This is a genomic window from Mesorhizobium sp. 10J20-29 (genome assembly GCF_054130485.1).
In genome coordinates, this window is record NZ_CP199156.1 from 2,405,913 (window position 1) to 2,462,027 (window position 56,115).

A 56,115-nucleotide genomic window follows, 5' to 3' on the forward strand; every position below is an offset into this window, starting at 1 on the left:
TGTTGCGCATGTCGTGATTGATCTTCGACACCGCAAGGCCGAGGTCGGCCAGGTGCTTCTGTTCGCCAAGCGTCTTCTGCAATTGCTGCTGCATGTCGGCCAGTTCGCGCTCGGCGACGCCGATCTCGTCGGAGCGGTCTTCGGGCAAGATGACGCGTCCCGGATCGTCCGGCGCCCGGGAGAAGGCCAGCATCGAGCTGGTCATCGCCCGGATAGGACGGATCATGATGCGGTCGATGGCCGTATAGACCAGCGCGGCGGTGATCAGCGAGATCAGCAGCGACAGCATTGCGACATTGCGGGAGTAGACCAGCATCGCCTCGCGCAGGCGGAAGTCCGGCAGGATGAGCTCGAATTCGGTCCGGCTTTCGCCCACGCGCCCGAACACGCGCAGCATGCGGTTGCCGCCGAAAAACACCGTCTCCAGCGCGCCCCGCATCGCCGCGACCGGCCCGGTCCTGGCGATGTCGACATGCTCGTCGACCTCGGGCGGCATCTCGGCGATCACCAGCAGGCGCGAGACGCCGCCGTCGCGCACCGCGATCGCCTTGGCGCCGATTGCCATCAGCACGTCGTTCTGCACCGTCCGCGACAGGCTCTCGGGGCTTTCCTGCAGCAACACGGTCGAAACCGCGGCCGCGGCGCCGAGGCGTTCCTCCAGCCAGCGCAGGCGGAAATTGGCGATCGACGGCAGGAAGATCAGCACTTCCGCGATCATCACGAAAAGCACGGTCAGAAGCAGCAGCTTGGTCGACAGACCGCGCGCCAGCGGCACGCTGCGTGACGCGCCCCGTGGCGGTCGCTGGTCGCCCGGACTGATCTCTACATCGCTCATGCCAGGATTGCGTTCCCGTTGTCGACGGTTGGCGTGTTCAGCCGAACAGGCGCAGGAAGCGCACGATTCCTCTCACCAGCGGCCTGCGGGTCTGAGGAACAAAATAGGTGATTGCGGCGCGTTTGCCAATTTCGCTCATCGTCGGGTAGGCCATCACGGTCGACGTGATGTCCTGAAGCTTGAGGCCCTGCGTCATTGCCAGCGTCCAGCTGGCGATCATTTCGGAGGCGCCGGCGCCGACGATGCTGACGCCCAGTATCTCGCCCTTGCGGCTGGTCACGAGCTTGATGTGGCCGTCTGTCTTGTGCTCCGCCTGCGCCCGATCGTTCTCGGCGAGGGGCCAGCGCAGGATGCGCACCTTGCGGTAGCGCTTCAGGGCCTGCGCCTCGGTCAGGCCGACATGTGCGAGCTCCGGGTCCGTGTAGGTGGCCCAGGGGATCAGCCCGCGGTCCTTGGCCGGCAGCCTGAACAGCAGCGCCCGCACCACCAGGCCGGCATGGTAATTCGCGGCATGGGTGAACTGCTGCCGGCCGATCACGTCGCCGACGGCATAGATGCGCCGGTTGGTCGTCCGCAGCATGGCGCTGGCGTCGATCGACTTGCCTGCAAGCCTGACGCCTGCCTTCTTGAGGTCGAGCCCCTCGGTGTTGGGCACCCGACCGGTAGCGATCAGTATGTGGCTGCCATCAATCTCTTCCTCTCCGTCGGGCCCCTCGGCGAATACCTTGACGCCGGACTTGCCGCGCTGCTCGACGCGGGTGACGCGGGTGCGTTCGCAGATCCTGGCGCCTTCCGAACGCAGCCTGTCCCTAACGATGCCGACCAGTTCGGGGTCGTCCTTGGAAAGCACCTGGCCGGTGTCGAGAACCGTCACCTGCGAACCCAGCCGGCAGAAAGCCTGCGCCAGTTCCATGCCGATCGGCCCGCCGCCGACGATGACGAGGTGTCCCGGCCGCCGCGTCAGGTCGAACACGGTCTCGTTGGTGAGATAGGCGATGTCCTCGAGGCCCGGGATCGGCGGCACGAAGGCCGACGACCCGGTCGCGATCACGAAGCGGCGCGCACGGATCTCGGTATCGCCGGCGACCAGACGGTTGCGTGCGATGAACTTCGCTTCCGCCTTGATGACGGTGACGCCAAGCGCGGTGAAGCGTTCGACGGAATCGGTCGGCGCGATGCTGGCGATCACTCCGCGCACATGCGCCATGACCGCCTTGAAGTCGATCTCGGGCTCGACATTGGCGATGCCGAACTTCGCGGCGCTGCGCATCGCCTGTGCCTGCTTGCCGGCCGCAATCAGCGCCTTGGAGGGCACGCAGCCATAGTTCAGGCAGTCGCCGCCCATCTTGCCCTTTTCGACCAGCACGACCGGTACCCCGAATGCCGCAGCGGCTGCCGCAACGGAAAGGCCACCAGAGCCGGCGCCGATGACACAAATGTCGGGTGTAAGTAGCTTCGTCATGGATTGCCCTTGCCCAGACCGTGCAAATCCCGTCAGGATTCGCGCGGCGCCCAGACCTTCCTTACAATCGTCGCCAGCGCGGCCACAAGCGCCAGCGCGACGAAGGCGATCGTAATCTCGGGCGTCACGAGATCGGAAACCGCGGCATTGCGGCCGGCACTCTCCGCGGCGACGAGCACGCTGTCGACGCCCTGGCCGAGCCAGGCATAGGCGAAAGTCCCCGGCATGATGCCGATCAACGTGGCGGTGACGTAGGTCCTGAGGCGGACGTCGAAGAGCGCCGGCGCAATGTTGACGATGAAGAACGGGATGAAGGGCGCGATGCGCAGCACGAGCAGGTAGCTGAAGGCGTCCTTCTCGAAGCCGCTGGCTAGCTTTGCCGCGGCCGGCCCGGCGCGCTGCTTGAGAAAGCCGCCAAAGGCCGAGCGTGCGGCGAGAAACAGCGCCGTCGCCCCGGCGGTCGCTGCCACGACCGTGCAGGCGCCGCCGATCAGCCAGCCGAAAAGGAAGCCCGCGAAGATGGTCAGCACGGAGGCGGCCGGGAAGGAAAAGGCGACCGCCAGCGCGTAGAGAACGATGAAGCCCGCCGGCGCCAGGACCGGGTGTTGGCCCACGAAATCCTTCAGCATCGTGCGGCTTTCGCCGAGATAGTGCAGCGTCAGGAACTCGTGCCAGCCCATTGCATAGCCGAGCCCCAGCCCGGCCACGACTATGGCGATCGGCAACAGGTGCCAGTGCTTCTTGCCCTGGCGATCCGCGTCTTCGTCTCGTGTCGTGCAGGTGGCCGGACCTTTGGCCATGTTTGCTTCCCCGATGGTGTTTTGCGGCCGCCCCGACCGGATTGCCGATGCGGCGCCATCTCGCCACATGCCGGTGGCTCGGAAGCCAGACAAGCCAATTCCGCCAGTGTCACCCCGATTTGCTCGATTGTACAACCGTGCTCACCCCTTCGTGAAGTCGGTCGGACAAGTGACAGGGCGCGTCGGCTTCGGATTGACTTCCAAAAACCTTCTTTCTATAAGCCCGCACACGCTCGGGCCTCCAGTCCGGCGCGCTTTGTATTGCGTGCTGGAAAGGACCGGGTCAGCTCCCTGTTACCCAAGTGACAGAACGAAGAAGGGCCGCACTCCGCGGTATTAAAAGAAATGAAGCGTACCTATCAGCCGTCCAAACTCGTCCGCAAGCGTCGGCACGGCTTCCGTGCCCGCATGGCCACCAAGGGTGGTCGCGGTGTCGTTGCCGCCCGCCGCAACCGCGGCCGCAAGCGGCTTTCCGCCTGAGCGAAGGCGACCCGATTGCCGGCAACCGGCAAGCCCCTGCAGGCCGCGCCAGCGCGGCTTCGCAAGCGGGCGGAATTTCTGGCCGTCCGGCGTGGTGAAAAGCGCCGCGGGCGGCTGTTTCTCGTTGAAGTTCTCGACCGTGGCGACGATGCCGCGGCGCGCGTCGGCTTCACGGTCACCAAAAAGGTCGGCAACGCCGTCGTGCGCAACCGCGTTCGCCGGCGGCTGAAGGAGGCCGTGCGCGTTCTTGCTGCAGGTGACATGCAGCCCGGCAACGACTATGTGATCGTCGGGCGCGAGGAACTTCTGACCGTCCCCTTCTCCGATATCGGGGCAGAGTTGTCGCGCCGGCTGCGTGCAAAGCGTTAGGACCAAGGCTTCCCGATGGAAAACAACCGCAATTTCTTCATCACCATCGCGCTTTCGGTGCTGATCCTGACGGTCTGGCAGGTGTTCTACATGAACCCGAAGATCGAAAAGGAGCGCGAGGTCGCCCGGGTCAAGCAGGAGATGGTCGGAGAGCAGGGTGCAGCCGACCCTGCAGCGCCGGCGATGCCGGGCGTCGATGCGCCGGCCGCGCCACCCCAAGGTGCCGTTCCCGGCACTGCGGGCGGCGTACAGAGCGCTGAAACGCGCGAGGCCGCAGTCGCCGCCAGCCAGCGCGTCCGGATCGACACGCCGAGCCTCTCCGGCTCGATCAACCTGACGGGCGCCCGTCTCGATGACGTGCGCCTCAATCGCTACCACGTCACCGTCAAGGACTCGTCGCCGACCATCGAACTGCTCAGCCCGTCGGCCCTGCCGAACGGCTATTTCGCCGAGATCGGCTATGTCGGAAGCGCCGACACCGGAACCGTCCCCGGCGCCGACACGCAGTGGACGGTCGAAGGCAACCAGACGCTGACCCCGACCGATCCCGTCACGCTGGTCTTCACCAACGAGAAGGGCCTGACCTTCAGGCGCACCATCTCGGTCGATACCAACTACATGTTCTCGATCTCCGACACGGTCAGCAATGCCGGAACGGCACCCGTGTCGCTGTCCAACTACGGCCGGGTCACGCGCTTCGACAAGCCCGACCACGCCAGCATCTACGTGCTGCACGAGGGCCTCATCGGCGTCACCGGCGAGGAGGGTCTCGAGGAGATCAAGTATTCCACCATCGAGGACGACCGGCAGATCAAGCCCGGCAAGTCGACCGACGGCTGGCTCGGCATCACCGACAAGTACTGGGCCGTCGCGCTCGTGCCTTCCGGCAAGCAGGCATTCCAGCCGCGCTATGCCTATTTCGACGACGGTCGCCCGCGCTACCAGTCCGACTTCCTGACCGACGCGATCACGATCGCGCCCGGACAGTCGGATACGGTCGAAACGCTGATCTTTGCTGGCGCCAAGGAAGTCGGCAAGATCCAGGACTATGAGACCGACAACAAGATCCGCCAGTTCGACCTGCTTATCGACTGGGGCTGGTTCTATTTCATCACCAAGCCGATGTTCTGGCTGATCGACACGCTCTACAAGATGCTCGGCAATTTCGGCCTGGCGATCCTGGCCACGACCGTCGTCGTCAAGGCCGTCTTCTTCCCGCTCGCCAACAAGTCCTACAAGTCCATGGCGAAGATGAAGATGGTGCAGCCGAAAATGCTGGAAATCCGCGAGAAGCACGCGGGTGACAAGATGAAGCAGCAGCAGGCGATGATGGAGCTCTACAAGACGGAGAAGATCAATCCGCTGGCCGGCTGCTGGCCGGTGCTGATCCAGATCCCCGTCTTCTTCGCCCTCTACAAGGTGCTCTACGTCACCATCGAGATGCGCCACGCGCCGTTCTTCGGCTGGATCCAGGATCTGGCGGCACCCGACCCGACCTCGCTGTTCAACCTGTTCGGCCTGCTGCCCTATTCGGTGCCGGCGTTCCTGATGATCGGCGTCTGGCCGCTGATCATGGGTGTCACGATGTTCCTGCAGATGCGCATGAACCCGACGCCGCCCGACCCGACGCAGCAGATGATCTTCACCTGGATGCCGGTGATCTTCACCTTCATGCTGGCGACCTTCCCGGCCGGCCTGGTTATCTACTGGGCCTGGAACAACGCGCTGTCGATCATCCAGCAGGGTGTCATCATGAAGCGCCAGGGCGCCAAGATCGAGCTCTGGGACAATCTCGTGGCATTGTTCAAGAAGAAGCCCTCGCCGGCCGAATAGGCCGGCGCCCGGGGCGTCCGACGCCGGTGCGCCGGCCCCTTCGGGGGCAGGGGGGCCGGCCCGCGTCTCGTCTACTTTCTGGAACTATTTTCTGCGTCGCGTAGCAGTCGGTCATCCGCATGCCCGCAGGCTTTACGGGAGCGGATAGCGTCGGCCTCGTGGCGAGGTCTGCGTGGCAAGCCGCATGTGCCAGGACCTGTGTCCCGGTCTCAAGTCCGGCGTCAGCTGTTCTTGCCGGCCTTGTCCTCGACCTCTGCTTCGGGCCGGTCGTCTCCCGAGGCTACCTCGCCGTGCCAGCGGCCGGACTTGTCCTCGTAGCTGATGCCCTCGGTCTTGCCCGCCGCCTGCTGCTCTGCGGCAGCGATCTTGGCTGCGGCAAGCGCGTCGCCATGCGTGCGGAAGGTCTCCGAGTAGGTGCCGTCCATCCGGTACGCCCAGCCGCCGTCATGCTCGACGATCTCGTAGGTAACTTTTGTCATCACATAACTCCTGCTGGATTGATGGTCTCGCGCGGGCGCGACGTAAACACTCTCGTCCGAAGGCCGGCATTGTTATCGGGTGCTGCGCCCGGGTGTACAAGCGCGTGCTTGCCAAATGGCCGGACGGCGACATTGTTCCGGTCCTCTCAGGCGCCGCGCACGAAACCGGCGCTCGCCGTGAGCAGGTTGCGGGTGTAGTCGCGCGTGACATGCTGCGCAGCCAGGTCGTCGGCCGACAACCGCTCCACCTCCTCGCCGCCCTGCATCACCATCAGCCGCTCGCACATGTGGGTTACGATCGCGAGGTCGTGGCTGACCATCAGGAAGGTCAGGCCGCGGTCGCCGCGCACCTGCTCGAGCAGGTTCAGCACCTCGGCCTGAACGGATGCGTCGAGTGCGGAGGTCGGCTCGTCGAGCAGCAGGACGGACGGCTCCAGGATCAGCGCCCGCGCGATGGCGACGCGCTGCCGTTGCCCCCCCGACAACTGGTGCGAGTAGCGAAAACGGAAGCCGGCGCCGAGCCCGACCTCGTCCAGCGCCCGCACGATGCGCGCCTCAATGTCGGCAAAGCCGTGGATCGCCAAGGGTTCGAGGAGAAGCCGGTCGACAGTCTGGCGCGGATGCAGCGAACCGTAGGGATCCTGGAACACCATCTGCACCTTGCGGTAGAAGGCCTTGTCGCGCCGTGCGCCGAGCCTCTCGCCGCCGACGGTGATCTGTCCTTCGGCGACGGGCGCCAGCCCGGCAATCGCCCGCAGCAAGGTCGATTTGCCGGAGCCGGACTCGCCGACGAGGCCGTAGGACTCGCCCTGCCGGACTTCCAGGCTGACGCCCTTCAGCGCGTGGTGCCCGTCATAGATGACGCGCAGCCCCTCGACGGTCAGTGCCGCGCTCACAGCGCCCACTCCGGCTTGCGGTCGAGCACCGGCAGCGGGTGGCGGTGCTCGCCGATCTTGGGCATGCAGTTGAGCAGCCCTCGCGTGTAGGGGTGTTCGGCATTGGCGAGTTCGGATGCCGGCAGTTCCTCGACGATCTTGCCGGCATACATCACGATGACGCGGTTGCAGAACGACGAGACCAGCCTGAGATCGTGCGAAATGAAAATAAGCCCCATGCCGCGATCGGCCACCAGCCGGTCGAGGATAGCCAGAATGTCGAGCTGCACCGTGACGTCGAGCGCCGAGGTCGGCTCGTCGGCGATCAGCAGTTCCGGGCCGGCGATCAGCATCATGGCGATCATCGCCCGCTGGCCCATGCCGCCCGACACCTCGTGAGGATGCAGGTCGAAGACGCGGCCCGCCTCGCGGATCTGCACCGCCTCCAGCATGGCCAGCGCCCGGTCGCGCGCCTCGGCGGCACTCACCTTCTCGTGCGTCCGCAGCGTTTCGACGATCTGCAGGCCGATGCTCATCACCGGGTTCAGCGAGTATTTCGGGTCCTGCAGGATCATCGCGATCCGCTTGCCCCTCAGCGAGCGCCGCTCCCGTGCGGAGCTCCCGAGCAGGTCGATGCCGTCGAACGCCAGCCGGTCGGCCGAAATTCTGGCGCTCGGCGGCGTCAGCCCCATGATGGCGCGCCCCGTCTGTGACTTGCCGGAACCGGATTCGCCGACGATCCCGAGCCGCTCCTTGCCGAGCGTGAAGGAGACGCCGCGCACCGCTTCCACAACGCCCGTGCGGGTGGGGAAATGCACCTTCAGCTGTTCGACCGAAAGCAATTCCGTCATTGCTCGCCGCCCCGCGGGTCGAGCGCGTCGCGCAGTCCGTCGCCCAAAAGGTTGAAGCCGAGGCTGACGATCAGGATGGCCGCACCCGGCGCTGCCGCCACCCACCACTGGTCGAGAATGAAGCGCCGGCCCGACGCGATCATGGCGCCCCATTCGGGCAGCGGCGGCTGCGCGCCGAGGCCGAGAAAGCCGAGCCCTGCCGCGGTCAGGATGATGCCGGCCATGTCGAGCGTCACGCGCACGATAAGCGAGGAAATGCACAAGGGCATGATGTGGCGCACGACGATCCTGAGCGGCGACGCGCCCATCAGCCGTACCGCCGCGATGTAGTCGGAATTGCGCACCGTCATCGTTTCGGCGCGCGCGATGCGGGCATAGGGCGGCCAGGAGGTGATGGCGATCGCCAGCACCGCGTTCTCGATGCCGGGCCCGAGCGCCGCTACGAAGGCCAGTGCCAGGATCAGCTTGGGGAAGGCCAGGAAGATGTCGGTGATGCGCATCAGGATCGCGTCGGTCCAGCCGCCGGCGTATCCGGCCACCGTGCCGATCAGCAGGCCGATCGGCGCCGCGATGATGGCGACCAGGATCACCACGTAGAGCGTCAGGCGCGAGCCGTAGATGATGCGCGAGAGGATGTCGCGGCCAAGGTCGTCGGTACCCAGCCAGTGCTCGGCGCTCGCCGGCAACAGGCGCGCGTTGCGGAGATCGCCGATCACCGGAGAGTAGGGCGCCAGCTGGTCGGCAAAAATCGCCAGCAGAATCAGCAGTACAATGATCCCCAACCCGAGAACCGCCAGCCGGTTGGCTGAAAAGCGGCGCCAGCTCACATAGGCGCGGCCGAGCCTTGCCTGCATACGCGACGCCGGTCGCTCCGACAGCAGCCAGCCGCGCATGGTCTGTTCGGTGGCGCTCATTGCGTGCGGGTCCGCGGGTCGAGCGACCTGTAGAGCAGGTCGGAAAGCAGGTTGATGCCGATGAACACCGAGCCGATGATGATCGTGCCGCCGAGCACCGCGTTCATGTCGGCATTCTGCAGCGAGTTGGTGATGTAGAGCCCGAGCCCCGGCCAGGAAAACACGGTTTCCGTCAGCACCGATCCCTCCAGCAGCCCGGCATAGGAAAGCGCGATCACCGTGACCAGCGGCACCGCCGCGTTGCGCAGCGCATGGCGCCAGATGATGTTGGTCTCGCTCAGCCCCTTGGCGCGCGCCGCCACGATATATTCCTGCGACAGTTCGTTGAGCATGAAGGAGCGCGTCATGCGGCTGATATAGGCGAGCGAGAAGTAGCCGAGCAGCGAGGCCGGCAACACGATATGGGCGAAGATGTCACGAAACGCTGCCCAGTCCCGCTGCAGCACCGCGTCGAGCAGGTAGAAGCCGGTGATCGGCGTGAAAGTATATTCAAAGACGACGTCGATGCGACCGGGCCCCGCGGTCCAGCGCAGCTTGGCATAGAAGACGAGCAGTGCCAGCAGGCCGAGCCAGAAGATCGGCACCGAATAGCCGATCAATCCGATGATGCGCACGATCTGGTCGACAAGGCTGCCGCGCTTCACTGCCGCGAGTACCCCGAGCGGCACGCCCACGAGCGCCCCGATCAGCGTGCCCAGCGTCGCCAGTTCGATCGTCGCCGGGAAGACCCGGCGAATGTCGGTCATCACGGGGTTGGTGGTCAGCACGGACCGGCCGAAATTGCCCTGCAATGCGCCTTTCACATAGATGAGGAACTGCTGGTAGTACGGCAGGTTGAGGCCCAGCTCCTCACGCGTCTGCTCCACGACACTCGCCGGCGCGCGGTCGCCGACGATCGCCAGCACCGGGTCGATCGGGATGACCCGGCCGATGAAGAAGGTGACGGCGAGCAACCCGAGGAAGGTCACCGCCACCATGAACGCAAACCGAAGCAGTGCCAGCGCGGCGGCGCTGGCACTGCCGCGCTTGGCGGTTGGGGTGCTGCTGTTCAACGGGCCGTCCGACGGTCCGTCAGTTCTTCGAGACGTTGGCCACGAAGTTGGTGTCGAACGTCGGCCCGAGTTTGTAGTCCTGCACGGCGCTGCGCAGTCCTGCCACCTCGTTCTGCTGGAAGATGATCACGAAGGGGCTGGTTTCGAGCACCTCCTTCTGCAGCTTGGCATAGATCGCGGCGCGCTTGGCGTTGTCGCGCTCGAGCAGGGCAGCATTGGTCTCGGCAGTAAGCTCCGGCACGTCCCAGGCATTGCGCCAGGCAAGTGTCTTGGTGGTCGAGTCGTCGGCATTGTTCGGGTTGCTGGTGAAGGTCTCCGCATTCGAATGCGGATCCCAATAATCGACGCCCCACTGGCCGATATACATGTCGTGATTACGGGCGCGGTACTTGGTCAGTGTCTGCTTGCCGTCGCCGGGTATGATCTCCATCTTGACGCCGGCCTGGCCGAGCGACTGCTGGAAGGATTCGGCAATGCCCGTCACCGGCTGCGTGTTGCGCACGTCCATCGTCACGGTGAAGCCGTCCTTCAGCCCGGCTTTTTCGAGCAGTTCCTTCGCCTTGGCCACGTCGAAGGTGTACGGATTCTCGTCTACCGAGCCGAGGACGCCCTTCGGCAGAAACGTCTGGTGAATTTCGCCGATGCCCTTGATCAGCGTTTCGCCGATGGCGCCGTAGTCGACCAAGTACTTGAAGGCCTCGCGCACCTCGGGCTTCGCCAGGTTCGGGTTCTTCTGGTTGAGGCTGATGTAGTAGATCGTGCCCTTCGGCGCGTCGGTCGACGTCAGCTCGGCATTGGCCGAGATCGCCGCCAGGTCCTCGGGCGAAAGGTTGCGAGCGACGTCGATGTCGCCGGTCTCCAGCATCAGGCGCTGCGTTGCGCTTTCCTTGACGTGCCGGTAGATCACCCGCTGCAGCTTGGCCTTCTCGCCGTAGTAGTTGTCGTTGCGTTCCAGCACCACCAGCTCGTTGGCGCGCCAGTCGCGCATCGTGTAGGGGCCCGAACCGGCATAGTTGGTCTTCAGCCAGTCATTGCCGAAATCATTGTCGTACTTGTAGTCGGCGCTCGCCGTCACGACGGCCGCGTGCTCCTTGACCAGCTTGCTGTCGACCACGGAGGCGACGGTTGCCGTAAGGCAGTTCAGCACGAAGCTCGGCGCGTAGGACTTGTCGACCGTGAACACGAAGGTCGAGGGATCCACCGCCTTGGCCTTCTCGGTGACGTTATCGCCGTTGAGGCCGAACTGCTGGATGATGAAGGCCGGGCTCTTGTTGAGCTTGACGGCGCGTTCGAACGACCAGGCCACGTCTTCGGCGGTAATCGGGTTGCCGGAAGCGAAGGTCAGGCCGGGCTTCAGTTTGAACGTGTAGGTCAGGCCGTCCTCGGAGACTTCCCAGCTCTCGGCGACGCCGCCCACCACCTGGGTCGTGTCGTTGACGTCGAGGCGCACCAGCATGTCGTAGGTGTTGCCGGTGATCTCACCCGCGCTGATCTCGAAGGCTTCGCCGGGGTCCATCGTGATGATGTCGTCGATCGCCCAGGCCTGGACCAGCGTATCGGCCGGAGTCTCGGCAAGGGCCGGATTGGCTGCAACGACCATTGCCGAGAGCGCGGCGCCGGTCAGCATAAAGCGGAAATGTGCGTTCATTTTTCCCATCAACATTTTACGCGGTTCCCATTTTTCGTTGTGAACTTGTTGTTTTGTCTTGGATTTCTGCCGTTTCATGCCAGGCCGAGGCAAGCACTCTCAGCCAGTTCCCGCGACAGATCTTGGCCAGATCCTCGTCACCATATCCGGCGTTCTGGAGCCCGGCAACGAGCTTCTGGAGGCCCGCCGCGTCGCCTATCTCGGCCGGTATCGGGGCGCCATCGAAGTCCGATCCGATCGCCACGCAGTCGATGCCCATGCGCTCGACCATGTAGTCGATGTGGCGGATCATCGTGGTGACCGGCGTGTCCGTGCTTTCGCGCCCGTCGGGCCGCAAAAGGCCCACCGCGAAGTTCAGTCCCACCAGTCCGCGACTTTCGGCGATGGCGTCGAACTGGCGGTCGGTCAGGTTGCGCGCTGCCGGCGTGATGGCGTGCACGTTGGAGTGGCTGGCCACCAGCGGCTGGTCGGACAGTTCCGCGACGTCCCAGAAGCCTTTCTCGGTTATGTGTGCCAGGTCGACGAGGATGCCCAGCCGGTTGCATTCGCGCACCAGCCGCCGCCCCGCCCCGGTGAGGCCGGGACCGGTGTCGGGGCTCAGGGGAAAGGCGAAGGGCACGCCGTGGCCGAAGATGTTGTTGCGGCTCCACACCGGGCCGAGCGAACGCAGCCCGGCCGCGTAGAAGACTTCCAGCGCGTTCAGCTCCGCGTCGAGTGCCTCGCAGCCTTCCATGTGCAGCACCGCGGCGAATTTTCCTGCGGCCATCGCGGCGGCAATGTCTGCGCTGTCGCGGCAGAGGGCCCAGCCGCCCGCACGTTCGATGCGCAGCGCGATTGCGGCGATGCCGAGCGCCTTGTCGAGCGAAGCCTGGCGCTCAAGCGGCGCGGAGAGCGGGGTGTGGTAGCGTCCCGACGCGTCGGGTTCGTCAAACTGCAGGCGTCCGCCAGACGATATGTAGATGGCGCAGAGGCCGCCGGCGAGCCCGCCAGCCTTGGCGCGCGCCATGTCGATGTGCCCGGCTTCCTCTCCCTCGAAACCTGCTTTGGCTGCGCCGCCGACGAACTCGACCACCGGGTCGGCGCCGTTCTCGGCATGGTTCCACAATCTGAACAGAACGTCGTTGTGGCCATCGAAGACCGGCTGCATCGGGCACTCCTTTTGCCCAATGATGATTTAGCGCGCGGCAAGATCAAGCCCCAATCCTGCGCGGGCGGTTCTGGCCCTCAAGAATTGGAGTGCTGGCATCTGCCTCGCGCCCATTGGGCGCTCGGGCCCGTCAGGGCATCAGCTGGAAGTCGTAGAGCTTGCGGTAGGCGCCGTTCTCGCGCTTGAGCAGTTCCTTGTGCGTGCCCTGCTCGATTGCCTTGCCGGCTTCCATCACGATGATGTTGTTGGCCTGGTGGACTGTGGACAGGCGATGCGCGATGGCGATCGTCGTGCGGCCTTCCTTGAGGTGTTCCAGCGCGTCGCGGAACAGCGCCTCGGACTCGGCGTCGAGCGCGCTCGTCGCTTCGTCGAGCAGCAGCACCTGCGAGCGCCGCAGCATGGCGCGCGCGATCGACAGCCGCTGGCGCTGGCCGCCGGACAGGAACACGCCGTTCTCGCCGATCTGTGTCTGGTAGCCTTCCGGCGTCGCCATGATGAACTCGTGCGCGTTGGCGGCCTTCGCGGCTTCGATCACTTCTTCGTCGGTGGCGTCCTGGCGGCCCATGCGGATATTGTAGAGGATCGTGTCGGAGAACAGGAACGTGTCCTGGCTGACATAGGAGATCCTGTCGCGCAGCGAATGCAGCGTCGTGTGCTTGATGTCCTCGCCGTCGAACAGCACCCGCCCGCTGTCCGGGTCGTAGAGGCGCATGATGAGGTTCATCACCGTCGACTTGCCGCCGCCCGAGGCGCCGACCAGCGCGGTCATCTTCCCGGCCGGAAACACGAGATTCAGCTGGCTCAACACCGCCTCGTCGTCACGGTAGGAAAAGCTGACGTCCTCGAACCGGATCTCGCCCGGTCCCTTCTTGAGCGGCTTTGCGTCCGGCGCTTCCTCGAGGCTCAGCGGCCGGTCGGAAATCTCGTACATCATGCGCACGCCGACCATCCCGGTTTCGAGCGCGACGCGGGTGCGTGCCAGGCGCTTCGCCGGTTCGTAGGCGAGAAGCAGCGCCGTGATGAACGACATGATCGAGCCGGGCGAGTAGCCGCCCTGGACGATCATGTAGCCGGACACAAGGATAACGCCGGCAATGGCGATGCCGGCCAGCGTTTCCATGATCGGGCTGGTGACCGCCTCGATGGCCGCGATGCTGTTGGCGCGGTGCTGCAGGTCCGTCACCGCGGTGTTCATCTGCGAGCGCATGGTCGATTCGAGGTTGAACGACTTGACGATGCGCACGCCGAATACGGTCTCCTGCATCACCTGGACGATCTTCGACACCGACAGGAACTGCATTTCCATGTAGCGGCGCGCCCGCTTGAGCAGGCGCTGCACCAGGAAGATCGCGATCGGCCCGACGACGAAGGCAAAAAGCGACATGGCCGGCTGCTGGATCACCATCACCGCGACCAGGCCAAGCAGCGAGAACAGGTCGCGCACGAAGGAGGTCACCAGGACGTCGACCACCGTCCGCGCCGCCTGGGCGCTCTGCGTCAGGCGGATGATCAGGTCGGACGACGAGTAGGAGTGATAGAACTCGATGCCGTGCTTGAGGATGCGGTCGTAGATCTTGCGCTGGCGCTCCGCGATGATGCTGTTGCCGGCCCGGCTGAGAAACAGCGCCTGTATATAGGTGGCAAAACCCTTCGTGATGAAGATTCCCGCCACCGCGCCCGCGATGATGTAGATCTTCTCGATGTCCTTGGTGAGCACGAACTCATTCGTGACGTCGCGCATGATCCAGGCGCTGGCGCCGGTCATGGCCGCCACCACAAGCATGGCGAGGATCGCGATGCCGTAGGCCGGCGCGTGCTGCCTGAACGACTCCGACAGCAGGCGGCCAATCAGGCGCTGGTTGGCTGACGAACGGAAAAACTTGAGCAATGGAAGGACCCTGGGACGACTTATCCGGAAAGTGGGGCGTATATAGGAAGCAGCCGGCCAAGTCACGGTTGAAACCGCAAGCCTTTGGACACCGCTGCCGGGTACCTGAGGTGGGCTGGATGCAGTCCAACGCACCCGCCATCTCCCTCCGCCCTGCTTACCCTGCGAAAGCCGCGCCGGAAAAGCGTGTGAAACCTGCCGGCTCGGCAATTGCCCGGTCTTCCGAATTCGCCTATCGTTGACCAAATGATAAAAATTCAGGGCGGGATGAACCCGAACCTGTGCCAACCAGAGGTGGTCGAACAATGCCTAAAATCCAGGTCTTTGCAGCAGGTGCACGATTCTCGCGCAGGCAGGTTCTGAAAGCGGGAGCGGCGATGACGGCGCTTGCCGCGGTCGGAATGCCGATGCGCGTCTTCGCCCAGGAAGTGTTGAAGGTCGCAGCCATCTATACCGTTCCTGTGGAGCAGCAGTGGGTCAGCCGCATCCACAAGGCAGCGAATGCCGCCAAGGACCGCGGTGACATCGAGTACGTCTATTCCGAGAATACGTCGAATACCGACTACGAGCGCGTCATGCGCGAATATTGCGAGGCTGGCCACAAGCTGATCATCGGCGAGGTCTTCGGTGTGGAAGATGCCGCCCGCGTGGTCGCCAAGGACTATCCCGATGTCGCTTTCCTGATGGGCTCCAGCTTCAAGCCCGACGATGCCGTGCCGAACTTCTCGGTCTTCGACAACTACATCCAGGACGCCTCCTACCTGACCGGCATCATCGCCGGCGCGATGAGTAAGTCGCACAATATCGGCATGGTCGGCGGCTACCCGATCCCCGAGGTCAACAGGCTGATGAACGCCTTCATGGCGGGTGTGAAGGAAACCGCGCCCGACGCCAAGTTCCAGGTCGCCTTCATCGGCTCCTGGTTCGATCCGCCCAAGGCCAAGGAAACCGCCTTCGCCCAGATCGACGGCGGTGCGGACCTGCTTTACGCCGAGCGCTTCGGCGTGTCCGACGCGGCCAAGGAAAAGGGCGTGCTGGCGATCGGCAACGTCATCGACACGCAGGCCGACTATCCCGACACGGTCGTGGCGTCCGCGCTCTGGCATTTCGAGCCGACGCTCGACAAGGCGATCGCCGAGGTCAAGGCCGGAAGCTTCAAGGCTGCCGATTACGGCGTCTATTCCTTCATGAAGGAAGGCGGCTGCTCGCTGGCGCCGCTCGGCACCTTCGAGGGCAAGGTACCGGCAGACGTCATGGCCAAGGTCGCCGAGAAGGAGAAGGCCATCAAGGACGGCTCCTTTACGGTCGAGATCGACGACGGCGAGCCGAAGTCGAGCTAGCTTCCCAACCACTCTCCCGGCCCAGCGCCGGGAGAGTCTCTTGCCACGCCAGGGTGGCGTCCTCTTTGCGTCACGGGAAAGAGGGGTTCGTCGCCAACGAGGGGCAGTGCCGGCCTTGCAGGAAGAGAAGCCAACCGCCAATGCGCAGGACGAAGGCGCGCCGGTCGTGCTGCGCCTCGACGGCGTGACCAAGCGGTTCGGCCCGCTGGTCGCCAACGACGCCATCTCCTTCGACCTGAAGCGCGGCGAGGTGATCGCGCTGCTTGGCGAGAACGGCGCCGGCAAGACCACCTTGATGAACATCCTGTTCGGCCACTATGTCGCCGACGAAGGCTCGGTCGAGGCGTTTGGCCGGGCTCTGCCGCCGGGCGACCCCCGCGCCGCGCTCGATGCCGGTATCGGCATGGTGCACCAGCATTTCACGCTGGCCGACAACATGAGCGTGCTCGAGAACATCGCGCTCGGCACCCAGAGCTTCTGGAAGGCTCGCTTCGACCGCGCCTCGGCGCGCCGACGCATCGCCGAACTGTCCGGCGCCTTCGGTCTTGCCGTCGATCCCGAGGCCATGGTCGCCTCTCTGTCCGTCGGCGAGCGCCAGCGGGTAGAGATATTGAAGGCGCTTTACCGCGACGCTCACGTGCTGATCCTGGACGAGCCTACGGCTGTGCTGACGCCCGCCGAGACCGGCGCGCTCTTCCACACGCTGAAGCTGCTGGTCGGGCAGGGCCTCGCGATCATCTTCATTTCGCACAAGCTCAACGAGGTCATGGCGGTCAGCGACCGGGTCCTCGTGCTGCGCTCGGGCAGGCTTGCCGGAGAGCGCATCACCGCGCAGACGACGCGGCACGAACTGGCCTCGCTGATGGTTGGGCAGGAGGTCACGCCGCCGCCCGTACCTCCGGTCATCACCGGGCCCTCGCTGCTTGTCATGGAGAAGGTCTCGACGGTTCGCCAGACCAATGCCACGCCACTCGACAACATCACGCTGTCGCTGCACAGCGGCGAGATCACCGGGCTCGCCGGTGTCTCCGGCAATGGCCAGGCAGCATTGGCCGGCCTGCTGTCCGGAACCGAGGTGCCGCTTTCTGGAAGTTTTGCCGTCCAGGGAGAGCCGGTCGGCCGGGATTGGTCGCCCGCCGAAGCACTCGCCGGGGGCATCGCGCGCATCCCCGAGGATCGTCACGCCGTCGGCACGATCGGCGACATGAGCGTCACCGAGAACGTCATCGCCGAGCGCTACCGCACGGAACGCTTCAGTCGGGCGGGATTTCTCGACTGGGCGGCGGCGCGCAAATTCGCCGAGGAGATTATCGCCGACTACGACGTCAAGTGTCCGTCTCCCGAGGCCCGTATCCGGCTGCTCTCGGGCGGCAACATGCAGAAACTGATCCTCGGACGGGCCCTCGATCCCGAGCCGGTCATCATTCTCGCCAACCAGCCGACGCGCGGCCTCGACGTAGGGGCTGTAGGCTATGTCCATGGCAAGCTGCTCGAGGCCCGCTCGCGCGGCGCCGCGGTACTGCTCATCTCGGAAGACCTTGAGGAAATTCTTGCTCTGTCCGACCGCATTCTCGTGATCTCGAAGGGCCGCCTGTCGACCCCCTCGGCGCGAGGCGAGCGCAGCGTGCGCGAGCTCGGTGAACTCATGGCCGGGCATGGCGACGAGGGCAGGGCGGCATGATTTCCAGCCCCGACATTGGCCGCTCCCAGGCTACCCCCCTCTGGCCTGCCGGCCATCTCCCCCTCAAGGGGGGAGATCGGTCTGCATCGACCGCTCGATCCATCTTCGAAGCTGCGGGACTGGCGCAAACGGCCGAGCTGCCAATCTCCCCCCTTGAGGGGGAGATGTCCGGCAGGACAGAGGGGGGTACTGTCCCGCCAACGTCTCCGGGCCTCACCGGCAGGAAAACCTGCCATGCGGCTTGAGCCGAAACCCGCGCCGACGCTCGCCGTCACCCTGCTTTACCCGCTGGGCGCGGTGGCCGCGACGCTGGTCATCACCTCGCTGCTGGTGCTGGTCGCAGGCGCCTCGCCCTTCTCCGTCTTCTACCTGGTTGCCAAGGGTGCCGCCGGCTCGCAATTCGCCCTGCTCGAAACGCTGACGCGCTCGACGCCGCTGATCTTCACCGGGCTCGCCGTTGCCGTCGCCTTCCGCGCACGACTCTGGAACATCGGCGCCGAGGCGCAACTCTATGTAGGCGGCATGGTCACCGTGGTGCTCGGCACCGGCGCCCTGCCGCTGCCCGCCTTTCTGCTCATCCCCATCATCATGGTCGTCGCCATGGCCGGCGGCGCCCTCATGCTGCTCGGTCCGGCGGTGTTGAAGACCCGCTTCGGCGTCGACGAGGTGGTGACGACGCTGCTCCTCAATTTCATCGTCCTGCTCTTCGTCTCCATGCTCCTCGAGGGGCCGCTGAAAGACCCAATGGGGCTCGGCTGGCCGCAATCCTCGAAGGTCATCGCCGAGGCGCAGCTTCCGCGCATCATCCAGGGCAAGCGGCTGCATTACGGCTTCGTCATAGCCATCGTGTCGGCACTCATCGTCTGGGTCATCATGAAGAAGACGACCCTTGGCTATGAGATGCGCGCGGTCGGCCACAATCCGCAGGCGGCGGGTTTTGCCGGCATTCCGGTCAACCGCGTCCTGATGAAGACGGCCCTGCTGTCGGGCGGACTCGCCGCCCTTGCCGGCTTCTCGGAGGTCTCGGGCCTGAAGGGAAACCTCACGCTCGACCTGTCGCCGGGTTACGGCTATTCGGGCATCGTCGTTGCCATGCTCGCCATGCTCAACCCGGTCGGCGTGGTCGTTTCGGCCATCTTCGTCGCCGGCATCTTCGTCGGCGCCGATGCCATGAGCCGGGCAGCCCAGGTGCCGAGCTACATCGCCGACGTCATGGTGGCGACCGCACTGCTCACCATGGTCGTCGCCATTCTCACGACCCGCTTCCGGATAAGGTGGAAATAGGATGGACGTCGTCGAGATCCTGTTCACCGCCTCCTTCTGGGTCGCCGCGATCCGCATCGCCTCGCCGCTGATCTTCGCCACCATGGGCGAGCTGATCTGCGAGCGCGCCGGCGTGCTCAACCTCGGTATCGAGGGCATCATGACGGCCGGTGCCTTCGCCGGCTGGTTCACCGTCTACGCCGGCGGCGACCTTTGGACCGGCGTTGCGGTCGCGGCCCTTGCCGGCGCCATGTTCGGCCTGCTGCACGCCACGCTCACCGTTCCGCTCGGCCTGTCGCAGCATGTGGTGGGCATCGGCGTCACGCTGCTCGCCACCAGCCTGACCTATTTCACCTACCGGCTGGCGCTGCCGGAGGTCACTTCGCCGCCAAAGATCGAGGCGTTCCAGCCGCTGCCCATACCGGGCCTGTCGAAAATTCCGGTCATCGGCGAGGCGCTGTTTGCGCAGACGCCGCTCACCTATCTCGCCTTCGTCACCGTCGCGCTGGTCGTCTGGGTGCTCTACCGCACACCGCTTGGCCTCGCCATCCGCGCCGCCGGCGAAAACCCCTCCGCCGTCGAGGCGCAGGGCATCTCGGTCACAGCGACCCGCATCGGCGCTGTCATGGCCGGCAGCGCGCTGATGGCGATCGGCGGCGCCTTCCTCACCATGTCTGCCTTCAATTCGTTCTTCTTCGGCATGATCAACGGGCGCGGCTGGATCTGCATCGCGCTGGTGGTGTTCGGTTCCTGGCGGCCCGGCAAGGCGCTGCTCGGCGCCATCCTCTTCGCCGCCTTCGATGCCTACCAGGTGCGTCTGCAGCAGATTACTGGCGGCGTGGTGCCCTACCAGATCTTCCTGATGATGCCCTACGCACTGTCGATCCTGGCGCTTATCCTGGTGGCGCGTCGCGCCACCTATCCCAAGGCGCTGATGATCCCCTACCAGAAAGGCGAAAGATGAGTTTTGACCTTATCGTCAAGGGCGGCATCCTGCCTGACGGCAAGACCGTTGACATCGGGATCAAGCGCGACAGCATCGCGGCGGTCGAACCGTCCATCGACGCCGAGGCAGGCCGTATCGTCGACGCCACGGGCTGCCTTGTCTCGCCGCCCTTCGTCGATCCGCATTTCCACATGGACGCAACGCTGTCCTACGGCATTCCGCGCATCAACGCGTCGGGCACGCTGCTCGAAGGCATCGGCCTCTGGGGCGAATTGAAGCCGCTGCTCACCGAGGAAGCCGTCATCGAGCGGGCGCTTCGCTACTGCGACTGGGCCGTCTCGATGGGCCTGCTCGCCATTCGCAGCCATGTCGACACGTCCGACGACAACGCCATGACCGGCGTGCGCGGCCTGCTGGCGGTGCGCGACATCGTAAGACCCTACCTCGATCTGCAGCTTGTCGCCTTCCCGCAAGACGGTTTTTACCGGGCGCCGAAGGCTCGGGAGATAACGCTGGCTGCGCTCGACATGGGCGTCGATGTCGTCGGCGGCATCCCGCATTTCGAGCGCAGCATGGCCGACGGCACGCGCTCGGTCACCGAGCTTTGCGAAGTCGCTGCAAAGCGCGGCCTGATGGTCGACATGCATTGCGACGAGACCGACGATCCGCTGTCGCGCCACATCGAGCAGCTTGCCTACGAGACGCAGCGCCTCGGCCTTTCCGGCCGCGTCGCCGGCTCGCATCTCACCTCGATGCACTCGATGGACAATTACTATGTCTCGAAGCTGTTACCCCTGATTGCCGAGGCCGGCGTTTCGGCGATCCCCAATCCGCTGATCAACATCGTCATCCAGGGCCGCCACGACACCTACCCCAAGCGCCGCGGCATGACGCGCGTGCCGGAAATGCTGAAGGCCGGCATCCGTGTCGGCTTCGGCCAGGATTGCGTGCTCGATCCGTGGTATCCGCTCGGAACCGCCGACATGCTCGACGTCGCCTTCATGGGCCTGCACGTCGCGCAGATGACGAGCCCCGCCGACATGGCGCATTGCTTCGACATGGTCACCAGCGTCAATGCCGACATCATGGGTCTCGACCACCTCGGGCTTGCGGTCGGCAAGAGCGCCAGCCTCGTCGTGCTCGATGCCGGCAACCCGGTCGAGGCGCTCAGGCTGCGCGCCGAGCGGCTGTGCGTTGTCTCGAAGGGCAAGGTCGTCGCCGAGCGCCCGCGCCGCGACACGCAGCTCACGCTGCCCGGCCGGCCGAAACAGGTCAACCGCCGCCACACCAGCTGAGATCACCGGAAATTCTTATTCTACCGACTGGGAGCCTGCGTCGAGCTCAATGGTCATGACGTCTTCTTCAGGCGGCAGCGGCTCGCGCGGGAAGACACGGGCATAGGCGACGTCGTCGATCATCACCACGCCGTCCGACGGCACCGTCATGCGGCGCTCGGTTCCGTCGTCACACGTCATCACCGCCGGCTGGTCGCCGCCGGGCCAGGTCACCATCAGGCAGTTCAGTTCCTTGAACCAGTCGCTGCCATCCGCCGCGAAGGACAGCCGGAAGGTTCCCTTGCCCACCCGCGTGACCACGTCGCCGTTCTCGGTCGCCCAGGTCCACTGCAGCGGTCCGGCCAGGTCGTCGCCATAGATACGGTCAGAGGCGACGAGCGGCGGCTGCAGGCCGCTGGCCAGGGCCACGCGGTAGAGCGTCATCGCGGACACGTAGGCCCCGGGCACGCCATTTTGCAGCGATTCGATCGGCTCGGCGCGGGCGACGAGCGGCGATTCGGCAGAGAAGGCAAAGCGCAGCGCCGGCTGCTCCAGCCCATCCGGCTGGCCTTGCGTGTCGGCCGCCCATGCTGAAGCAGCGACGCTGCCGACGCATACAGCCAAAGCGATGAAGGGCCTGACGGTTTTCCACATGGGGCCAGCCTAGCACCGACGGGCTCTCTCTGGAACTCCCGACGTCCGCTTGGCGCGAAGTCGATCCTGCGCATGATGCGTGACGACCACGACGCGATATGCTTTCGTAGGCTGTCGGGGGAGTTGCAGCGCATGTGCGGAATTGCAGGGGTCTGGCGCAAGCGTAGTCCGGTTGGCCAGACGGACCTGGCGGATGTCGCGAACATGATGCGGGCGATCGTGCATCGCGGTCCCGACGACAGCGGCAGCTGGAACAATGGCCGGCTTGCCTTCGGCCACCAGCGCCTGACCATCATCGACACCTCCCGTGACGCCCGTCAGCCCATGCAGGTTCAGGATGGCCAAGGCGTGCTGGTCTTCAATGGCGAGGTCTACAATTTCAAGGCGCTGCGCGACGACCTGCGCGCCGAAGGCGTCGTCTTCCACACCGCATCCGACACCGAGGTCGTGTTGCAGGCGCTGCACCACTGGGGGCCGCGCAAGGCCGTGCTGCTGTTCAACGGCATGTTCGCGCTCGCCTATGTCGATTTGCGCAGCTCCGAGCTCTGGCTGGCGCGCGACCGCCTCGGCATCAAGCCGATGTCGGTGGCCGAAACCGCGGAGCGCATCCTGTTCGCCTCGGAGGACAAAGCAATTCTCGCCTGTGACGGGTTCTACCGCGATGTCGACCCGCGCGAGGTCACGGTCCGCCTCGCCGGGCAGTATCGCGATTCCGGCCACAGCCTTTTCGACGGCATCGAGCGGCTGCCGCCCGGCGGGCTCTGGAAGATCACCGACGAAGGGGTCGAAAGGTCGGTCTTCTGGGACCCGCTCGAGAGCCTCGATCCGGGCCGCCTTGTCGGCGACACCGCCTCGGATGCCGTCCACATCGAGGCGCTCGAAAGCCTGATGAAGCAGAGCGTCGGCCTTCACTGCATTGCGGACACGTCGGTTGCGACCGCCTGCAGCAGCGGCGTCGATTCCGGGCTGATCACGGCGCTTGCAAAGCAGTTCCGGCCGGAGGTCCACGCCTATGTCGTCGACCCGCAGCTCGGCAAGAGCGAGGCCGCCGACGCGGAACTGACGGCGCGCAGGGCCGGCGTGGAGATGCGCCGCGTGCCGCTCGGGAGGGACCAGTTCCTCGACCTATGGCCGAAGATGATCTGGCATCTCGAAAGCGACGGCTGGCACGGCAGCCGCATCGCGCTCCTCGCCCTGGCGCAGCGCTGCCATGCCGACGGCGTCAAGGTCCTCCTGACCGGCGAGGGTGCCGACGAACTGTTCGGCGGCTATACCTTCCAGGCCAAGCGCACCCGGCAATGGCAGTTCCTGTCGCCGCCCTGGGACAGGCTCTTGCCGCGCGGCCTGATCGCCAGCAGGCTCAGGAAGGGCATGGTAGATCCGTTCTCGCCTTTCCGGTCGGGACCGCGTGCCGACCAGGTTCATGCCCGGATGCGCGCGCTCTCCCCGGAACTCGCCTTCCTGCCGGCCAAGCTGTTCGACCGGCTGGAGCCGGTCAGGTCGCTCAGTGATCGGGCTTTCCTGGCAGGCTGCGTCTTCGACCTCTATTCCTACCTTGGCGATCTCCTGCACCGGCACGACCGCATCAGCATGGCGGCCTCGGTGGAGCTCAGGGTGCCCTTCATCGAGAATGCGCTCATCGACTTCGCCATGCATTTGCCGCGGCGCTTCAAGCACCGGCGCGGCACCGGAAAATGGTTGCTCAAGAAGGTCGCCGAGCAGCACATACCCAGGCGCAACGTCTATGCCAGGAAGAACGGCTTCGGCATCGCGCCCGAATTGTCGGCCGGCGCGGAGCGCATCCTTGCCAACGGCCCCTTGCGCGATGTCATGAAGTGGCCGGCACCAGCCGTTGCGGACATGATCGGGCTTGCCGCCAGCGACCCGGTCTCGCGCATGCGCCTTGTCGGCATGGACCTGTTCCTGCGCCTCTATGCCGGTGGCGAACCGCCGGACGATCTCGCTGGGAAGTTGCGCACCGTCGCGAGCTGACGGAAAGCCCTCAGCCCTTGCGCACCGCCTCAAGATGGCGTGCAAAATCTGCGCCCTGCATGAGCTTCCTGCACCGCGCGAAGCGCCCATCGGCATAAGCGCGAAAGTCTTCGGCCGGGTTCTCGTTGGCCAGCTGGATCAGGCCCCACAGGGTCCACAAAAGATCGCACATCGCCTTGTAGATGACGACGCGGCCGCGCTCGGCTGGCCTCGGCTCGCCGGAAAAATAGGCCAGCAGCATTTCTTCTTCCTGCTCCTCTCCGAACTTGCCTTCCACCGACAGGTCGCCGAGGTCCCACATCGGGTCGTTCATGCCGGAATATTCCCAGTCGACGATCCACATGCGATCCCCGGTGTCGAGGAAGTTCTCGCACAGCGGATCGCAATGACAGGCGACGAGCGTCGCCGGACGCGCCGACAGCGCCGTTCGGATATCCTCGGATTCGCGCAACACCTCGTGATAGCCCTTGGGCAGCACGACGTCCTTGGTCGACAGGATCCTGAGGTAGTCGTCGATCATCGAGAACAGGTAGAAGCGGAACGGAAACACGGCGCCCGAGACATGCAGCTTTCGCAGCGCCTCGCCCGCTCGCGCCGGCGCCCCGGAATTCAGCTTGAAGGCCGCAGGCGACATCGTCTGGGCGCCGTCGATGAAGCGCGTGACCATCACGCCCGCCGTGTCGAAATGGAGCACTTCGGGGCTGACGCCCGCCTTCGCCGCCTCGCGCGCGGCCACCGCCTCGTTGGCGCGGTTGATGTATTCCTCGGTGCCCTTGCCGGGAATGCGCAGGCAATGCTCCCCTGCCTGGAACACCAGGTTGGTCAGCCCGCCCAGTCGGGTGACGGGTCCGCGATATCCCGCCAGAAGCGGAATGGCCGCCATGGCTTCGCGGGCCTGCTGTTCTTCAGACATCGTCTCGAGTTCCCCTTTTCGATTGGCCGTTCCGCGGCCCCCGCTCTTTGGGTAACATGCGAGACCATGGGATCAAGTCGCGAATTCGGAAATGGCATATGGCTGACGGACGACACCAGGGCGCGCTCGGCGCCGTCTACGAGGCGAAGCGACCCGAGGAGATTGCAGCGCTCTATGACGGCTGGTCCGAGACCTACGATCACGAGATGGCCGTCGCCGGCTACCGGCACCCGTCGATCTGCCTGGCGCTGCTGTCGCGCCATCTGCCGCGCGGCGCCGAACCCATGCTCGATGCCGGGGCCGGCACCGGCCTGATCGGCGAATGGCTGGGCATCATGGGCTATCCGCATGTCGAGGCGCTCGACATTTCCGAAGGCATGCTGGCGCAGGCCGCCAGGAAGGGCGTCTACAAGGCGCTCCACAGACTGGCGCTAGGCGGCCCGCTGCCCTTCGCAGACGGCCACTTTGCCGGCATCGTCTCGGCCGGCGTCTTCACCTCCGGGCATGTCGGCACCGAGGGACTGGACGAGCTCCTGCGCATCTGCCGGCCCGGCGGCGTGCTGGTGCTGACGGTCAAGAACACGCTGTGGGATGGCGGCTTTTCGGACCGCATCGCCGAACTGGAAGGGCAGGGGATTCTGACCCGCGTCGAGGAGACTGAGCCCTATGTCTCGATGCCCGGCGAGACCGGCACGGTGCCGAGCCGCGGGCTGGTGCTGCGCCGAAGCTAGAAATCCTTCGGGCGCAGCAGTTCCAGGCGCATCTGCATGGAGGGCCTAGGCCTTCACCCGCTCCGCCTTCGGATCGTAGAGCGGTTCGAGATGGATCGCCGCCCTTGTGCGCTCCATCGCGACCACCAGTTCGTAGTCACCTGATGCGAGAAATTCGTCGCTGACGCCGTCGGCGTTGCGGACATAGCCGTAGCCGATGCTCTTGCCCGCCGTGGAGCCGTAGCCGCCGCTGGTCAGGTAGCCGACCGGCTCGCCGTTGCGCAGGATCGTCTCGCGGCCGAGCAGCACGACCCCCGGATCTTCGACCGTGAAGCCGGCAAAGCGTTTCGTCAGCGCCGCTCCGGTGATCTTGCCTAGCGCCTCGCGCCCGACGAAGTCGGTGTTCTTGCGCAGCTTGACGGCCCAGCCGAGCCCGGCCTCGAAGGGCGTGTCGTTCGGCGTGATGTCGGCCCCCCAGGCACGGTAGCCCTTTTCGAGCCGCAGCGATTCCAGCGCCCGGTAGCCGATCGGCCTGATGTCATGCGCCTTGCCCGCCGCCATCAGCGCGTCGAACACCTCGCCGGTCGCGCCGATCGGTATATGCAGTTCCCAGCCGAGTTCGCCGACATAGGTGACGCGCAGCGCGCGCACCGTCGCGCCGGCAATCTCGATCTCTCGTACATGGCCGAAGGGGAAGGCCTCGTTCGAGACATCGGCTTTTGTCACCGCCGCAAGCACGTCGCGTGCCCGCGGCCCCATCAGCGACAGCGTCCCGAACCTCTCCGTGACGTCGACCAGTCCGGCATCGAGTTCGTCGTCGATGTGGTCCTGGATCCAGGCGAGGTCGTGCGTGCGGAAACCGGTTCCGGTGACGATGTAGAACCTGTCCTCCGCCAGCCGCGCCACGGTCAGGTCGGCCTCGATGCCGCCGCGCGTGTTGAGAAGCTGCGTGTAGGTCAGCCGCCCGGCAGGCTTCGACACGTCATTGGCGCAGATCCAGTCGAGCGCCTTCTGCGCATCCCTGCCCGCCATCTCGTACTTGGCGAAGGACGACTGGTCGAAGATGCCGACCTTCTCGCGCACGTGCCGGTGCTCGTCGCCGACTGTTTCGAACCAGTTCTGCCGGCCCATGGAATAGACGTCCCTGGGCTCCATGCCGTCGGGCGCGAACCAGTTCGGCCGTTCCCAGCCGAGCTTCGACCCGAACACGGCGTTGTGCTTCTTCAGCCTTTCGTAGAGTGGCGACACGATGCGCGGCCGGCCCGAATCGTACTCCTCGTGCGGAAAGCCGATCGTGTAATGCTTGCCATAGGCCTCGAGCGTGCGATCGCAAACCCATTGCCGGTCGCGGTGCATGTCGGAGAAGCGGCGGATATCGACGACCCAGAGATCGAGCGGCGCCTCGCCGGCCATGGTCCACTCGGCCAGCACCCAGCCGGCGCCGCCGCCCGAGGCGATGCCAAAGGCGTTGAAGCCTGCGCCGACATACATATTGGCGCATTCGGGCGCGGCGCCGAGGATGAAGTTGCCGTCGGGCGTAAAGCTCTCCGGCCCGTTGATCATTTGTTTGACGCCGGCGGTCTCCAGCGCCGGGATGCGCGCCATCGCCTGTTCCATATGCTGCTCGAAATGGTCAAAATCGTCGTCGAACAGGCGGAACTCCCAGTCGTTGGGCACGTCGCCCGTCGTCCAGGCCTGCGGGTTGGGCTCGTAGCCGCCCATCACCAGCCCGCCGACCTCTTCCTTGAAATAGGTGCGCCGGTCGGGATCGCGGATCGTCGGCGCGTCACTCGCCAGCCCGTCGATCTTCTCGGTGATGATGTACTGATGCTTGACCGGCTGCAGCGGCACGTTGATGCCGGCCATCGCGCCGACCTGCCGCGCCCATTGCCCGGCGCAGTTCACGACCATGTCGCAGGCGATGTCGCCCTTGTTCGTCTTCACGGCGGTGATGCGCCTGCCGCTCATCTCGAAGCCGGTGACGCGCACCTCCTCGTGAATCTTGGCGCCATGCATGCGCGCGCCCTTGGCGAGCGACTGGGTGATGTCGGACGGGCTCGCCTGTCCGTCTGTCGGCAGCCAGGAGGCGCCGACGAGATCGGAGGTCTCCATCAGCGGCCACATCTTCTTCACCTCCTCCGGCGACACCAGCTGCATGTCCATGCCGAAGCTTTTTGCCGTCGTCGCCAACCGCTTGTATTCCGTCCAGCGGTCCTGGTTGGTGGCGAGCCGCAGGCAGCCCGTCATCTTCCAGCCGGTCGCCAAGCCGGTCTCGGCCTCGAGCTGCTTGTAGAGGTCGACGGAATATTTCAGCACCTTGGTGATCGAGGCCGACGACCGCAGCTGTCCCACGAGGCCGGCGGCATGCCAGGTCGAGCCCGAGGTCAGCTTGCCCTGTTCGAGCAGCACCACGTCGGCCTTGTGGTCGCGCGCCAGGTGATAGGCCGTCGAACAGCCGATGATACCGCCGCCGATGACGACGATCTGGGCGTGGCTTGGCAGCGTCATGTCGGCAGCTTTCCGTAGGTGGTGCGATAGCTCTCCAGCGCCGCCTCGAGGCGCGCCAGGTTCTCCGCGGTGTAGGCTTCGTAATCCGCCCCGGGCGCGGCGAGGTGCAGTTCCGAGATCATGCTCCACATTGCCTCGCGCAGCAGAGAGGCGCATTGCATGGCGGCGTGAGAGCGGCGCAGCTTTTCGTCCGGTTCATGTCCGAAATAGGCGGTCAGCAACTGGTCGGACTCTTCTCCCGTCATGCCGGCGTTGGAGGCGGCCCCGGCGAGGTCGAACATCGCCGTGTTGAAGCCGGCATACTCGAAATCGATCAGCCAGAGTTTTTCCCCGTCATCGAGGAAATTGGCCGGCAACAGGTCGTTGTGGCCGAACACCACCGGCAGCGGCGCCTGCACCTTCTCCAACTCGTCGGCGAGCGCGAGATAGGACGGCAGGTGAGGGGTCATCCGGCTGCTGCCCGCCTCGAGCGACCGGGCATAGTCGCGGATGACGTGGAATACCCAGAACATGAAGCCCGCGCCCGACACGTGCTTTGGCATCTCGGTATGGAAGTCGCGCATCAGCCTGGCGATGCGGATGCGGTTCTCGCGCACGTCGTCGCCGTCATAGGTCTTGGCGCCGAGAAACGCCGACACCATGACGCCGGGTTCGGCATATTCGACGGCCGGCGCGAAGCCGGCTTCGCTCGCCGCACGCGCGGTCATGATCTCGCGTTCGCGATAGACATGGTGGAAGGGGAAGTCGCGCCCGAACCGTACGACATGCTTGCCGTTGGCGTCGGCGACAAGAAAGCTTTCATTGCTGAGGCCGCCCTTCAGGGGCTCGATGCTCAGGGAGCCGTTCCAGAGGGGTAGTGCCCGGATACGTGCCTCGGTCGCACTCACCTGCGCCGTCCCGATTGTGCCTGTCGGCCGGCGTTGGTGATCAAGAGGCATCCTCGACGGTTGGCCGTCCGCCCTTCATGGCGCGGATCGCGGCTGTGCAAGACGCCGGCAATGTCGGCTGGCCGCCGTCGCAATGTCAATGCGTATTTGTGGCTTTCGTAGCTTTTTTGCCCGTTTCTGCCCGGCTTCCACAGACGCATCGGACATGCTTGAATGTCGCCGGCGACCGGCCCCGGACGCCGTGGAGGACTGACCGAGCGATGAAGCATTCCAAGCGGCATGGAGAAATATTGCGGCTGCTGCAGGAGGAGGGCACGGTCACCATCGCCAGCCTCGCCCGCAAGCTGAACGTTTCCCTGGAAACGGTGCGCCGCGACGTCAAGCCGCTCACCCGCAACGGCGCCGTCCTGAAGATGCATGGCGCCATCGGGCTGCCGTCGCTGATCGGCGAGGCGCCCTTCGAGCGCCGCATGCGCGAGAACGCCGAGGCCAAGCGCGCCATCGCCCGCCAGGTGGCCGCTACCATCCGCGATGGCGAATCCGTGATGCTCGACACCGGCACCACGACGAGCTTCCTCGCCCGCGAGTTGCTCGGTCACCGCCGGCTCACCGTCGTCACCAACTCGTCGGACATTGCCCGCACGCTCGCCACCGTCAACGGCAACAAGGTCTACATGACCGGCGGCGAGCTGCGCAGCGATTCAGGCGCGGCCTTCGGCGTCTCGGCCATCGAGTTCGTCAGCCGCTTCTCGATGAACCACGCGGTCATTTCGGCAGGCGCCGTGAACGCCGAGAATGGCGTCATGGATTTCGTTCTGGAGGAGGCCGAGTTCGCGCGCGTCGTGTTGTCGCGCGGCACGCGCTCCGTGGTCGTCACCGACCACACCAAGTTCGGCCGTCAGGGGCTGGTGCAGGTCTGCGGTTTCGACGGCTTCAGCGAACTCGCCACCGACCGGGCGCCGCCGCCCGAAATCGTCGCCGCGCTTGAGCAGGCGGGCACCGGCCTGCTGGTCGCAACCGGGCCGCGCCACCCCGCTGCATGAACCTGCAACTATGGTCGAAGGCGGCCATTCAGGCTTGTCTCGCGCGCCATGATGTCCAATAAGGAGCGGGCAAACGGAGAGGAGCCGGAATACATGGGTTACAAGTTCAAGATCACCGATCGCAAGACCGATCAGTTTGGCGTCCAGTTTCTGTATAATTCGGAAGTCATGGTCTGGTCCGAGAGCTACAAGGGCAAGGCAAGCGCAAAGAACTGCATCGAATCCTTGAAGAAGAATGCGCCGGATGCCGCGGTCGCTGACTTGACCAACGACGAGACTGCCAAAGGCTATCGTTTCGAGATCGCCAGCACGAAGGACGATCAGTTCATGGTCCGCTTCGTCGCTGCGAATGGCGAGCCGATGGTGATTTCCGAGAGCTACACATCGAAGTCAAGCGCCAAGAACTGCATCGCCTCCTGCAAGAAGAACATGCCGGACGCGGTCGCCGAAGACGCTACCGCCTGAACCGGTTCCGGGGTCGTGACAGGGAGTATCGCCCCTGTCACCTCAGATGGGCAGGCCGAACATCAAGGACTGGTGCGCGGCGAGGCCCGCGAATGCGCCGGTGGACACCGCAAATGGGATGCTTTGCGCTGGCTGGGCCGCATCGCCGGCTGCGAAGCAGCCTGGAATGCTGGTCCGTCGCATGTCGTCGACCTTGATGAGCGGCCCGAGCATGCCTTCCGTCATCTCGCAGCCCAACTGCTCGGCGGCACGCCCTGCCATGCGCGAACGCGGCGCGACGAACAGGCCGCGCATGGTCCTGTGCGTGCCGTCATCCAGCCGGGCCGAGATTCCGCCGTTAGGACCGTCTTCGATGCTGGTCAGCGGTATCGTCTCGATCGCCACGCCGCGCTGGCGAAGCTGTTCGGTTTGTGATGCGTCGGGTCGGAACGCTCCGGCGCAGAAGAGGGTCGTATCGCCCCAGTCCGCGACGACCAGCGCCTGGTGGATCGAAGGCGCGCCCGTTGCCAGTACGCCGAGCGGACCGCCACCGAATTCATAGCCGTGGCAGTAGGGGCAGTGGATCACCGTCTTGCCCCACCGCTCGGCAAGGCCCGGAATGTCCGGGAGTTCGTCGGTTATGCCGGTGGCCAGGATCAGTCTCGACCCGGTGAAACCTGCCTGGTCGCCAACGGTTACCTCGAAGCCGCCGTCTGCCTTGGCGGCCAGCGTCGCCCGGCCGTTGATCATCCTTGCTGTCGGGTAGGCCGCTAGCTGGCGCCGCGCCTTGTTCAGGATCGCCGAGGGCGGCTCGCCATCCTGAGCGAGGAATCCGTGCGCGTGCTCGGCAAACCGGTTGCGCGGCTCTCCGGCATCGATCACCAGCACGCTGCGCCTGGCGCGCGCCAGTTGCGTGGCGGCCGACAGGCCGGCGAAACTGCCGCCGATGATGATTGCATCATGATGCATTGTTGTGGGCTCCTGTCAGTTGCATATTGGGTCCTACTGTCGCGGCGATATCGGCCAGCGACACGCGGCTGAGTTTTTCGGCAAGCAGCTTCTCGGCGTCGCGGCGAAACTCGTCGAGCGCCCCGATCACCGCCTGCTCTACAAGGCATCCGGGTGCTTCCGGTTCTGTGCCGAAAGGCAGCAGGCTTTCGCCAAGAGCGGTGCAGATTTCTGCCAGCGAGATCGTCTCGGGTGCCTTGGCCAGCTGCCACCCACCTCCATGGCCGCGTGCCGAGGCAACGATTCCGGCCTCGCGCAATCCGGCAAAGGCGCGGCGGATGACGACTGCATTGGTGTGAACGAAGCCGGCCAGTTGCTCGGATGTCATAGCTTCGTCGCGGCTGGGGGCCATGTGGACCAGGATGTGAAGCATGGAGGATAGGCGGCTGTTGCGTTTCATGTAACTTTAATAGTTACGAATCGAGCGCTGGTCAAGCCCTTGCTGGCACGCCTTCCCATCGCGGCCTCTTGCGTGTTTAGTCGCGTCATGGCCTTCACATTCCGGCAGTTGCAGTATTTCGTCGCCGTTGCCGAGCAGGGCACGATTTCACGCGCCGCCCAGAACCTGTCGATCTCGCAATCCTCGGTCACCCAAGCGATCAAGGAACTGGAGAGCGATCTCGGCATCGAGCTCTTCGAGCGCCACCCGCGCGGCCTCAACATCACCCACAAGGGTCACCAGTTCCTGCGTCACGCGACAAAAATCCTGGCTGACGTGTCGGACGCCAGGCGCAGCTTCTTTGGCGGCAGGGAGGCGACGACCGGCCGGCTGCAACTCGGCGTCACCTCGCTCGTCGCCGGCTACGTGCTGTCCGACCTGCTGGCCCGTTACCGGCGCGCCCACCCGGCGGTCGAGATTTCGGCCATCGAGGACAATGGCGACTACCTCGAGCACCTGCTGGTCGGCGGCAAGCTCGATATCGCCGTCATGGTCATCTCCAACTTGCGCGACCGTCTGGCGCTGCAGTCCGAAATCCTCGAAGTCTCTTCCTATCGGCTCTGGCTGCCGCTCGGCCACGCGCTCGCCTCGGCCGAGATCATCAATGTCGGCGACATCGCCGACGAGCCGCTGATCATGCTGTCGGTCGATGAGATCGAGGAGAACACCGGCAAGCTCCTGTCGGCGCTTGGCGCCCGCCCGCACGTCGCCTTCCGCACCCGCTCGGTCGAGGCGGTGCGCAGCCTAGTCGCCACCGGCGCCGGCGTGGCGCTGTTGCCCGACCTCGTCTACCGCCCCTGGTCGCTCGAGGGCGACCGCATCGAGTCGCGCGATATTTCGGGATCCCTGCCGGTCGTCCAGGTCGGCATGGTCTGGCGCCGCGGTTCGGGCCTGCCACAGGCCGCGCGCGACTTCATCGGCATCGCCCAGTCGCAGCGTACCGTTCGCCAGCGTCCGCGCTCCGGCTTTTCGGATCGGCCGATCTGATATCGGTTTTGCCGATATCGGCTTTCTGATAAATGAATTTGTGAAACCGGATGTTTCGCGCAACCTTTCCGGTTCGGGGATCATGCCGCCGTTCCAGAGCGGCCCCGCCAATGGGAGACGTAGCCATGAAATCATTCCTGAAATCCTGCACCGCGATCGCGCTTGCAGTGAGCTTCACCGGCCAGGCCATGGCCCAAATCAAGGAGATCGGCGCCGGCGAGGGGCAGGTCAACATCGTCGCGTGGGCCGGCTATATCGAGCGCGGCGAAACCGACAAGGCTTTCGACTGGGTCACCAAGTTTGAGGAGGCCTCCGGCTGCAAGGCCAACGTCAAGACCGCCAACACGTCCGACGAGATGGTCGCGCTGATGAACGAGGGCGGCTTCGACCTCGTCACCGCATCGGGCGACGCCTCACTGCGCCTCATTGCCGGCAAGCGTGTCCAGCCGATCAACATCGACCTCATCAAGAGCTGGTCGACGGTCGACGACCGCCTCAAGGATGCTCCCTGGCACACGGTCGACGGCGTGCACTACGGCGTCCCCTACATGTGGGGCCCGAACGTGCTGATGTACAACACCGACACATTCAAGGAAGCGCCGACCAGCTGGAACGTCGTCTTCGAGGAAATGGATCTCCCCGACGGCAAGACCAACAAGGGCCGCGTGCAGGCCTATGACGGCCCGATCCACGTCGCCGATGCGGCACTCTACCTGATGACCCACAAGCCCGAGCTCGGCATCAAGAGCCCCTACGAGCTCAACGAGGATCAGTACAAGGCAGCCCTCGACCTGCTGCGCGTCCAGCGCACGCTGGTCGGCCGTTACTGGCACGACGCCTTCATCCAGATGGACGACTTCAAGAACGAAGGCGTCGTCGCCTCCGGCTCTTGGCCGTTCCAGGTCAACATCCTGAAGAGCGAGAAGCAGCCGATTGCATCGGTCTTCCCGGAAGAGGGCGTCACCGGCTGGGCCGACACCACCATGATGCATGTCGACAGCGCCAACCCGAACTGCGCCTACATGTGGATGGAGCATTCGCTGGCCTCCAACCTGCAGAGCGACCTGTCGGTCTGGTTCGGCGCCAACCCCTCGGTTCCCGCCGCCTGTACCGATGGCCGCGGCATGCAGACGGCCGAGGGCTGCACCACCAACGGCATGGACAATTTCGAGAAGGTCCATTTCTGGACCACGCCGACCTCGAAATGCGCCAGCCAGAATGACCAGTGCGTGCCCTATTACCGCTGGGTGTCGGACTACATCGGCGTCATCGGCGGCCGCTAGCATCCCGGCCTCCGCGCAGGAGGCCGTCACAGGCGACGGGCCGGAGACGCGCTTTTGCGTGCTCCGACCCGCGTCGGGCTGATCGGCACGACCGGTCGGCTGCCCTTGCAACATCGCTCCCTCCTCTCCCCCTCGGGGAGGGGCTGGCCGCGCAGCGGCCGGATAGGGAGACTGTGATTCCGGTGATCGGTACATGACCACAGCTGTCGCCTTCGAGAAGATCTCGCGTCATTTCGGCACCGTAAAGGCCGTTGACGCGGTCGATCTCGACATCCGTGAAGGCGAGTTCTTCGCCATGCTCGGGCCGTCCGGTTCGGGCAAGACGACCTGCCTGCGTCTGATCGCCGGTTTCGAGCGGCCGACCGCCGGCCGCCTGTCGATCTTCGGCGAACGCGCCGAGGACGTTCCGCCCTACCGCCGCAACGTCAACACGGTGTTCCAGGACTACGCGCTCTTTCCGCATCTCAACGTCACCGACAACGTCGCCTACGGGCTGATGGTCAAGGGCGTCGCAAAGGCGGAGCGCCGGCGCGCCGCGGATGAGGCGCTCGAACTCGTCAAGCTTCCCGGCTACGGCGCGCGCCGTCCCGGCCAGCTTTCCGGCGGCCAGCGCCAGCGCGTCGCGCTCGCCCGCGCCCTGGTCAATCGGCCGAAAGTGCTGCTGCTCGACGAACCGCTCGGCGCGCTCGACCTCAAGCTGCGCGAGAACATGCAGGAAGAGCTGAAGGCCCTGCAGAAGTCGCTCGGCATCACCTTCGTCTTCGTCACCCACGACCAGGGCGAGGCCCTGTCGATGGCCGACCGCATTGCCGTCTTCGACCATGGCAAGGTCATGCAGGTCGGCACGCCGGAAGAGATCTATAAGACGCCGAATTCGCGCTTTGTCGCCGACTTCGTCGGCTCGTCCAACGTGCTGCCCCCAGACTTCGTATTGCGTCATACCGGCGAGAAGCGTTGGGCGAGCCTGCGGCCTGAGGCCGTGCGCCTCGTCGAACAGGGTCCCGGAAGCATCGCGGCCACTGTCATCTCCAGCGCCTATCTCGGCGGCACGACCCGGCTTGGCCTCGACGTCGAGGGCCAGCGCATCAACGCCGTTCTGCCGGCCGGCGAACCCTTCCCCGCCGAGGGCAAGCCCGTCCACATCGGCTTTGCCCGCGACGACCTGCATCTGATGGACGAGGGCGGGCGATGAGCCTCGCACAAGCATCGGCCATCCTGCCGGAGCGTGGCGGGCTTCGCGGCAGCCTGTCGGATACGCTGTGGCGCAAGCCGACCGTGCTGCTGGTGCTGCTGCTGACGCCGCCGGTGCTGTGGCTCGGCATCGTCTATCTCGGCTCGCTCTTCGCGCTGCTTCTGCAGAGCTTCTTCTCGATCGACGAGTTTTCCGGCCTCATCAATCGCGAGTTCACCTTCAAGACCTATGGCGAACTGCTGCGGCCCTCCAACATCGACATCATCGTGCGGACGGTCTCGATGGCGGCCATGGTCACGCTCGCGGCCGCGGTCGTCGCTTTCCCCATCGCCTATTTCGCGGCCCGTTATGCGCGCGGCAAGTGGAAGGCGCTGTTCTACCTCGGCGTGATGCTGCCGCTGTGGTCCAGCTATCTGGTCAAGGTCTACGCGTGGAAGCTGATCCTCGCCAAGGAAGGCATCCTCACCTGGCTGTTCGCCAAACTGCATTTGACCTGGCTGATCGACGCCTGGCTATCGCTGCCCATCGTCGGCGGCAACTCGCTGTCGGTCTCCTTCACCGGCACCTTCATCGTCTTCCTCTATGTCTGGCTGCCCTTCATGATCCTGCCGGTGCAGGCTGCCCTCGAGCGCGTGCCGCAAAACCTCGTCGAGGCCTCGTCCGATCTCGGCGCAACGCCGGGCCAGACCTTTCGCAACGTGCTGTTCCCGCTGGCATTGCCCGGCATCGTCGCCGGCTCGATCTTCACCTTCTCGCTGACATTGGGCGACTACATCATCCCGCAGATCGTCGGCACCTCGCACCTCTTCATCGGCCAGGCGGTCTATGCGCACCAGGGCACGGCCGGCAACATTCCGCTCGCCGCCGCCTTCACCGTCGTGCCCATCGTCGTCATGGGCTTCTATCTCTGGGGCGCCAAGCGCATGGGAGCCTTCGATGCGCTCTGACCGCCAGTCCGCCCCGCTCGGCCTGAAGATCGCCGCCGCCGCCGGCCTCGCTTTCCTGCACCTGCCGCTGCTCTTGATCTTCGTCTACGCCTTCACCACCGAGGAGCGCAGCTACCAGTGGCCGCCGCCGGGCCTCACCCTGCAATGGTTCGCCGTCACCTGGAACCGGCCGGATGTCTGGCAGGCGCTGACCCTGTCGATCAAGGTCGCGGCCATCTCCACGGTCATCGCGATGATCCTCGGCACGCTCTGCGCCGCCGCCGTCAGTCGCACCAGGTTCTTCGGCCGCGAGACCATCTCGCTGCTGGTGATCCTGCCCATCGCGCTGCCCGGCATCATCACCGGCATCGCGCTGCGCTCGGCCTTCAACCTCGCCGACATTCCCTTCTCGACCTGGACCATCATCCTCGGTCACGCCACCTTCTGCGTGGTCGTCGTCTACAACAACGCCGTCGCCCGTTTCCGCCGCGTCTCCGGCTCGCTGGTCGAGGCCTCGATGGACCTCGGCGCCGATGGTTTCCAGACGTTCCGCCATGTCATCCTGCCCAACATCGGCACCGCATTGGTCGCTGGCGGCATGCTGGCCTTTGCGCTCTCTTTCGACGAGGTCATCGTCACAACCTTCACTGCCGGGCAGCAGCAGACCCTGCCGATCTGGATGCTCGAGGAACTGGTGCGCCCGCGCCAGCGCCCGGTCACCAATGTCGTGGCAATGGTCGTCGTGCTGGTGACGCTGCTGCCCATTCTTGCTGCCTACTATCTCACCCGCGACGGCGACCAGATCGCCGGTTCCGGTAAATAAGGAGGATCTTTCATGGACACCCAGATGCTGATCGGCTCGAAATTCGAGGCCGGAACCGAAGCTGGTGAAGCCGTGCTCAACCCGCGCACCGGCGCCAGCATCCTGGACCTGCCGGAAGCCTCCGAAAGCCAGATCGAGGCGGCCGTCTCGGCAGCCGAAAAAGCCTTCGTCACCTGGTCGCGCACGACGCCGGCACAACGCTCGGTCTACCTGCTCAAGATCGCCGAGCGCATCGAGGCCGAGGCGAAGGAATTCGCGGCACTGGAGGCGTTGAACTGCGGCAAGCCGGTGAACGCCGTCCTCAACGACGAAATCCCGGCCATCGTCGACTGCTACCGCTTCTTCGCCGGCGCCGTCCGCTCCATGCCGGGCGTCGTCGCCGGTGAATATCTCTCCGGCCACACCTCGATGATACGCCGCGACCCGATCGGCATCGTCGCCTCCATCGCGCCGTGGAACTACCCGCTGATGATGATGGCCTGGAAGCTCGCGCCGGCCATTGGCGGCGGCAACACCGTCGTGTTCAAGCCCTCCGAGCAGACCCCGCTGACGGCGCTGAAGCTGGCCAGGATCATGGCCGACATCCTGCCCGAGGGCGTCGTCAATGTCGTGCTCGGTCGCGGCATCACCGTCGGCAACGCGCTGATCAACCATCCCAAGGTCAACATGATCTCGATCACCGGCGATATCGCCACCGGCAAGAAGGTGCTGGAAGCGGCCGCCAGATCCGTCAAGCGCACGCATCTGGAACTCGGCGGCAAGGCCCCGGTCATCGTCTTCGACGACGCCGACATCGATGCCGTGGTCGCCGGCCTGCGCGCCTTTGGCTACTACAATGCCGGGCAGGACTGCACGGCGGCCTGCCGCGTCTATGCCGGCAAGAAGGTCTACGAGAAGCTCGTTGCCGACCTGTCGTCCGCGGTCTCCACCATCCACTACGACGACCCCGACGACACCGCCAACGAGATTGGCCCGCTGATCTCGAGGCGTCAGCGCGACCGCGTCGCCTCCTTCGTCGAGCGCGCCTCCGAGCTCAAGCACATCGACATCACTACCGGCGGCAAGGTCGGCGACGGCACCGGCTTCTACTACCAGCCGACCGTGGTCGCCGGCGCCTTGCAGGACGACGAGATCGTCCGCCGCGAAGTCTTCGGCCCGGTCGTCTCGGTCACCCGCTTTTCCGAGGTCGACGAGGCCGTCACCTGGGCCAATGACAGCGACTACGGCCTCGCCTCGTCGGTCTGGACCAAGGACATTTCGCGCGCCATGTCGACGGCGGCCCGCCTGCAATATGGCTGCACCTGGATCAACACGCATTTCATGCTGACCAACGAGATGCCGCATGGCGGCCTGAAGCAGTCCGGCTACGGCAAGGACATGTCGGTCTACGCGCTGGAGGACTACACGGCCGTCCGCCATGTGATGGTGGCGCACTGAAGGCCCCTTGCGGGAGAGGTCCGACTCTCTGATTTGCCGCTATGGCAAATCGACCTGGAAATCCGGGTGAGGGGTAGGCGGCGTCCGGCTCTGCCCCGTCTTCCCGAACACGTCGGCGAAGCGCTCCGGCCTGCATCCTGCGTCTCCGGTAGCAACAGCCGACACATCCTCCCCGCGGCCTGAGGCCACGCCGTACTGAATGTTAGGATATCAACAGTAGCTTCGTTCCGCGGTTTGATTCATCGGGGGAACGATTATGCAGACCATCAGCGACAGGGACGCCTTCAGCGTCGGCGGTTTTCCACTGCTCTTCGTCTGGCTGGTGACGATGGGCGTGGCGGCCCTGTTTTTGTGGCCGCTCATCATCCCGATTGCCGTCGTCGGTCTTCTCTTCGCCAGCGGCTTCACCATCATCCAGCCGAATGACGCCAAGGTTGTTACCTTCTTCGGCCGCTACGTCGGTACGCTCAAGAAGAGCGGCTTTCTCTACACCGTCCCGTTCTCGTCGAAGACCAGAATTCCGCTGAAGCTGGTCAACTTCGTCACAGACCATCTCAAGGTCAACGACCGCAACGGCAACCCGATCGAGATCGGCGCCGTCGTCGTGTGGCGCGTTACCGACGCCGCGCAGGCGAGTTTCAATGTCGACGAGTACAAGACCTTCGTGGGCAACCAGAGCGACAGCGCCATCCGGGCGCTGGCTGCGCACTACCCCTACGATTCCGAGACCGAGCAATCCTTGCGTGGCAATATCGACGAGGTCGCCGAGCAGTTGCAGACGACGCTGCAGGTCAAGCTCGCCGTCGCCGGCATCCATGTCGACGAGGCGCGGCTGACCCATCTCGCCTATGCGTCCGAGATTGCCGGCGCCATGCTGAAGCGCCAGCAGGCGGTCGCCATCTTCCAGGCGCGGCGCTACATGGTCGAAAACGCGCTCGCCATCATCGACGAGGTGATGCTGCATTTCGACAAGAGTTCCGGCGTCGCCGTTTCCGACGACAAGAAGGCCGATCTCATCAACAGCTTGCTAGTAGTGATGACCTCCGAAAAGGAATCGAGCCCCGTTCTCAACGTCGGGCGCTAGGCCTTACATCGACGAGGACAATTGGTGCGGCTTGCCTGACGGCCCGAAACCTGCAATCTGGTCGGACCAGATTTCGGGGAGGGGATCGTCATGAAAATCGGCTTCTGCATGTTCCTGTGGACGACCAGCGTCACGGCGAAGCACAAGAACCTGCTCAAGGATATCAAGGCCACCGGCTATGACGGCGTCGAGATCCCGATCTTCGAGGGCACGCCGGACGACTACAGGCGCCTCGGCGAGATGCTCGACAAGATCGGCCTCGAGCGCACATCCGTTTCGGCCATGGGCGATCCGTCGATGAACCTGATTTCGCCCGACGCCGCGACGCGCCGGAAGGGCATCGCCTACATGAAATGGGCCATCGACTGCGCCAACGCGCTAGGCGCCGACCGGTTGTCGGGCCCGCTTCATTCGACGCTCGGCGCCTTTTCCGGCGAGGGTCCGACGCGCGCCGAGAAGAAGCGCTCCGTCTCCTCGCAGCGTGCCATCGGCGACCATGCCGGCAAGCAGGGGGTGACCATCGGGCTTGAGGCGCTGAACCGCTTCGAGTGTTATCTGCTCAACACCATGGCCGACCTCGCCGAGCATCTCGACGAGATCGACCACCCCGCCATCAAGGGCATGTACGACACCTTCCACGCCAATATCGAGGAAGCCGACCCGATCACGGCTTATACGAAACACGTCAAGCACTTCGCCCATATCCACATCTCGGAGAATGACCGTGGCGTGCCGGGCCGCGGCAACATCCCGTGGAAGAAGACTTTTGCCGCCATCCGCCAGAGCGGCTACGATGACTGGCTGACCATCGAGGCCTTCGGCCGCGGCCTCAAGGACCTCGCCGCGGCGACAAAAGTCTGGCGCGACTTCGCCGAAAGCCCGGAAGCTGTCTACCGGGAAGGCTACAGCCACATCCGCGACCACTGGAAGAAGGCGCCGAAGGCGAGATAGCCGCGTTCGGCAAGCGCGCCCCGCATTGCGATCACATGTTGGCCACACTGGCCTGCATGCTTCAGGATCGGGACAGGACCGGACGAGAACGTCCGGCAGGGCAAGGGTGGCAAGATGCGAAACAGGACTGGAATCCTGCTGGCTGCGATCGCCTGTGGTGTGCTCGCATGTTTGGGCTCGACCGCGCAAGCGGGATTTGCCGTGCTCGACCCGGCCGGCGAGAAGCAAGAACAGGAGAGGCTCGCCGCTGAGCGGGCCGAGCGCGCCGCTGCGCTGAACAACGCCATCAGGCTGTACTACGACGCCGCGCGGGTCCATAGCCCCGGCCTCACCGAACCGCTGATAGACCACCGGAGGCTCCAGGGTCCCGGCGCGACTTGCACGCTGGGCCATGCGCCCCGCACGCACGCCATTCCGGCGCCCTGCTTCGCGGCGGTCCGGCGGATGAGGAAAGCTTCGACGAGGCGGAGCGCACGCAGGTCATGCTGAAGCTGCAGTCGCGCCGCTCCCGCATCGTCATCACCTCTGGCAACAACGAGCCGGTCCAGGACCTGGGCGGCCAGGGCCATTCCGTCTTTGCCCGCGCACTCATCACCGGCCTCGAGCAGATGGATCATGAGGCGTTTTCGGCGCGCGAGCTGTTCGACGATTTCATCATCCGCCAGGTGTCGGCCAATGCAGACCAGGAGCCGCAATACCGCCCGCTCGAAAAGGTCGGCCATGAAGGCGGGGACTTCGTCTTCGTTAAGGCGACGAAGGGGTAGCGCGCGGCTCCGAACCAATCCGGCCCCAGGCGCGTACCGGCCGCGAATCTGGGCCATTGCCCCGGCTTCGCCGAGCCAATAGTCATGGTCCGACCCAGGAGGTTCGGTTTGGCAGTTCAGAAACACGTTATTGTCGTCGGTGCCGGCATCATCGGCGCCTCGATCGCCTGGCACCTGGCTCGGGACGGCGCCCGTGTCACGGTAGTTTCCGCCGACCGCGGAGGCGGCGTCGCGACGCCCAATTCCTTTGCCTGGATCAACGCCAGCTGGGGCAACCCGAAACCCTATTTCGACCTGCGCACCCGCTCGATGGCTGAATGGACCAGGCTTGCGGCCGAGGTGCCCGGCATTCCGCTCCGCTGGTGCGGCTCGCTCTGCTACGACCTGCCGCCCGACCAACTGGAGGACTTCGCCCGCGAGCATGGCGGCTGGGGCTACGGCATCCGGCGCGTCGACGCCGCAGAGGCTGCCCGCATCGAGCCAGCACTTGCCCGTCCGCCAGAACAGGCACTGCATGTCGCCGGTGAGGGGGCTGCCGAACCGATCGCGACGACCCTTGCGCTGCTTGCTGACGCCGAGCGGCGCGGCGCCGTCTTGCGCATGACGACCCCGGTGCGCACCCTGACGCTCGGGAGCGGCCGCGTGGTCGGTGTGTTGACCGACGAGGGCAGGCTTGCCGCCGACGAGGTGGTCATCGCTGCCGGAACCGGCAGTTCCGAACTGCTTGCCGGCATTGGCGTTGCCCTGCCCGTTGAGACGCCGCCAGGCCTGCTCGTCCATTCGAAGCCGCACGCCCCCCTGCTTAACGGGCTGGTGATCGGCGAGGTCGCGCATGTCCGCCAGACTGCCGAGGGCCGCATCGTCGCGGGCTCGGATTTCGGCGGCGCCGAGCCGGGTGCCGATGCGGCCGCGACCGCCCAGGCGCTGTTCGCCGAGGTCAGGGCGATGCTGGCGGGCGCCGACCACCTGGCCCTCGACTTTCACACCGTCGGCTATCGGCCGACGCCGTCCGACGGGTTTCCGGTCATCGGTCGTCCTGCCGGGACGGGCGGCCTCTACGTATCGGTCATGCATTCCGGCGTCACGCTCACCCCGGCCGTCGGGCTCTTCGCCGCCGCGGAGATTCTTTCCGGCGAAAGAAGCGGCCTCCTGTCGCCTTACGGTCCGGACCGCCTTGGCTGATCCGGCTGGCCGCACGCTGGAGCGCGCCGAGCTTCCGCCTCGCCAGCTTCCTGGCGGCTTGGTTCGCCGCCCCGGATGCACTATCTGAGACCCTCACAAAGGTGGCAGGTTGAGATGACCATTACCAAGGAGGCCGTCCTCGAACGCCTCGCGACAGTCGATGCTCCGGACGGCAGCGGCGATATCGTATCGCTCGGCATGGTCTCGGAGATATTCATCGCCGATGGCAAGGTGTTCTTCTCGATCACCGTTCCGGCCGCCCGCGCGCAGGAAATGGAGCCGTTGCGCGCCGCTGCGGAGCGGGTCGTCAAGGCGATCCCGGGCGTTGCAGGGGCCATGGTGGCCCTGACCGCCGAGAAGAAGGGCGGCGGCATGGAAGCCGCGGTCCAGCCGCGGCCGGCCGCTTCTCCGGCTCCCGCCGCGCCGCGCCAATCAGCAGCCTCGTCGACTTCCGGCAAGCGCGGCGTCCCCGGCATCGGCGCCATCATCGCCGTTGCCTCGGGCAAGGGTGGCGTCGGCAAATCGACCACCGCCGTAAACATCGCGCTCGGCCTCGCGACTACCGGGCTCAAGGTCGGCATCCTCGATGCCGACATCTACGGCCCCTCCATGCCGCGCCTGCTGGGCATCCAGGGCCGGCCGCAGACAGTCGACGGCAAGGTCATGCGGCCGATGGAAAATTATGGCGTCAAGGTGATGTCCATGGGCTTCCTCGTCGACGCCGAGACGCCGATGATCTGGCGCGGCCCCATGGTCATGTCGGCGCTGGCGCAGATGCTGCGCGAGGTCGAATGGGGCGAGCTCGACGTGCTTGTCGTCGACATGCCGCCGGGCACCGGCGACGCACAACTGACCATGGCGCAGCAGGTGCCGCTCGCCGGCGCAGTCATCGTCTCGACGCCGCAGGATCTTGCGCTGATCGACGCCCGCAAGGGTCTCGCCATGTTCCGCAAGGTCGACGTTCCGCTGCTCGGCATCGTCGAGAACATGAGCTACTTCATCGCTCCCGACACCGGCAAGCGCTACGACATCTTCGGTCACGGCGGCGCGCGCCGCGAGGCCCAGCGGCTCGGCGTGCCGTTCCTCGGCGAGGTGCCGCTGCAGATGGAGATCCGCGAGACGTCCGATTCCGGCGCCCCTGTCGTGGTATCGAAGCCGGACGGTCCGGAAGCCAGGATCTATGTCGACATCGCCAGGAAGGTCTGGGAACGCGTCGAACAGGAACGCGGCGCCTCCGAAGCCTCGGCGCCGAGCATCGTCTTCGATTAGGTAAGCGTTGGCTTACGTGATGTCAGGGTTGGCAGCGCCACGCTAGGCGGCGCTGACCTTCTCGTTCAGCGTCGAGAAGAACTGGCCGGCAAGCTTCTTCGAGGTCGACTCCATCAGACGGCTGCCGAGCTGCGCCATCTTGCCGCCGACATCGGCCTTGGCGGTGTACTTGAGCAGCGTCACACCCGGGCTTTCCTCGACCAGCACCACGTCGGCGCCGCCCTTGGCGAAGCCCGCAATGCCGCCCTTGCCTTCGCCGGTAATTGTATAGGAGTGCGGCGGGTTGAGATTGCTCAGCGTCACCTCGCCGGCAAAGGTCGCCTTGATCGGCCCGACCTTCAGCACGACCTTGGCCGCCAGCTCGGTGTCGGACTTCTTCTCGAGGCTCTGGCACCCCGGAATGCACGTCTGCAGCGTGTCGGGATCGTTGAGGGCCGCCCAGACTTTTTCCACAGGCGCGTCGACGCGCTCTTCACCTTCGATCACCAACGCCATCTGTCTCTCCAGCATCCGTTTGGCCGAACCCGTAGCGCAGCGCTCTGCCCCTGTCTATCGCACCAAAGTGCAGCAATGTTCGCGTGAAAATTCCAAAAAGATGCTATTTGTCCGACAAAAGAGACAATTCGCGGACGCCCGCCGTCCGCGCCCCCTTGCTGCGGCAGTGTCCTTGTCATATCGATGCGGGGCAGCATTCCGGAGACCATCATGACAGGCCCGACCACCACGAAGAAATTCCGTTCGCAGGAATGGTTCAACAATCCCGACAATCCGGGCATGACGGCGCTCTATCTGGAGCGCTATCTCAATTTTGGGTTGACGCGCGAGGAACTGCAGTCCGGCAAGCCGCTCATCGGCATCGCCCAGACCGGCTCCGACCTGTCGCCCTGCAACCGCCACCATCTTGAGCTTGCCAAGCGCGTGCGCGCCGGCATCGAGGCGGCTGGCGGCGTGCCCTTCGAGTTTCCCTGCCACCCGATCCAGGAAACCGGCAAGCGCCCCACCGCAGCGCTCGACCGCAACCTAGCCTACCTCTCGCTCGTGGAGGTGCTCTACGGCTATCCGCTCGACGGCGTCGTCCTGACAATCGGCTGCGACAAGACCACCCCGGCGCTGCTCATGGCCGCTGCGACCGTCAACATTCCGGCGATCGCGCTGTCGGTCGGCCCGATGCTGAACGGCTGGCACAAGGGCAAGCGCACCGGTTCGGGCACCATCGTCTGGGAATCGCGCCAGCGCCTGTCGGCCGGCGAGATCGGCTATGATGAATTCATGGACATCGTTGCTTCCTCGGCGCCGTCCGTCGGCTACTGCAACACGATGGGCACGGCGACCACCATGAACTCGCTGGCAGAGGCCCTCGGCATGCAGCTTCCGGGATCGGCGGCAATTCCCGCGCCCTACCGCGAGCGCGGCCAGGTCGCTTACGAGACCGGAAAGCGCATCGTCGACATGGTCCACGAGGACCTGAAGCCTTCGCAGATCATGACACGCGAAGCCTTCGAGAACGCCATCGTCGTCAACTCGGCGATCGGCGGTTCCACCAACGCGCCGATCCACCTCAACGCCATCGCCCGTCACCTCGGCGTCAAGCTCGACAATGACGACTGGCAGAAGGTCGGCCACAAGATCCCGCTGCTCGTCAATCTGCAACCCTCCGGCGAATACCTCGGTGAGGACTACCACCATGCGGGCGGCGTTCCGGCCGTCGTCATGGAACTGATGAAGGGCGGCCTGCTGCCGCATCCCGGTGCCCTTACCGTCAATGGCAAGTCGATGGGCGAGAACTGCCAGAACGTCACCAACGAGAATCCCGACGTGATCTATTCCGCCGGCAAGCCGCTGATGGCGGACGCCGGCTTCATCAACCTGAAGGGTAATCTCTTCGACAGCGCCATCATGAAGATCAGCGGCGTGTCGCCCGAATTCCGCCAGCGCTACCTCTCCAACCCCAAGGATCCGGAGGCATTCGAGGGCAACGCCGTGGTCTTCGACGGTCCGGAGGACTACCACGCCCGCATCGACGATCCCGCAGAGGAAATCGACGAGCACAGCATCCTGTTCATGCGCGGCGCCGGTCCGGTCGGCTATCCTGGCGGTGCGGAAGTCGTCAACATGCAGCCGCCGGCCTACCTCATCAAGAAGGGCATTCACGCTCTCGCCTGCGTCGGCGACGGCCGCCAGTCGGGCACTTCGGGGTCGCCGTCGATCCTCAATGCCTCCCCTGAAGCCGCCATCGGCGGCGGGCTGGCGCTGGTCAGGACCGGCGACCGCGTCCGGATCGATCTGCGCAAGGGCACGGCCGACATCCTGGTCACCGATGACGAGATCACGCGTCGCCGCGCCGAACTGCAGAACAATGGCGGCTACAAGTACCCGGAACACCAGACCCCCTGGCAGGAGATCCAGCGCGGCATCGTCGACCAGTTTTCGGAAGGCATGGTGCTGAAGCCGGCAATCAAGTACCAGGACGTCGCCCACACCAGAGGCGTGCCGAGGGACAACCACTGACGCACGAGGCGGTCGGGCTTAGCTCAATCGGCAAGCCCGTCCGCACGTAGCCATGCCGGGCATGCAAAACGCTCTGGTTCTGCTCGCCACCCTCGCGGTGGCGGCACTTCTCGTCTATCCACGACTGGCCCGGGCGCCGACCTGGCGGGCGACCATCACGCCGCTTGCCTCGATCATCGGCAGCGGTTTCCTGGTTCTGGGGCCTATCCTCGATGCTTCCTACGGCATGTATGCGCCGCTGGTCATGGCGGCGCTATGCGCCGTCGCATGGGCATTCGGCAGCGCCATTCGCTTCAACATCGAAGTCATCGACCGCGAGGTAGACAAGCGGCCTGAACTGGAGGTCCGGGTCGAAACGCTTGCCTCCTGGGCTCTCGCCTTCGCCTACTTCATTTCGGTTGCCTACTACCTCAACCTGTTCGGTGCGTTCGGCGTCAGCCTGACGCCGGTCAATGACGATCAGCATGCCAAGATGCTCACCAGCGGGGTGCTGCTGCTGATCCTGGTGGTCGGCTGGACGCGCGGCTTCAAGGCGCTCGAGCGAATGGAGCAAGTGTCCGTCGGCATCAAGCTTGCCATTATCGGGGGCTTGCTGGTCGGGCTTGGCTGCATCTTCTTCCGGCAGGCCGGAGCGGGCGAACTGGTACTCGATCCACCGGCTCTGACGGGGTGGGCAGGCATTACCCTGGCCTTCGGGTTGATCGTCACCGTGCAGGGTTTCGAGACCTCGCGCTATCTCGGCGCCAGCTATTCAACCGGGATGCGCATAAGGTCGATGCTTTGGGCTCAGGGCATTTCGACGCTCATCTACATGATCTATATCGGCTTTCTGTCCTTCGCCCTGCCACCAAAGGCGCTCGCTCTGGATGAAACGGCGATCATCACGATGATGGAAATCGTGGCGCCAGTTCTTCCTGTCCTGCTGGTCGCGGCAGCCCTAAGCGCCCAGTTCAGCGCTGCGGTTGCCGACACCAGCGGGTCGGGCGGGCTGATCAGCGAGCTTACCCGGGGAACCGTGCCTGCCAGGATGGCCTATGCACTGCTCGTCGGTGTCGGGTTGCTGCTGACCTGGTCGCTCGATGTCTTTCAGATCATCAGCTTCGCATCGCGCGCCTTTGCGCTGTATTACGCGCTGCAGGCGTTGATCGCCGCCGCGGCCGCCTGGCGCAGCGCCGGCCATCGACGCCGGGCACCTGCCTATCTGGCACTGTCGCTGCTCGGAGTCCTGATCGCGGTCTTCGGCACTTCTGTCGAATAGAGGCGACGACTCGCCACCGGCGTGATGCCGGTCGCCCGTCACGCGGGCGCGCTCAATCTCGCCACCTCGACCTCCAGCGCTGCGATACGCTTGTCGCGTTCTGCCAGGGCCGCCGCGACGTCGGCCGCCTCGAAGCGCTGCGGGATATGTTGCGGGCAATTGGCGTCCCAGGCCGTCACGGTGAACAGAACCACCTGTTCGGGGCGGGCCCGGTAGTGCTCGGGCATCAGCCTGTCGATCAATTCCTCATCGCCCTCTACCACCCTGGCCGTGCCCCAGATCTTCACCCGCCGCCTGTTGGCGTAGTCGATGAGAAACAGATGCGCCTTGGCGTTTTCAGCAAGGTTTCCGGCGGTGATGTACTGCCGGTTTCCCGCGTAATCGACGAAGCCGATGGTCTGTTCGTCGATCACCCGCAGAAAGCCAGCCGGTCCGCCGCGATGCTGGATGTAGGGCTGTCCTTCTGCGTTCACCGTTGCCAGAAACACGCTGGTCTGTGCTTCGACGAATGCCTTGAGATCGTCGGGAATATGCGTAGCCCAGCCGCCCTTTTCCTCCATATGTGCATAGCCCTGGCGCGAACCCTTGCGCGCCTGGATTGCCTTCACGGATGGCGTGAATGCCACGTCGCTCGAATAGACGGAAGTCATTGCTCCCTCCTGCTTGCTAGAGGCCGAGCGCGCTCAGGCCCGGATGATCGTCGGGCCGGCGACCCTGCGGCCAGTGGAATTTGCGGTCGCTTTCCGTGATCGGCAGGTCGTTGATGCTTGCGATCCGCCGGCGCATCAGGCCGTGCGAGTCGAACTCCCAGTTCTCGTTGCCATAGGCGCGGTACCACTGACCGCTGGCGTCGTGCCATTCATAGGCGAAGCGCACGGCAATCCGGTTCTCATGGAAGGCCCAGACTTCCTTGACCAAGCGATAGTCGAGCTCGTTCGCCCATTTGCGCGTCAGGAACTCTTCGATTGCCTTGCGGCCGGTGAGAAACTCCGAGCGGTTGCGCCAGACGCTGTCCTCGGTATAGGCGAGCGCGACTTTAGCGGGATCGCGCGAATTCCAGGCGTCTTCTGCTCTGCGCGCCTTTCGGGCTGCGGTCTCGGCGGTGAACGGTGGCAAGGGAGGGCGGTCCATGGGTTGCTCCGACAGGTTGCTCGGGCGGCGTCACCGCGTGAACGGCAGCGCCGCCGACGAGATTGGTTCAGCGCCCCGGCCTCAAGCAGCGGCTCGGGCGTTGACGACAGGAAAATCGATGTCGGTTTCGGTGACGATGTTGAGGTAGTTCGTCCACACGTTGAGGGCGACATGCTGAACGATCTCGACGATCTGGGCATCGTCGTGTCCGGCTAGCCGCACAGCGCGCAGATCGTCCTCGCTGACGCGCCCGCGCTGCGACGTAACCTTCGCTGCAAAGCGGACCGCCGCATCCGCCTTCGGATCGTTCGAGCGGCCGGACCGATTGGCGGCTATCTCGGCGTCGTCAAGCTTGGCGAGATTCTTGCCGATATAGCTGTGCGCCGACAGGCAGTAGTCGCAGCCGTTGATCTCGGCCACGGCAAGGGCAATCCGCTCCCGCGTCGCGGCAGGCAGGCTTCCCTTCGACAGCGCGCCTGCAACGCCCAGATATCCCTCGAGTGCCGCTGGGCTCGTCGAAGCAAGGCGGAACAGGTTGGGCACGGTGCCGAACTGCTTTTTCACCGACTCGAGCAGCGGACGTGAGAGCTCCGGTGCGTCGGCGATCGTCGCGGGGATTGGAAGACGGGACATGCTGTTCTCCTTGGTTGTCATCGGCCTCGGGGCCACCCGCATCAACTAATCCCTTCCAAAATCATCAACCATCCCTCAATATCGGCAAGTTCCCTTCCGAAAAATGGGAGTTTATATGGATCGCCTGGATGCAATGTCGGTGCTGCTGGTCGTCGTCGATGCCGGCAGCCTGTCCGCTGCCTCACGACAGGTCGGCGCGCCGCTGTCGACGGTGAGCCGAAAGATCTCCGATCTGGAGGCGCTGCTCGGGACACGCCTGTTCATCCGCTCGAGCCGCAAGATCCTGCTGACCGAGGCGGGACAGTCCTACGTTGCCGCCTGTAAGAGAATACTGGCCGATGTCGAGGAGGCCGAGCGCGCCGCGTCAGGGGAATACAGCGCGCCGCGGGGGGACCTTGTCGTTACCGCGCCCGTCGTCTTCGGCCGCCTTCACGTCCTGCCGCTGGTGAACGAATTCCTGGCCACCTATCCCGAGATCGACATCAGGCTGGTGCTGGCGGACCGGGTGGTGCACCTCGTTGACGACCATGTCGATGTCGCCTTGCGGATCGGTGCCCTGCCGGACAGCAGCCTCGTGGCGATCAGGCTTGGCGATATCCGCCGCGTTGTCTGCGGCAGTCCCGCCTATTTCGAGGAACACGGCGTTCCCGGGACGCCTCAAGCCTTGTCATCCCACGCCTGCATCACCTTCGACGGACTGTCCTCGCCGGCGAACTGGACGTTCGGCTCGGGCAGGGCGCAAGAGACGGTGGCGGTTCACTCCCGGCTCGTGGTCAACACGGCGGAAGCGGCGATCGATGCGGCTGCTGCCGGTCTCGGCGTGACGCGCGTGCTTTCCTACCAGGTGGCGGCAGCCAGGCGCGCCGGGCAGTTGGAGATCGTGCTGGCAGATTTCGAGCCCGAGCCCTGGCAGGTCAGCCTCGTCCATGCAGGGCAGGGGCCCTTGCCGATCAAGCTCAGGGCCTTTCTCGATTTCGCCGCACCCCGTCTGCGGGCAGACCTCGCCCGGGCAGGCATGTAGTTTGACGCAAGTCGCGGGTCAGTGGCCCATGCCGCCGCGCGGCAGCTTGATCAGGTCGCCGAAGCGCAGCCGCAGCCTGTCGTCCATTGCTTTCGGCACATGGCTGGGAAACCGTTCGACGAGAATGCGCTTCTTCTCGGTGATGGCGCGGCCCAATATGTCGGGCTTACCCTTCTCGTTCCATTCCTTGGGCGAGAAGCGGTCGCCGATCGCCGGGTAGAAATACTCGGTCTGCATCAGCCTCAGCGTCTGCTCGTTGCCGAGATAGTGGCCGGGCCCCTGCATGCAGACTTCCGCGATCGTGTCGATCGACAGCGCCGCGTCCGTCACCTCGATGCCGCGCACGCAGCGCTGGCAATGGCCGAGCATGTCATTGTCGATGATGAGGCTTTCCAGGCAAAAGCCGAGCAGCGAGGCGTGCATGCCAGCCGATTCATAGACGAGGTTGAGCCCCGAAAGTCCGGCCATCACATTGGTGATGCCCTTTTCGTAGCCGGACTGGATGTCGGGCAGCTTGGAATCGGCCATGCCGGCGGCCGAGCCGCCCGGCAGGTCGTAGAACTGCGCCATCTGGGCACATGCCGCGGTCAGCAGCGCCTGCTCGGCCGAACCGCCCGACATCGCGCCGGTGCGCAGGTCAGAAACGAAGGGCCAGGTGCCGAAGATGCAGGGGTGCCCCGGCGCGATGGCATTGACGTAGACAAGGCCGGCGAGCACTTCGGCCACCGCCTGCACCACCGCACCCGCAATCGCCGCCGGCGCCGTCGCGCCGGCCTGGCCGGCCGACAGGAGCAGGATTGGAATGCCGCCCTCGACGCAGGCCTCGAGCACGCCGCAGGCGTCCTCTGCGAATTTCATCGGCGGCACGACGAAACAGTTCGAATTAGACACGAAGGGCCGGGCGCGGAAATTCTCTTCGCCGCCGGCAATCGCATAGAGCAGTTCCAGCGCCGGGGCGACGTTCTCGCGCACGGTGAAGCTGGTCCCGACATGCTTCGACGTGCCCATGACGCAGGCATAGAGCGTGTTGAAGTCCATCTCGGCGGGATCGGGGATATCGCGCGGCACCATCGGCCGCTGGAAGAAGTGGATGTTGTCGAGCCCGTCGACGATGCGTGCCGCGTCGTAGATGTCCTGCAGCGTCGATTCCCGGTACTCGCGGTTCTCGACATCGACCAGGTGCACGGCGGCGCCCGCCGTGCCGTAATGCACGCGCTTGCCCTGGATCAGCATGTCGTGCTTCGGGTCCTGCCCGTGCAGCGTGAAGTTGCGGGCCGCGTTCTTGATCGTTTCAAGCACGAGGGCACGCGGAAACCGGATGCGGCCGTCCGCGTCGTGGCTGGCGCCGACCCGCGTCAGCGCCTCAATGCAGCTTGGAATGGCATTGGCGAAGCCGACAGTCTCAAGCAGCGTCAGCACCGCTTCGTGCACGCGCTCGAGATCGTTATCGGCAAGTGCCTTGTAGGTTCCGCCTTCGAGACCGGCGCGGATCGGGCGGATGTCGTCGGCCAGCGGTGCCGCGCGCATCGCGCGCCGTGCCTCTCGACCGCCGGACCGGCGTGTCGTCTTTTCGGGTGCGCCGTCCTGCTGCTCCAACACAACCGTCATGCGACCCTCCTGCCGTGGCGAAGGCTGGTTCCGATTGGTCCAGGCTGGACCGGCATCGACCCGCTCTTGCGCCGACTATGCGCGAGCCATTGGCCGCAAATAGGGCCACGGTCTGCCGCGGGGTGGGCCAGAAATCCGGGTGGTGCCGGCGGCTATGCCGCCGCCGGCCGGCGCCCCGCTGCAGTGGCGAGTTCGCGAATCCCCGGTTCGATGTGCTGGAGCGCGATCGAGGAGATGCCGAGCCGCATGAAGCGCGAGGGCTGGCTGGCGCTGTCGAAGAAACGGTCGCCCGGTTCGATGATGACGCTGCGCGCCGCCGCCGCCTCGGCCAGGCCGCGGGCATTGATGCCGCGCGGACCCTCGAGCCAGAGCGATGCGCCGCCTGCCGAATCCGTCGAGCGCCATTCGGGCAGGAAGGCGGTGATTGCCTGCACCAGCCGCTTGCGGCGTTCGTCGAAGGCCGAGGAAAGCCGCCTGACCAGCGCTTCGTGGTGGCCGAGCGACAGGAACAGCGCCACCGCCCGCTGGTTGTTTGCCGGCGGATGGCGCAGCATGAAGCGGCGCAGCGCCCTCAGTTCCGCGATCAGTCCGGCGTCGGCGACGATGTAGCCAAGCCGCAGTCCCGGTGCCAGCGTCTTCGACATCGAGCCGACATAGATGACCCGGCCCGAGCGATCGAGGCTCTTCAGCGCCTGCTGCGGCGCCTCGTCGATCAGCTGGCTGTCATAGCCATCCTCGATGATGATCTGGTTGTTGCGGCTGGCGCGCGCCAGAAGGTCGGCGCGCCGCTCCGTGCTCAGCGGCACCATCGTCGGGCAATGGTGACTGGGCGTCACGAACACGAAGCCGGCATCGTTGGGAATCTCATTGGTAACAATGCCTTGGCTGTCGACCGGCGTGGCGTGGATGTCGGCGCCGGCAAGCCGGAAGATCGACCGCGCATCCGGATAGCCGGGGTCCTCCATGGCGACCTTGGAGCCCTTGGTCATCAGCAGGTGGGCCAGCATGTAGAGCGCGTTCTGCGCGCCGAGTGTGACGATGATCTCGTCCGGATTGGCGAAGATGCCGCGCCGCGGCAGCAGGCGCGCCTGGATCTGCTCGATCAGCAGCGGATCGTCGCGGTCCACCATGTCGGCCGCCCAGTTGCGGATTTCCAGCACCGCCAGCGCCATGCGGTTGCACTCGCGCCACTCGGCGGTCGGGAACAGCGCCGGATCGAACTGGCCGTAGACGAAGGGATAGGAAGACTTGATCCAGTTCTGGTGATTGGACGGTCCCGGCATGTCGCTCGCCGCGATCTGGCGGCGCGCCTTCCAGTCGATCTCGTTGACGTTGTCGGCCTTCTGGTGCGGCTTGGCCGGCGTTGCCAGCACTTCCGGATTGACGAAGTGGCCGCGCCGTTCGCGTGCTACCAGGAAGCCCTGGTCCACCAATTGCTGGAAGGCCAGCACCACCGTGCCGCGCGCAACGCCGAGTTTTTCCGCCAGGATGCGGCAGGAGGGCAGCGGCATCGAGGCGGCTATCTGCCGGTCGAGAATCGCGGCGACGATCGCCTGCCGGATCTGCGCCTGCAGGGTCTGGCCCGATTCCGCGGAGATGTGGAAAAGGCCTGACCAGATGGCGGCGTCGTTTCGCTGTGGCATGATGCGCTCCTCCCGTCGTCCGGTGTGGATTTCTGGACCATCGATTTGTAGCGCTGGTCCAAATCGTTAAGCCAATGAATTTTTCTTATTGTTATGATCTACACCAATGATGCTTGCCATCTGGTCCAAGCTGGTGGTGACCTACTGCGCTGCAGAATTTCGCGCCAAGGCCCGGACATGTAATCTTCGCGTTGGCGCCAATCTCCATTAAGGTGCGCCGGAATCCGTCGATCATGGAGTCCGTCAGTGACAGTTTCTACGACCTCGGCGCAGCTTGCGGCGCTGCGCGATCACCATGCGCGTGCGCCAAAGGACATGCGCGCAGCCTTCGCAGCCGATCCAACGAGGTTCGAGCGGTTCTCGGCCGAGGATGACGGCCTGCTGTTCGACTGGTCGAAATGCGCCGTCGACGAGGAAACGATGCGCCTGCTGTCCGACCTGGCGCTCGCCGCCGGCGTGCCGCAGCGCCGCGACGCCATGTTCTCTGGTGAGAAGATCAACATTACCGAGGGCAGGGCGGTTCTCCATACAGCGCTTCGCGCACCGCGCGGCGCAGAGCTGCTGCTCGACGGCGAGGACGTCATCGCCGATGTCCATGCCGTGCTCGACGCCATGGCCGCCTTTTCCGACGCCGTGCGGTCCGGCAAGGCGGCCGGCGCGACCGGCAGGAAGATCACCGACATCGTCAACATCGGCATTGGCGGCTCCGATCTCGGCCCGGCCATGGCGACGCTGGCGCTGGCCCCCTGGCACGACGGCCCGCGCGCCCACTACGTCTCCAATGTTGACGGCGCGCATATCCACGACACGCTGAAGGGGCTCGACCCTGAGACTACGCTCTTCATCATTGCCTCCAAGACCTTCACCACCGTCGAGACCATGACCAACGCTGAAACGGCGCAGAAATGGATCGAGGCCGCGCTCGGCAAGGCCGCCACGGCAAAGCACTTCGCCGCAGTCTCCACCGCGCTCGACAAGGTCTCGAAATTCGGCATCGCGCCGGACCGCGTCTTCGGTTTCTGGGACTGGGTCGGCGGCCGCTATTCGCTGTGGGGCGCCATCGGCCTGCCGATCATGCTCGCTGTCGGCGCGGAGAACTTCCGTGCCTTCCTCGCCGGCGCGCATGCCATGGACGAGCATTTCCGCAGCGCGCCGCTGGACGGCAACATCCCCGTGTTGCTCGGTCTGGTCGGCTACTGGCACCGGGTCGTCTGCGGCTATCCGGCGCGCGCGGTCATCCCTTACGATCAGCGCCTGTCGCGTTTCCCCGCCTATCTCCAGCAACTCGACATGGAATCGAACGGCAAGCGCGTCACGCTCGACGGTGCAGCCGCGGCCACCCCGACCGGCCCGCTTGTCTGGGGCGAGCCCGGCACCAATGGCCAGCACGCCTTCTTCCAGCTCCTCCACCAGGGAACCGACATCATCCCGGTCGAGTTTCTCGCCGCCGCCGTCGGCCACGAGCCGGAGCTGCGCCATCATCACGACCTGCTGCTTGCCAACGTGCTTGCCCAGTCCGCCGCGCTGATGAAGGGCCGCACGCTCGAGGAGGCGCGCGCCCAGATGCTCGCAAAGGGCATCGCCGCAGCCGAGGTCGAGAAGATCACGCCGCACCGCGTCTTCACCGGCAACCGCCCGTCCGTCACCCTCATCTACAGGACGCTCGATCCCTATACGTTCGGCAGGCTGATCGCGCTCTACGAGCATCGCGTCTTCGTCGAGGGCGTGCTGTTCGGCATAAACTCCTTCGACCAGTGGGGCGTGGAACTCGGCAAGGAACTTGCGACCGGCCTGTTGCCCGTCGTCGAGGGCAAGGAGGATGCAGCCGCGAGTGACGCCTCGACAGCCGGCCTCGTGCGCCATATCCATGGGCTGCGCGGGGAGTAGCCGATTTGCCTGACATCAAGGGAATCCTGTTCGACAAGGACGGGACGCTGGTCGATTTCCAGAAGACCTGGTACGCCATTGGCGACCTGATGGCGTTGCGCGCGGCCGATGGCGACCGTGCGCGCGCCGATGATCTGATGACTGCCGCCGGCTATGATTTCGAGCGCCACTGCTTTCGCGCCGACTCGGTGTTTGCCGCCGGCACCAATGCGGACATCGTCGCCCTCTGGTATCCCGATGCCGACCCGGTCGCCCGTCACGGCATGACCGGCATCTTCGATGCGGTCACCGCGGAGGAAGGTGCTGCCCAGTCGGTCGCCCTGCCGGGTACTCACGAGACCATCGCCAGGCTTCACCGCTCCGGCTTCCGGCTCGGCGTCGCCACCAACGATTCCACCGCCGGCGCCGAAAAGACGCTGCTCGCACTCGGCATCGCGCAGATGTTCGATGCCGCCTATGGCTATGACGCCGTGGCCAATCCGAAGCCGGCGCCCGATGCCATCCACGCCTTCTGCGACCTGACCGGCCTGAAACCGTCGGAGATCGCCATGGTTGGCGACAACCGCCACGACCTCGAAATGGCGCGCGCCGGCGGCACCGGGCTTGCCATCGGTGTCCTGTCGGGGACGGGCACGCGCGAGACGCTGCAGCCCCTGGCCGACGTCATCCTGGGATCGATCGCCGAACTTCCGGACTATCTCGGCACGAGCTGACGAAGGCGGCGACAAGGAGGGGTGTCATGAGACTGCAGGGGAAGCGTGCGATCGTGACAGGCGGCTCGCAGGGCATTGGA

Annotated in this window: 52 protein-coding genes (2 of these 52 running past the window's edge); 29 read left to right on the forward strand and 23 right to left on the reverse strand. The window is 65.1% G+C overall.

Going from position 1 to position 56,115, the window contains the following annotated elements; genetic code table 11:
* The 3 genes in view from ACT2BZ_RS11565 to ACT2BZ_RS11575 are tightly spaced (at most 37 nt apart) and all read right to left on the reverse strand, a layout consistent with a single transcriptional unit that may run on beyond the window.
* A protein-coding gene (locus ACT2BZ_RS11565; RefSeq protein ID WP_457941118.1) for an ATP-binding protein crosses the window boundary here: on the reverse strand, positions 1-835 show its 5' portion. Its footprint begins 656 nt before the window's first position; only the first 835 of its 1,491 coding nucleotides appear in the window; it begins with the start codon at positions 833-835; its stop codon lies beyond the left edge, outside the window.
* A 37-nt stretch (positions 836-872) separates the two neighbouring features.
* Positions 873-2,297 (reverse strand): dihydrolipoyl dehydrogenase family protein, encoded by a 1,425-nt coding sequence (locus ACT2BZ_RS11570; protein ID WP_457941119.1) that lies wholly within the window; start codon positions 2,295-2,297, stop codon positions 873-875.
* A 32-nt stretch (positions 2,298-2,329) separates the two neighbouring features.
* Complete coding sequence (locus ACT2BZ_RS11575) at positions 2,330-3,097, reverse strand: TVP38/TMEM64 family protein (RefSeq protein ID WP_457941120.1); 768 nt, start codon at positions 3,095-3,097, stop codon at positions 2,330-2,332.
* A 345-nt stretch (positions 3,098-3,442) separates the two neighbouring features.
* On the opposite strand from ACT2BZ_RS11575, the gene rpmH reads away from it, so the two are divergent.
* The 3 genes from rpmH to yidC are packed head-to-tail and all read left to right on the forward strand — an operon-like array spanning position 3,443 to position 5,779.
* Entirely contained in the window at positions 3,443-3,577 is a 135-nt protein-coding gene (gene rpmH / locus ACT2BZ_RS11580; protein WP_008833937.1) for a 50S ribosomal protein L34, read from the forward strand.
* A 15-nt stretch (positions 3,578-3,592) separates the two neighbouring features.
* Entirely contained in the window at positions 3,593-3,946 is a 354-nt protein-coding gene (rnpA, locus tag ACT2BZ_RS11585) for a ribonuclease P protein component (RefSeq protein ID WP_457941121.1), read from the forward strand.
* A 15-nt stretch (positions 3,947-3,961) separates the two neighbouring features.
* Entirely contained in the window at positions 3,962-5,779 is a 1,818-nt protein-coding gene (gene yidC, locus ACT2BZ_RS11590; RefSeq protein WP_457941122.1) for a membrane protein insertase YidC, read from the forward strand.
* Between the two features lie 221 nt (positions 5,780-6,000).
* Here yidC and ACT2BZ_RS11595 read toward each other — a convergent pair whose 3' ends face one another.
* The 8 genes from ACT2BZ_RS11595 to ACT2BZ_RS11630 form a co-directional block, all read right to left on the reverse strand.
* The gene (locus tag ACT2BZ_RS11595) at positions 6,001-6,258 is read right to left on the reverse strand and encodes a DUF2188 domain-containing protein (RefSeq protein WP_457941123.1); all 258 of its coding nucleotides are present in this window, start codon (positions 6,256-6,258) and stop codon (positions 6,001-6,003) included.
* Positions 6,259-6,404: 146 nt separating this feature from the next.
* Complete coding sequence (locus ACT2BZ_RS11600; RefSeq protein ID WP_457941124.1) at positions 6,405-7,154, reverse strand: ABC transporter ATP-binding protein; 750 nt, start codon at positions 7,152-7,154, stop codon at positions 6,405-6,407.
* Positions 7,151-7,984: an ABC transporter ATP-binding protein gene (locus ACT2BZ_RS11605; protein ID WP_457941125.1), complete on the reverse strand. Its 834-nt coding sequence runs from the start codon at positions 7,982-7,984 to the stop codon at positions 7,151-7,153. Before ACT2BZ_RS11605 ends, ACT2BZ_RS11600 begins: the two co-directional genes overlap by 4 nt.
* Entirely contained in the window at positions 7,981-8,898 is a 918-nt protein-coding gene (gene nikC, locus ACT2BZ_RS11610; protein WP_457941126.1) for a nickel transporter permease, read from the reverse strand. Before nikC ends, ACT2BZ_RS11605 begins: the two co-directional genes overlap by 4 nt.
* Positions 8,895-9,875: an ABC transporter permease gene (locus tag ACT2BZ_RS11615; RefSeq protein WP_457941281.1), complete on the reverse strand. Its 981-nt coding sequence runs from the start codon at positions 9,873-9,875 to the stop codon at positions 8,895-8,897. Before ACT2BZ_RS11615 ends, nikC begins: the two co-directional genes overlap by 4 nt.
* A gap of 94 nt (positions 9,876-9,969) precedes the next feature.
* Entirely contained in the window at positions 9,970-11,610 is a 1,641-nt protein-coding gene (locus tag ACT2BZ_RS11620; RefSeq protein ID WP_457941282.1) for an ABC transporter substrate-binding protein, read from the reverse strand.
* Positions 11,611-11,614: 4 nt separating this feature from the next.
* Positions 11,615-12,745, reverse strand: coding sequence for a dipeptidase (locus ACT2BZ_RS11625; RefSeq protein WP_457941127.1), 1,131 nt, complete (start codon positions 12,743-12,745; stop codon positions 11,615-11,617).
* Between the two features lie 130 nt (positions 12,746-12,875).
* On the reverse strand, positions 12,876-14,633 hold the full coding sequence (locus ACT2BZ_RS11630) for an ABC transporter ATP-binding protein (RefSeq protein WP_457941128.1): 1,758 nt from the start codon (positions 14,631-14,633) through the stop codon (positions 12,876-12,878).
* Between the two features lie 305 nt (positions 14,634-14,938).
* Between ACT2BZ_RS11630 and ACT2BZ_RS11635 the strand changes: the two genes are divergently transcribed.
* The 5 genes from ACT2BZ_RS11635 to ACT2BZ_RS11655 all read left to right on the forward strand — a co-directional run bounded on the left by ACT2BZ_RS11635 (position 14,939) and on the right by ACT2BZ_RS11655 (position 21,158).
* Positions 14,939-15,973, forward strand: coding sequence for a BMP family protein (locus tag ACT2BZ_RS11635; RefSeq protein WP_457941129.1), 1,035 nt, complete (start codon positions 14,939-14,941; stop codon positions 15,971-15,973).
* A gap of 115 nt (positions 15,974-16,088) precedes the next feature.
* Complete coding sequence (locus ACT2BZ_RS11640) at positions 16,089-17,654, forward strand: ABC transporter ATP-binding protein (protein ID WP_457941130.1); 1,566 nt, start codon at positions 16,089-16,091, stop codon at positions 17,652-17,654.
* Between the two features lie 234 nt (positions 17,655-17,888).
* Complete coding sequence (locus ACT2BZ_RS11645; protein WP_457941131.1) at positions 17,889-18,938, forward strand: ABC transporter permease; 1,050 nt, start codon at positions 17,889-17,891, stop codon at positions 18,936-18,938.
* A 1-nt stretch (position 18,939) separates the two neighbouring features.
* Entirely contained in the window at positions 18,940-19,881 is a 942-nt protein-coding gene (locus tag ACT2BZ_RS11650; protein ID WP_457941132.1) for an ABC transporter permease, read from the forward strand.
* Positions 19,878-21,158 (forward strand): amidohydrolase family protein, encoded by a 1,281-nt coding sequence (locus ACT2BZ_RS11655; RefSeq protein ID WP_457941133.1) that lies wholly within the window; start codon positions 19,878-19,880, stop codon positions 21,156-21,158. The genes ACT2BZ_RS11650 and ACT2BZ_RS11655 overlap by 4 nt, the downstream gene beginning before the upstream one ends.
* A gap of 15 nt (positions 21,159-21,173) precedes the next feature.
* Here ACT2BZ_RS11655 and ACT2BZ_RS11660 read toward each other — a convergent pair whose 3' ends face one another.
* Positions 21,174-21,791 carry a hypothetical protein gene (locus tag ACT2BZ_RS11660; RefSeq protein WP_457941134.1) on the reverse strand — a complete coding sequence of 206 codons (618 nt, stop codon included), beginning with the start codon at positions 21,789-21,791 and terminating at the stop codon, positions 21,174-21,176.
* 132 nt (positions 21,792-21,923) lie between these two features.
* Here ACT2BZ_RS11660 and asnB point away from each other — a divergent pair, with 132 nt between their 5' ends.
* Positions 21,924-23,783: an asparagine synthase (glutamine-hydrolyzing) gene (gene asnB, locus ACT2BZ_RS11665; protein ID WP_457941135.1), complete on the forward strand. Its 1,860-nt coding sequence runs from the start codon at positions 21,924-21,926 to the stop codon at positions 23,781-23,783.
* Positions 23,784-23,793: 10 nt separating this feature from the next.
* Here asnB and ACT2BZ_RS11670 read toward each other — a convergent pair whose 3' ends face one another.
* Positions 23,794-24,696 carry a phosphotransferase gene (locus tag ACT2BZ_RS11670; RefSeq protein ID WP_457941136.1) on the reverse strand — a complete coding sequence of 301 codons (903 nt, stop codon included), beginning with the start codon at positions 24,694-24,696 and terminating at the stop codon, positions 23,794-23,796.
* A gap of 98 nt (positions 24,697-24,794) precedes the next feature.
* On the opposite strand from ACT2BZ_RS11670, the gene ACT2BZ_RS11675 reads away from it, so the two are divergent.
* Positions 24,795-25,427, forward strand: coding sequence for a class I SAM-dependent DNA methyltransferase (locus ACT2BZ_RS11675; protein ID WP_457941137.1), 633 nt, complete (start codon positions 24,795-24,797; stop codon positions 25,425-25,427).
* 45 nt (positions 25,428-25,472) lie between these two features.
* On the opposite strand, the gene ACT2BZ_RS11680 is transcribed toward ACT2BZ_RS11675, so the two are convergent.
* Positions 25,473-27,914 (reverse strand): GcvT family protein, encoded by a 2,442-nt coding sequence (locus ACT2BZ_RS11680; protein WP_457941138.1) that lies wholly within the window; start codon positions 27,912-27,914, stop codon positions 25,473-25,475.
* Positions 27,911-28,801, reverse strand: a complete 891-nt coding sequence (locus ACT2BZ_RS11685) for a phosphotransferase (RefSeq protein WP_457941139.1) — start codon at positions 28,799-28,801, stop codon at positions 27,911-27,913. Before ACT2BZ_RS11685 ends, ACT2BZ_RS11680 begins: the two co-directional genes overlap by 4 nt.
* 260 nt (positions 28,802-29,061) lie before the next feature.
* Between ACT2BZ_RS11685 and ACT2BZ_RS11690 the strand changes: the two genes are divergently transcribed.
* Both ACT2BZ_RS11690 and ACT2BZ_RS11695 read left to right on the forward strand, forming a co-directional pair.
* Positions 29,062-29,844, forward strand: coding sequence for a DeoR/GlpR family DNA-binding transcription regulator (locus ACT2BZ_RS11690; RefSeq protein WP_457941140.1), 783 nt, complete (start codon positions 29,062-29,064; stop codon positions 29,842-29,844).
* Between the two features lie 93 nt (positions 29,845-29,937).
* Positions 29,938-30,309: a YegP family protein gene (locus tag ACT2BZ_RS11695; protein ID WP_457941141.1), complete on the forward strand. Its 372-nt coding sequence runs from the start codon at positions 29,938-29,940 to the stop codon at positions 30,307-30,309.
* A 42-nt stretch (positions 30,310-30,351) separates the two neighbouring features.
* Here ACT2BZ_RS11695 and ACT2BZ_RS11700 read toward each other — a convergent pair whose 3' ends face one another.
* Both ACT2BZ_RS11700 and ACT2BZ_RS11705 read right to left on the reverse strand, forming a co-directional pair.
* Positions 30,352-31,257, reverse strand: coding sequence for an NAD(P)/FAD-dependent oxidoreductase (locus tag ACT2BZ_RS11700; RefSeq protein ID WP_457941142.1), 906 nt, complete (start codon positions 31,255-31,257; stop codon positions 30,352-30,354).
* Positions 31,247-31,696, reverse strand: a complete 450-nt coding sequence (locus tag ACT2BZ_RS11705; RefSeq protein WP_457941143.1) for an Rrf2 family transcriptional regulator — start codon at positions 31,694-31,696, stop codon at positions 31,247-31,249. The genes ACT2BZ_RS11700 and ACT2BZ_RS11705 overlap by 11 nt, the downstream gene beginning before the upstream one ends.
* 87 nt (positions 31,697-31,783) lie before the next feature.
* On the opposite strand from ACT2BZ_RS11705, the gene ACT2BZ_RS11710 reads away from it, so the two are divergent.
* From ACT2BZ_RS11710 to ACT2BZ_RS11760, 11 genes are all read left to right on the forward strand, one after another.
* Complete coding sequence (locus ACT2BZ_RS11710) at positions 31,784-32,722, forward strand: LysR family transcriptional regulator (RefSeq protein WP_457941283.1); 939 nt, start codon at positions 31,784-31,786, stop codon at positions 32,720-32,722.
* Between the two features lie 125 nt (positions 32,723-32,847).
* The gene (locus ACT2BZ_RS11715) at positions 32,848-34,005 is read left to right on the forward strand and encodes an ABC transporter substrate-binding protein (protein ID WP_457941144.1); all 1,158 of its coding nucleotides are present in this window, start codon (positions 32,848-32,850) and stop codon (positions 34,003-34,005) included.
* A 193-nt stretch (positions 34,006-34,198) separates the two neighbouring features.
* Entirely contained in the window at positions 34,199-35,197 is a 999-nt protein-coding gene (locus ACT2BZ_RS11720) for an ABC transporter ATP-binding protein (RefSeq protein ID WP_457941145.1), read from the forward strand.
* Positions 35,194-36,144 (forward strand): ABC transporter permease, encoded by a 951-nt coding sequence (locus tag ACT2BZ_RS11725; RefSeq protein WP_457941146.1) that lies wholly within the window; start codon positions 35,194-35,196, stop codon positions 36,142-36,144. Before ACT2BZ_RS11720 ends, ACT2BZ_RS11725 begins: the two co-directional genes overlap by 4 nt.
* The gene (locus ACT2BZ_RS11730; protein WP_457941147.1) at positions 36,134-36,946 is read left to right on the forward strand and encodes an ABC transporter permease; all 813 of its coding nucleotides are present in this window, start codon (positions 36,134-36,136) and stop codon (positions 36,944-36,946) included. Before ACT2BZ_RS11725 ends, ACT2BZ_RS11730 begins: the two co-directional genes overlap by 11 nt.
* Before the next feature lie 12 nt (positions 36,947-36,958).
* The gene (locus tag ACT2BZ_RS11735) at positions 36,959-38,383 is read left to right on the forward strand and encodes a gamma-aminobutyraldehyde dehydrogenase (RefSeq protein WP_457941148.1); all 1,425 of its coding nucleotides are present in this window, start codon (positions 36,959-36,961) and stop codon (positions 38,381-38,383) included.
* Between the two features lie 256 nt (positions 38,384-38,639).
* Complete coding sequence (locus ACT2BZ_RS11740) at positions 38,640-39,467, forward strand: SPFH domain-containing protein (RefSeq protein ID WP_457941149.1); 828 nt, start codon at positions 38,640-38,642, stop codon at positions 39,465-39,467.
* Between the two features lie 90 nt (positions 39,468-39,557).
* The gene (locus tag ACT2BZ_RS11745) at positions 39,558-40,418 is read left to right on the forward strand and encodes a sugar phosphate isomerase/epimerase family protein (RefSeq protein ID WP_457941150.1); all 861 of its coding nucleotides are present in this window, start codon (positions 39,558-39,560) and stop codon (positions 40,416-40,418) included.
* A 377-nt stretch (positions 40,419-40,795) separates the two neighbouring features.
* The gene (locus tag ACT2BZ_RS11750; protein WP_457941151.1) at positions 40,796-41,182 is read left to right on the forward strand and encodes a hypothetical protein; all 387 of its coding nucleotides are present in this window, start codon (positions 40,796-40,798) and stop codon (positions 41,180-41,182) included.
* A gap of 108 nt (positions 41,183-41,290) precedes the next feature.
* Entirely contained in the window at positions 41,291-42,364 is a 1,074-nt protein-coding gene (locus ACT2BZ_RS11755; RefSeq protein ID WP_457941152.1) for an NAD(P)/FAD-dependent oxidoreductase, read from the forward strand.
* 114 nt (positions 42,365-42,478) lie between these two features.
* Positions 42,479-43,633, forward strand: a complete 1,155-nt coding sequence (locus ACT2BZ_RS11760; RefSeq protein ID WP_457941153.1) for an Mrp/NBP35 family ATP-binding protein — start codon at positions 42,479-42,481, stop codon at positions 43,631-43,633.
* Between the two features lie 42 nt (positions 43,634-43,675).
* On the opposite strand, the gene ACT2BZ_RS11765 is transcribed toward ACT2BZ_RS11760, so the two are convergent.
* Positions 43,676-44,128 carry an SRPBCC family protein gene (locus ACT2BZ_RS11765; RefSeq protein ID WP_457941154.1) on the reverse strand — a complete coding sequence of 151 codons (453 nt, stop codon included), beginning with the start codon at positions 44,126-44,128 and terminating at the stop codon, positions 43,676-43,678.
* A gap of 210 nt (positions 44,129-44,338) precedes the next feature.
* Between ACT2BZ_RS11765 and ACT2BZ_RS11770 the strand changes: the two genes are divergently transcribed.
* A complete protein-coding gene (locus ACT2BZ_RS11770; protein WP_457941155.1) occupies positions 44,339-46,141 on the forward strand; it encodes an IlvD/Edd family dehydratase in 1,803 nt (600 codons plus the stop codon).
* A gap of 52 nt (positions 46,142-46,193) precedes the next feature.
* The gene (locus ACT2BZ_RS11775) at positions 46,194-47,399 is read left to right on the forward strand and encodes a hypothetical protein (RefSeq protein ID WP_457941156.1); all 1,206 of its coding nucleotides are present in this window, start codon (positions 46,194-46,196) and stop codon (positions 47,397-47,399) included.
* Between the two features lie 38 nt (positions 47,400-47,437).
* Here the strand turns inward: ACT2BZ_RS11775 and ACT2BZ_RS11780 are convergent, their stop codons facing one another.
* The 3 genes from ACT2BZ_RS11780 to ACT2BZ_RS11790 all read right to left on the reverse strand — a co-directional run bounded on the left by ACT2BZ_RS11780 (position 47,438) and on the right by ACT2BZ_RS11790 (position 49,163).
* Positions 47,438-48,049, reverse strand: coding sequence for a pyridoxamine 5'-phosphate oxidase family protein (locus tag ACT2BZ_RS11780; protein ID WP_457941157.1), 612 nt, complete (start codon positions 48,047-48,049; stop codon positions 47,438-47,440).
* A 16-nt stretch (positions 48,050-48,065) separates the two neighbouring features.
* Positions 48,066-48,530 carry a nuclear transport factor 2 family protein gene (locus ACT2BZ_RS11785; RefSeq protein WP_457941158.1) on the reverse strand — a complete coding sequence of 155 codons (465 nt, stop codon included), beginning with the start codon at positions 48,528-48,530 and terminating at the stop codon, positions 48,066-48,068.
* 81 nt (positions 48,531-48,611) lie between these two features.
* Positions 48,612-49,163, reverse strand: a complete 552-nt coding sequence (locus tag ACT2BZ_RS11790) for a carboxymuconolactone decarboxylase family protein (protein ID WP_457941159.1) — start codon at positions 49,161-49,163, stop codon at positions 48,612-48,614.
* A gap of 115 nt (positions 49,164-49,278) precedes the next feature.
* Here ACT2BZ_RS11790 and ACT2BZ_RS11795 point away from each other — a divergent pair, with 115 nt between their 5' ends.
* The gene (locus tag ACT2BZ_RS11795; protein WP_457941160.1) at positions 49,279-50,184 is read left to right on the forward strand and encodes a LysR family transcriptional regulator; all 906 of its coding nucleotides are present in this window, start codon (positions 49,279-49,281) and stop codon (positions 50,182-50,184) included.
* Between the two features lie 18 nt (positions 50,185-50,202).
* On the opposite strand, the gene ACT2BZ_RS11800 is transcribed toward ACT2BZ_RS11795, so the two are convergent.
* A complete protein-coding gene (locus tag ACT2BZ_RS11800) occupies positions 50,203-51,792 on the reverse strand; it encodes a trimethylamine methyltransferase family protein (RefSeq protein ID WP_457941161.1) in 1,590 nt (529 codons plus the stop codon).
* A 152-nt stretch (positions 51,793-51,944) separates the two neighbouring features.
* Complete coding sequence (gene pdxR, locus ACT2BZ_RS11805) at positions 51,945-53,435, reverse strand: MocR-like pyridoxine biosynthesis transcription factor PdxR (RefSeq protein WP_457941162.1); 1,491 nt, start codon at positions 53,433-53,435, stop codon at positions 51,945-51,947.
* Between the two features lie 246 nt (positions 53,436-53,681).
* On the opposite strand from pdxR, the gene pgi reads away from it, so the two are divergent.
* The 3 genes in view from pgi to ACT2BZ_RS11820 are tightly spaced (at most 26 nt apart) and all read left to right on the forward strand, a layout consistent with a single transcriptional unit that may run on beyond the window.
* Positions 53,682-55,322, forward strand: coding sequence for a glucose-6-phosphate isomerase (gene pgi, locus ACT2BZ_RS11810; RefSeq protein ID WP_457941163.1), 1,641 nt, complete (start codon positions 53,682-53,684; stop codon positions 55,320-55,322).
* Between the two features lie 5 nt (positions 55,323-55,327).
* Entirely contained in the window at positions 55,328-56,035 is a 708-nt protein-coding gene (locus tag ACT2BZ_RS11815) for an HAD family hydrolase (RefSeq protein WP_457941164.1), read from the forward strand.
* Positions 56,036-56,061: 26 nt separating this feature from the next.
* On the forward strand, positions 56,062-56,115 hold the start of the coding sequence (locus tag ACT2BZ_RS11820; protein ID WP_457941165.1) for an SDR family NAD(P)-dependent oxidoreductase. 711 nt of this gene lie beyond the right edge of the window; only the first 54 of its 765 coding nucleotides appear in the window; the start codon lies at positions 56,062-56,064; its stop codon lies beyond the right edge, outside the window.

Excerpts from the sequence above, each read along its gene's own strand:
- ACT2BZ_RS11795 (WP_457941160.1), top strand. The coding sequence starts at position 49,279 with ATGGATCGCCTGGATGCAATGTCGGTGCTGCTGGTCGTCGTCGATGCC.
- ACT2BZ_RS11695 (WP_457941141.1), top strand. The coding sequence starts at position 29,938 with ATGGGTTACAAGTTCAAGATCACCGATCGCAAGACCGATCAGTTTGGC.
- ACT2BZ_RS11570 (WP_457941119.1), bottom strand. The coding sequence starts at position 2,297 with ATGACGAAGCTACTTACACCCGACATTTGTGTCATCGGCGCCGGCTCT.
- ACT2BZ_RS11730 (WP_457941147.1), top strand. The coding sequence starts at position 36,134 with ATGCGCTCTGACCGCCAGTCCGCCCCGCTCGGCCTGAAGATCGCCGCC.
- yidC (WP_457941122.1), top strand. The coding sequence starts at position 3,962 with ATGGAAAACAACCGCAATTTCTTCATCACCATCGCGCTTTCGGTGCTG.
- ACT2BZ_RS11800 (WP_457941161.1), bottom strand. The coding sequence starts at position 51,792 with ATGACGGTTGTGTTGGAGCAGCAGGACGGCGCACCCGAAAAGACGACA.
- ACT2BZ_RS11700 (WP_457941142.1), bottom strand. The coding sequence starts at position 31,257 with ATGCATCATGATGCAATCATCATCGGCGGCAGTTTCGCCGGCCTGTCG.
- ACT2BZ_RS11725 (WP_457941146.1), top strand. The coding sequence starts at position 35,194 with ATGAGCCTCGCACAAGCATCGGCCATCCTGCCGGAGCGTGGCGGGCTT.
- ACT2BZ_RS11690 (WP_457941140.1), top strand. The coding sequence starts at position 29,062 with ATGAAGCATTCCAAGCGGCATGGAGAAATATTGCGGCTGCTGCAGGAG.
- ACT2BZ_RS11760 (WP_457941153.1), top strand. The coding sequence starts at position 42,479 with ATGACCATTACCAAGGAGGCCGTCCTCGAACGCCTCGCGACAGTCGAT.
- ACT2BZ_RS11705 (WP_457941143.1), bottom strand. The coding sequence starts at position 31,696 with ATGAAACGCAACAGCCGCCTATCCTCCATGCTTCACATCCTGGTCCAC.
- ACT2BZ_RS11715 (WP_457941144.1), top strand. The coding sequence starts at position 32,848 with ATGAAATCATTCCTGAAATCCTGCACCGCGATCGCGCTTGCAGTGAGC.
- ACT2BZ_RS11735 (WP_457941148.1), top strand. The coding sequence starts at position 36,959 with ATGGACACCCAGATGCTGATCGGCTCGAAATTCGAGGCCGGAACCGAA.
- ACT2BZ_RS11680 (WP_457941138.1), bottom strand. The coding sequence starts at position 27,914 with ATGACGCTGCCAAGCCACGCCCAGATCGTCGTCATCGGCGGCGGTATC.
- ACT2BZ_RS11765 (WP_457941154.1), bottom strand. The coding sequence starts at position 44,128 with ATGGCGTTGGTGATCGAAGGTGAAGAGCGCGTCGACGCGCCTGTGGAA.
- ACT2BZ_RS11720 (WP_457941145.1), top strand. The coding sequence starts at position 34,199 with ATGACCACAGCTGTCGCCTTCGAGAAGATCTCGCGTCATTTCGGCACC.
- ACT2BZ_RS11775 (WP_457941156.1), top strand. The coding sequence starts at position 46,194 with ATGCCGGGCATGCAAAACGCTCTGGTTCTGCTCGCCACCCTCGCGGTG.
- nikC (WP_457941126.1), bottom strand. The coding sequence starts at position 8,898 with ATGAGCGCCACCGAACAGACCATGCGCGGCTGGCTGCTGTCGGAGCGA.
- ACT2BZ_RS11785 (WP_457941158.1), bottom strand. The coding sequence starts at position 48,530 with ATGGACCGCCCTCCCTTGCCACCGTTCACCGCCGAGACCGCAGCCCGA.
- ACT2BZ_RS11650 (WP_457941132.1), top strand. The coding sequence starts at position 18,940 with ATGGACGTCGTCGAGATCCTGTTCACCGCCTCCTTCTGGGTCGCCGCG.
- ACT2BZ_RS11655 (WP_457941133.1), top strand. The coding sequence starts at position 19,878 with ATGAGTTTTGACCTTATCGTCAAGGGCGGCATCCTGCCTGACGGCAAG.
- ACT2BZ_RS11740 (WP_457941149.1), top strand. The coding sequence starts at position 38,640 with ATGCAGACCATCAGCGACAGGGACGCCTTCAGCGTCGGCGGTTTTCCA.
- ACT2BZ_RS11645 (WP_457941131.1), top strand. The coding sequence starts at position 17,889 with ATGCGGCTTGAGCCGAAACCCGCGCCGACGCTCGCCGTCACCCTGCTT.
- ACT2BZ_RS11790 (WP_457941159.1), bottom strand. The coding sequence starts at position 49,163 with ATGTCCCGTCTTCCAATCCCCGCGACGATCGCCGACGCACCGGAGCTC.
- ACT2BZ_RS11625 (WP_457941127.1), bottom strand. The coding sequence starts at position 12,745 with ATGCAGCCGGTCTTCGATGGCCACAACGACGTTCTGTTCAGATTGTGG.
- ACT2BZ_RS11745 (WP_457941150.1), top strand. The coding sequence starts at position 39,558 with ATGAAAATCGGCTTCTGCATGTTCCTGTGGACGACCAGCGTCACGGCG.
- ACT2BZ_RS11605 (WP_457941125.1), bottom strand. The coding sequence starts at position 7,984 with ATGACGGAATTGCTTTCGGTCGAACAGCTGAAGGTGCATTTCCCCACC.
- ACT2BZ_RS11635 (WP_457941129.1), top strand. The coding sequence starts at position 14,939 with ATGCCTAAAATCCAGGTCTTTGCAGCAGGTGCACGATTCTCGCGCAGG.
- ACT2BZ_RS11575 (WP_457941120.1), bottom strand. The coding sequence starts at position 3,097 with ATGGCCAAAGGTCCGGCCACCTGCACGACACGAGACGAAGACGCGGAT.
- ACT2BZ_RS11710 (WP_457941283.1), top strand. The coding sequence starts at position 31,784 with ATGGCCTTCACATTCCGGCAGTTGCAGTATTTCGTCGCCGTTGCCGAG.
- ACT2BZ_RS11780 (WP_457941157.1), bottom strand. The coding sequence starts at position 48,049 with ATGACTTCCGTCTATTCGAGCGACGTGGCATTCACGCCATCCGTGAAG.
- asnB (WP_457941135.1), top strand. The coding sequence starts at position 21,924 with ATGTGCGGAATTGCAGGGGTCTGGCGCAAGCGTAGTCCGGTTGGCCAG.
- rpmH (WP_008833937.1), top strand. The coding sequence starts at position 3,443 with ATGAAGCGTACCTATCAGCCGTCCAAACTCGTCCGCAAGCGTCGGCAC.
- ACT2BZ_RS11770 (WP_457941155.1), top strand. The coding sequence starts at position 44,339 with ATGACAGGCCCGACCACCACGAAGAAATTCCGTTCGCAGGAATGGTTC.
- ACT2BZ_RS11595 (WP_457941123.1), bottom strand. The coding sequence starts at position 6,258 with ATGACAAAAGTTACCTACGAGATCGTCGAGCATGACGGCGGCTGGGCG.
- ACT2BZ_RS11670 (WP_457941136.1), bottom strand. The coding sequence starts at position 24,696 with ATGTCTGAAGAACAGCAGGCCCGCGAAGCCATGGCGGCCATTCCGCTT.
- ACT2BZ_RS11660 (WP_457941134.1), bottom strand. The coding sequence starts at position 21,791 with ATGTGGAAAACCGTCAGGCCCTTCATCGCTTTGGCTGTATGCGTCGGC.
- ACT2BZ_RS11675 (WP_457941137.1), top strand. The coding sequence starts at position 24,795 with ATGGCTGACGGACGACACCAGGGCGCGCTCGGCGCCGTCTACGAGGCG.
- pdxR (WP_457941162.1), bottom strand. The coding sequence starts at position 53,435 with ATGCCACAGCGAAACGACGCCGCCATCTGGTCAGGCCTTTTCCACATC.
- ACT2BZ_RS11615 (WP_457941281.1), bottom strand. The coding sequence starts at position 9,875 with ATGGTGGCGGTGACCTTCCTCGGGTTGCTCGCCGTCACCTTCTTCATC.